Source organism: Novosphingobium anseongense, assembly GCF_037482895.1.
GTDB lineage: Bacteria > Pseudomonadota > Alphaproteobacteria > Sphingomonadales > Sphingomonadaceae > Novosphingobium > Novosphingobium anseongense.
The window spans coordinates 56,231-112,678 of the sequence record NZ_JBBHJZ010000003.1 but is presented as its reverse complement, the minus strand read 5'-3'; the positions used below and the strand labels follow the sequence as shown (position 1 = coordinate 112,678).

Here is a 56,448-nt window from a genome sequence, read left to right as displayed (position 1 = left end):
CCCATGCCGGCCGAGGCCTCGCGGCATTGCGCGGGTTCGCGCCCCGAAAGGTCGGTCAGCACGTCGAGCCGCCCCTCCTCGGCGCTGAGGCGGACGAGATCGCCGTCCTGCAGCAGCGCCAGCGCGCCGCCGTTCAGCGCCTCGGGGGTAATGTGGATTGCCGCGGGCACCTTGCCCGAAGCGCCCGACATGCGCCCGTCGGTGACCAGCGCGACCTTGTGGCCGCGGTCCTGGAGCACGCCGAGCGGCGGGGTCAGCTTGTGCAGTTCGGGCATGCCGTTGGCGCGCGGTCCCTGGAAGCGGACGACGACGATCACGTCCCGGTCGAGCTCGCCGGCCTTGAAGGCGTCGGTCACGCCCTCCTGCGTGTCGAACACGCGCACCGGCGCCTCGATCGTCCAGCGCGCGGGATCGACCGCGCTGGTCTTGAACGTGCCACGGCCGAGATTGCCCTGGACCAGCCGCATGCCGCCATCGGCGAGGAAGGGGTCGGCGACCTTGCGCAGGATAGCCGGATCGCCGCTGGTCTTCGGGCCATCGCGCCAAGCCAAAGCTTCGCTCTCGAGCCAGGGCTCGCGCGCATAGTCGGCCATGCCCCCCGCAGCGATCGTCAGCACGTCGGCATGGGCGAGGCCGGTCTCGAGCAGTTCGCCGATCACGTAGCTGATGCCGCCCGCGGCGTGGAAGTGGTTCACGTCGGCCGCCCCGTTGGGATAGACGTGGGCGATCAGCGGCACGGCAGCCGACAGCTGGTCTAGGTCTTCCCAGTCGAGCTGAATTCCCGCCGCGCGCGCCATGGCCGGCAAGTGGATCGCATGGTTGGTCGAACCGCCCGTCGCCAGCAGGCCGACGCAGGCGTTGACGATCGCCTTCTCGTCGACGACCTGCGCCATCGGCCGCGGATCGCTGCCGTTGCGCCCGATCGCCGCCAAGCGGTGGACCGCGGCGCGGGTCAGCGCCTGCCGCAGCGGGGTGTTCGGCGGCACGAAGGCGGCACCCGGCATATGAAGCCCCATCAGCTCCATCATCATCTGGTTCGAGTTCGCGGTGCCGTAGAACGTACAGGTTCCGGGCGAATGGTAGCTCGCGCTCTCGCTCGCCAGCAACTCGGCGCGGCCGACCTTGCCCTCGGCATAGAGCTGGCGGGTCTTCTGCTTTTCCTTGTTGGAAATGCCCGAGGGCATCGGTCCCGAAGGAATGAACACCGCGGGCAGATGGCCGAAGCGCAGGGCGCCGATCATCAGGCCGGGGACGATCTTGTCGCAGATGCCCAGCAGCGCCATGCCGTCGAACATCGCATGGCTCATGGCCACGGCGGTCGACATCGCGATCGTGTCGCGGCTGAACAGCGACAGCTCCATGCCGTCGAAACCCTGGGTCACGCCGTCGCACATCGCCGGCACGCCGCCCGCGACCTGCGCCGTGGCGCCGACCTCGCGCGCATAGAGCTTCATCTGCTCGGGATAGCGGCCATAGGGCTGATGCGCCGAGAGCATGTCGTTATAGGCGGTGACGATGCCGAGGTTCGGCCCGCGTCCCGTTGCGATCGAATCCTTGTCTTCGAGCGCGGCGGCAAAGCCGTGCGCGAGGTTCGAACAGGACAGGAAATCGCGGCTACCGTGCTTGTCGCCCTCGCGCGCCATGAGATCGAGATAGCGCTGCCGGCTCTCACGCGACTTGGCGACGATCCTTTCGGTGACGCGGGCGACCTCAGCGTTGAGATTGCTCATGGTCGTACCTCCTGATCTTCACGCCCTTTGCACACAACGCATCCGCTCATCACTCGTGCCACGTCACACCGTCGCGTTCGGCCAGCGCAATCGCGGCGGATGGCCCCCAAGAGCCGGCCGTGTAATTCTTCGGCGTGGCGCCCTGCTCTACCCAGGAGGCACGGATCGCGTCGACCCAGTCCCATTGCGCCTCGACCTCGTCGCGACGCACGAACAAGGTCTGGTCCCCCTCGATCAGGTCGAGCAGCAAGCGTTCGTAGGCGATGCGCCGCTCCTTGCCAGCAAAGGCGTTCTGCATGGCGATGTTGAGCGGCACCGGGCGCAGTCGGATGCCGCCGCGATCGAGCCCGGGCACCTTGGCCATCAACGACAGCGTGATGTTTTCTTCGGGCTGAATGCCGATGACGAGCCGATTGGGTTCGGCCTTGGCCCCCTTCCCGGCGAAGATCGAATGCGGCACCTTGCGGAACTGGACGACGATTTCGGTCACGCGCTCGGGCAGCCGCTTGCCGGTGCGCAGGTAGAAGGGCACGCCCTTCCAGCGCCAATTGTCGATGTACGACTTGATCGCGACGAAAGTCTCGGTGTCCGAATCCTTGCCCAGCTCGTCGTCGTAGCCGGGCACGGCCTTTCCTTCGATCGCGCCGGCGCGATATTGGCCGGTGACGGTCTCGTCGGGGCCGACGCTGCGCAGGGATCGCAGAACCTTGACCTTCTCGTCGCGTACGGCCGTGGCGTCGAAGCTCGACGGCGGCTCCATCGCCACCAGCGAGAGCAGCTGGAGCATGTGGTTCTGCACCATGTCGCGCAGCGCGCCAGCATCGTCGTAGAACGAGACGCGGCCTTCGAGGCCGACGGTCTCGGCGACGGTGATCTGGACGTGATCGATATGCGCCGCGTTCCACAGCGGCTCGAACAGGATGTTGGCGAAGCGCAGCGCGAGAAGGTTCTGGACGGTCTCCTTGCCCAGATAATGGTCGATGCGGAAGATGCGGTCCTCGGGAAAGGCGCTCGCCACGGCGTCGTTGATGTGCCGGCTCGATTCCAGATCGGTGCCGAGTGGCTTTTCGAGGCACATGCGCACCGTGTCGCCCGTCAGCCCCGCGCGTTCCAGGCCGTGGATCGTCGGCTCGAACAGACTCGGCGCGGTCGACAGGAAGATGGCCAGGCCCTGCTCGGGTTTGCCGACCTTGTCGGCCAGCGCAGCGAAGCCGTCCTGCTGGGTCGCATCGAGTGGCTGATAATGGAGCCGCTCGAGAAAACTGTCGAGGCTGCCGCGGCGCTCGGCCGGCAGGAACGTCTCCAGCGCTTCGCGCGCGAGCGCGCGAAAGCCCTGGTCGTCGAGCTCCGAACGCGCCGTACCGATGATCTGCAGCTTTGCCGGCAGCAGGTCGTCCGCATCGAGCGCGCAGAGCGAGGGCAACAGCATCCGCTTGGACAGATCGCCGGTCGCGCCGAAAAGAAGAAGCCGGTCTGCGGTGAAACTCACTCTTGAATCCCCTGCCGTAAGCGCTGCACTGGTATCCGTCCCGGCAAGCTCCCCATGCGTGTTGTTTCGCACACGCAGCATGGCACGGCAAGAGTCGGCCACGGAGGCAAAGCGTGAGCAAGCACTATGATGCGCTGATTCTGGGCGGCGGGCACAACGGTCTGGTCTGTGCCTTCTACCTGGCGCGGGCCGGCCTGCGCGTGCGCGTGCTCGAACGCCGCCACCTGGTCGGCGGCGCGGCAGTCACCGAGGAATTCGCGCCCGGATTTCGCAATTCGACCGCCAGCTACACCGTAAGTCTGCTCCAGCCCAAGGTCATCGCCGACATGCGGCTGCACGAGTTCGGCCTGCGGATCGTCGAGCGACGGCTGTCGAACTTCCTGCCTTTCGAGAACGACCACCTGAAGCTCGGCGGCGGCATGGCGCGCACCAGGGCCGAATTCGCGCGCTTCTCCCCGCGCGATGCCGAGGCCTATCCGGCCTACGACGCGGCGCTCGAAAAGGTCGCCGACGTCCTGCGCGGGCTGGCGCTGGAGATCCCCCCAAACGCCGGCGGCGGCCTGGCCGAACTGGTCGCGGCAGCGCGCCAGGGCTGGCCGCTCGGCAAGCTCGATCTCGCGGCACAGCGCGATCTGCTCGCGATCTTCACCAAGTCGGCGCGCGAATTCCTCGACTTCTGGTTCGAGGACGACCGGATCAAGTCGGCCTTCGCCTTCGACGCGGTGGTCGGCAACTGGGCCGGCGTCTCGACGCCGGGCTCGGCCTATGTCCTGCTCCACCACGTCTTCGGCGAAGTGAACGGCAACAAGGGCGCCTGGGGCCACGCCATCGGCGGGATGGGCGCGATCACTCAGGCCATGGCCGCGGCCTGTATCGACGCCGGCGTCGAGATCAGCCTGGAGGCGCCGGTGGCGCAGGTGCTGGTCGATGGCGGCAAGGTCGCGGGCTTGCGGTTGGAAAGCGGCGAAGAGATCATAAGCCCGCGCGTTGCGGCCAATGTCGGGCCGGCCCTGCTCTATCGCCGGATGATCGACCCCGGCGATCTCGACGCCGATTTCCGCCGACGCATGGCCGGCTTCAAGACCGGTTCGGGCACCTTTCGCATGAACGTGGCGCTGTCCGAATTGCCCGACTTCAGCGTGCTGCCGGGGAAGACACTCGCCGATCACCATACTGCCGGCATCGTGATCGCCCCCGGGCTCGATTACATGGACAAGGCCTGGGACGATGCTCGCGCGCACGGCTGGTCGCACGAACCGATCGTCGAGATGCTGATTCCCTCGACGCTCGACGACAGTTTGGCCCCGCCCGGCGCACACGTCGCAAGCCTGTTCTGCCAGCAGTTTGCGCCCGAATTGCCGGATGGTCGTTCGTGGGACGACGAACGCGAAGCGGCCGCCGACCGCATCATCGACACGGTGACGCGGCACGCGCCCAATTTCCGCGCCAGCGTGATCGCGCGGCAAATCCATTCACCGCTCGATCTCGAACGCAAGTTCGGCCTGGTCGGCGGCGACATCTTCCACGGCCGCATGAGCCTCGACCAGCTCTGGTCGGCGCGGCCGGTGCTCGGCCAGGGCGACTATCGCGGGCCGATCCGGGGGCTCTACCTCTGCGGCTCGGGCGCCCATCCGGGCGGCGGCGTGACCGGCGCGCCGGGGCACAACGCCGCGCAGGCGATCCTTTCCGATCGGGCATTGCCCGCACGCCTCCTGAGCCGCTTCCACCGGCCGCGCTGAACCGATACAAGGCGACACATGGCACTAGACGGCGTCCACCTGCTCGAACAGATTCAGACCCCTGCGCTCGCGGTCGCGCGCGGGCAGGTGGTCTTCGCCAATGCCGCGGCCAAGGCGCTGCTCGGCAGCCATATCGTCAGCCAGGACGTGCGCATCGCCATCCGCAATCCCCAGGCGGTCTCGGTGATTCTCGACGACGCCGGCGGTTCGGCACGGATCGACGGGCTTTCGGTCGGCGGCTCGGTCTGGGAAGTCGATTGCCAGGTCGTGGGTCCGGGCGAACGACTCGTCACGCTCTACGATCTCTCGGTCCAGGCCAGCACCGCGCGTGCCCATGCCGACTTCGTCGCCAATGCCAGCCACGAACTGCGCACCCCGCTCGCCGCGATCATCGGCTATGTCGAAACGCTGCTCACGCCCAAGGCCGGCAACGACCCGGCGACGCGCGAACGCTTCCTCGAGATCATCCGCCACGAGTCGCTGCGCATGCAGCACCTGGTCGAGGACCTGATGTCGCTGTCGCGGATCGAGGCGGTCAAGCACGAGGTCCCCTCGGACGAGGTCGACATCGCCGTCCTCGCGCGCGAGGTCGCGGGCGAATTCCGCGAGGGCACCAACGTCTCGGTCGGCGCCAATTGCGAGAGCGCAATCATCGCCGGTGACCGCGGGCAGATGGCGCAGGTCATCCGCAACCTCATCGACAACGCGCTCAAGTACGGCAAGCCCGGTGGGCCGGTCCACGTCACGCTCGAGGCGACGCATACGGGCTGGCTCTCGGTCACCGTGCGCGACGAGGGCGAAGGCATCGCGCCCGAACACCTGCCGCGGCTGACCGAGCGCTTCTACCGCGCCGACACCAGCCGCAGCCGCGCGGCCGGCGGCACCGGCCTGGGCCTGTCGATCGTCAAGCACATCGTCGAGCGCCACCGCGGCCGCTTCGACATCGCCACCCGGCTGGGCGAAGGCACGACCGCCTCGCTGATGCTGCCGCTGCGCAAGGGCTGATCGGCGCACGGCCGCCTTTCGGCGGCATCAGAACCATTTCGCACGACAGGCGCCGAGAATGCCTTATTTTCCGGGTCCTCGATGCGTCATCGATTTGTCATAGAACTGTCATCGAAGACCAATAGGAGCGCCTCATAACCGGAGGCTAAGGGGTCTTTCCATGGGTATCATCCGTAATCTTGCCGTTGCCGCAGTTTCCACGCTCGCGCTTGCCGCTTGCGGCAGTTCGGGCGGCGGATCCGCGGGATCGCGCGACTTCGTGCGCGCCGTCGGCTCCTCGACCGTCTATCCCTTCGCCACGGCCGTCGCCGAAAAGGCCAGCGCCGGCGGCAAGTCGCCGGTGATCGAATCGACCGGCACGGGTGCCGGCATGAAGCTGTTCTGCGCCGGCGTCGGCGCCAGCCACCCCGACATCGAGAACGCCTCGCGCCGGATCAAGAAGTCCGAGTTCGAAGAGTGCAAGAAGAACGGCGTGACCGAGATCGTCGAGATCCAGGTCGGCCTCGACGGCATCGCCTTCGGCGAAGCAAAGGGCGGCCCCGGCATGGCCCTGACCCCCGTCGACGTCTACAAGGCGATCGCCGCCAACCCCTTCGGCAAGCCCAACACCGCCAAGCTGTGGAGCGAGGTCAACCCCGCCCTGCCGGCGATCCCGATCCTGGTCTACGGCCCGCCCTCGACCTCGGGCACGCGCGACGCACTGGCCGAGCTGATCCTGACCAAGGGCTGCGAGACCGACGCCGCGACCAAGGCACTCAAGGAATCGAACGCCGACCAGCACAAGAAGATCTGCACCGAAGTCCGCGACGACGGCGCCTATGTCGACTCGGGCGAGAACGACAACCTGATCGTTCAGAAGATCGCGCAGAACCCCAAGGCGGTCGGCGTGTTCGGCTTCTCCTTCCTCGAAGAGAACCCCGACAAGCTCAAGGGCGTCACGATGTCGGGCATCGCGCCGACCTATGCGACGATCTCGGACTTCACCTATCCGGGTGCGCGTCCGCTGTTCCTCTACGTCAAGAAGCAGCACCTGAACGCCACCCAGGGCCGCCTGGCGGCCTATGTCGCCGAATGGGCCAAGGCCTGGGGGCCTGACGGCTACCTGAAGGCGAAGGGCATGGTCATCGCCCCCGAGGACGTTCGCGCCAAGAGCGCCGACATCGCGGCGAAGATGACCCTGCTGGACCCGTCGGGCCTCAAGTAAGGCCGGATAGCCCCTTACCATGACCTCGAACATCGTCCTCGCGGCGATCCTCGCCTTGGGCATCGTCGGCTGGTTCGCCGCGCGGTCCAAGGCGCGATTGCTCTACACCGGCCGCGGCTCTCTGCATTCGATGCCGGGCTATCACGGCTGGTACGTCGCGCTGTGGCTGATCGTTCCGGCCCTGATCGCCTGGGCAGCCTGGCAGGCGATCATGCCGGGCCTCGTCGAAACGGCGATCCTGGCCCAGCCGATTGCCGCCAAGCTGCCGACGATCGACATGGACCGCGCCGCCGTGCTGTCCGAAGCCTGGAACCTGGCGCGCGATCCGGGCGCGGCGGCGTTCAACCCGCTCGCCACCGAATTCGCCGAGCCGTTGCGCGATCTCCAGTTCCGCTACTCCATGATCGGCGGGGTGCTGGCGCTGGTGCTCGCTTTTGCTGGCGGCGCCTATGCCTTCACCCGCGTCCGTTCGGGCTTCCCGGCACGCACGCGGACCGAGCGCACGGTGATGTTCCTGCTGCTGCTGGCCTCGCTGGTCGCGATCCTGACGACGATCGGCATCGTCGTCTCGCTGCTCTACGAGACCGGCCTGTTCTTCAGCCAGATCTCGCCGATCGACTTCCTCACCGGCCTCCACTGGTCGCCCAAAGATGTCGCCGACGGCGCGGACTTCGGCGCGGTGCCGCTGTTCTGGGGCACGATCTACATCGGCGCGATCATCGCCATGATCGTCGCGATCCCGCTCGGGCTGATGAGCGCGGTCTACCTGACGCAATATGCCACGCCGACGGCACGCAAGGTGCTCAAGCCGATCCTCGAAATCCTCGCGGGCATCCCGACCGTGGTCTATGGCTACTTCGCGGCGCTGACCGTGGCGCCAATGGTGCGCGACTTCGCCGAGATGATGGGCAAGGACAATCCCTCGACCGAAAGCGCGCTCGCTGCGGGCCTGGTCATGGGCGTGATGATCATCCCCTTCGTATCCTCGATGGCCGACGATTCGATGGCGGCCGTGCCGCAGGCGATGCGCGACGGCAGCCTGGCCATGGGCGCGACCGAGAGCGAAACCATCAAGCGGGTTCTGCTGCCCGCCGCGTTGCCCGGCATCGTTGCCGGCGTGATGCTCGCAGTCAGCCGTGCGATCGGCGAGACGATGATCGTCGTCATGGCCGCCGGCGCCGCCGCGCGCCTGTCGGCCGATCCGTTCGCTTCGATGACCACGGTGACCTATCAGATCGTCCAGCTGCTGACCGGCGACCAGGAGTTCAACAGCCCCAAGACGCTGTCGGCCTTCGCGCTCGGCCTCGTGCTGTTCATCATCACGCTCGTCCTCAACATCGTCGCGCTGCGCGTCGTGAAGCGGTTCCGCGAAGCCTATGACTGACACCTGGCAATCCGCCGCGGCCCAGCGCCGCCTCGCCAAGCGCCACGCCGCCGAGCGCCGCTTCCGTGCGATAGGCCTGGCCTCGATCGTTATCTCGCTGCTGTTCCTGGCCGTCTTGCTCTTCACCATGGCGAAGAACGGCATCGGCGGACTCAGCCTGGACTTTCTCCTCGGCTCGGATTCGACCGATGCATCGACGGCCGGCGTCTGGGGCGCGGTCAAGGGCTCGCTGCTGACCATGCTGGTGACCCTGGCGCTGTCCTTCCCGATGGGCGTCCTCGCGGCGATCTATCTCGAGGAGTTCGCGCCGAAAAACCGCTGGACCGAATGGGTCGAGGTCTCGATCAACAACCTCGCGGCGGTGCCTTCGATCATCTTCGGCCTGCTCGGCCTCGCGGTGTTCATCAATCTCGCCCATCTGCCGCGCTCGTCGCCGCTCGTCGGCGGCATGACCCTGGCGCTGATGACCATGCCGGTCATCGTCATCTCGGGCCGCAACGCGATCAAGGCCGTGCCACCGTCGATCCGCGACGCGGCCCTGGCCGTGGGCGCGAGCCCCGTGCAGACCGTGTTCCACCACGTCCTGCCGCTGGCCCTGCCAGGCATCCTCACCGGCACGATCATCGGCATGGCGCGCGCCCTGGGCGAGACCGCGCCGCTGCTGATGATCGGCATGCGCGCCTTCGTCTCGACCCCCCCGGGCGGGATCACCGATCCGTCGAGCGTGCTGCCCATGCAAATCTTTCTGTGGTCTGACGAAATCGACCCCGGTTTCGTGCAGAACACCTCGGCAGCTATCATCGTGCTGCTGGTGTTCCTCCTCGCGATGAATGGTGTGGCCATTTATTTGCGCAACAAGTTCGAGACCCGCTGGTAATCATGGCAACGACACCCAAAATCTCCGCGCGCAACGTCGACGTGTTCTACGGTGCCAAGAAGGCGATCGACCAGGTGTCGATCGACATAGACGAGGGCATCGTCACCGCCTTCATCGGCCCTTCGGGCTGCGGCAAGTCGACCTTCCTGCGCACGCTCAACCGCATGAACGACACGATCGCCTCCTGCCGCGTCGAAGGTTCGATCAAGCTCGATGGCGAGGACATCTACGACGGCCGCATGGACGTCGTGCAACTCCGCGCCCGCGTCGGCATGGTGTTCCAGAAGCCGAACCCCTTCCCCAAGTCGATCTTCGAGAACGTCGCCTATGGCGCGCGCATCCACGGCCTGGCCGCGGGAAAGAGCGAGATGGACGAGATCGTCGAGAAGGCGCTGCGCCGCGCCGGCCTGTGGGACGAGGTCAAGGACCGGCTGACCGACGCCGGCACCGCGCTCTCGGGCGGCCAGCAGCAGCGCCTGTGCATCGCGCGCGCCATCGCCGTCAGCCCCGAAGTGATCCTGATGGACGAGCCCTGCTCGGCGCTCGACCCGATCGCGACCGCGCGCATCGAGGAACTGATCGACGAGCTCAAGGAGCGTTACGCGATCGTGATCGTTACCCACTCGATGCAGCAGGCAGCGCGCGTCTCGCAGCGCACGGCCTTTTTCCACCTCGGCGTCATGGTCGAGTATGGCGACACCGACGCGATCTTCACCAATCCGCGCGAAGAACGGACCAAGGACTACATCACCGGCCGCTACGGCTGACGGGGAAACCGATATGGCAGAACATACCGTCAAGGCATTCGACAGCGAGATCAGTCAGCTTCGCGGCCTCATCGCCGAGATGGGCGGCCTCGCCGAAGTCGCGATCCGCGACGCGGTCGATGCGCTCGCCCGGCACGACGAGGACAAGGCCAAGCAGATCGTCGCCGCCGATGCGCGCATCGATGCGCTCGAGGCCGAGGTCGACCGGCTCGCCGTCCGCGTCATCGCGCTGCGCGCGCCGATGGCCGACGACCTGCGCGACGTCATCGCCGCGCTCAAGATCTCGGGCGTGATCGAGCGCATCGGCGACTATGCCAAGAACATCGCCAAGCGCGTCGGCCACATGGAGGGCCGCGCCAAGATCGGCCCGCTGACCCTGGTTCCGGCGATGGCCGAGATCGCCCAGGGCATGGTCCGCGACGTGCTCAACGCCTATGGCGCGCGCGACAGCCTGCTCGCGATCGAGGTGATCAACCGCGACGAGAAGCTCGACAACTTCTACAACAGCCTGTTCCGCAACCTCGTCACGCACATGATGGAGAACCCGGCGACGATCTCCAGCGCGGCGCAGCTGCTGTTCGTGGCGCGCAATCTCGAACGCATCGGCGACCATGCGACCAACGTCGCCGAGATGGTCTATTTCGCCGCGACGGGCCAGTACTTCTCCGAGAAGGATGGTCCGCGCGACACGAGTGGAGTGGTCTGATGAAGCCTTCGATCCTGGTCGTCGAAGACGATCTCGCGCTCTGCGAACTGCTCACCTGGAACCTCGGCGCCGAAGGCTACGAGGTCCGCTCGACCGGTGACGGCGAGGAAGCCCTGCTGATGGTGCGCGAACAGGCGCCCGACGCGATCATCCTCGACTGGATGATCGAACAGGTCCCCGGCATCGAGGTCTGCCGCCAGCTGCGCAAGGACAAGGCGACCGCGCGCGTACCGATCCTGATGCTCACCGCGCGCGGCGAGGAAGAGGACCGCATCCGCGGCTTCAAGACCGGCGCCGACGACTACGTCACCAAGCCGTTCAGCCCGCGCGAGCTGATGGCGCGCGTCGAAGCGCTGCTGCGCCGCAGCCGTCCGTCGCTGGCCGGCGACGTGCTCGTGTTCGGCGATCTCGAGCTCGACTTCGCCTCGCACCGCGTGCGCCGCAAGGGCGAAGCGCTGCACCTGGGCCCGACCGAGTTCAAGCTGCTGCGCTATTTCATGGAACGCCCCAACCGCGTGCTCTCGCGCCAGCAGATCCTCGACGGCGTCTGGGGCATGGACTCGGACATCGACGAGCGTACGGTAGACGTCCACATCCGCCGCCTGCGCAAGGCGATCAACCGCGACGGCGAGAGCGATCCGATCCGCACGGTCCGCGCAGCCGGCTATTCGATGGACGCTTCGTAAAGCCGCTGGACATCCGCACAGCTTTTCCCATACCGCGCCTGTAGAACACCTGTTCAGCAGGCGGGGAGAGCGTGCATGTCCAAACTGACCATCGGCTTCCTTTACGACTTTCGGAATCCGCCACAGTGGCAGCGGCCGTGGCAAGCGCTTTACGCCGAAACGCTCGACGCGATCGTCGAGACCGAGCGGCTCGGCTTCGGCGCGGCCTATGTCCCCGAACACCATCTGGCCGATGACGGCTATCTGCCGACACCGCTGACCCTGCTCGCGGCGATCGCCGCGCGGACCAAGACCATGCGGCTCGGCACCGGCGTCGCGCTCGCCCCGCTCTACGAACCCGTCCGCTTCGCGCAGGAAGCGGCGATGATCGACCTGCTGTCGCAAGGGCGGCTCGATCTCGGCCTGGCCATCGGCTACCGCAAGCGCGAGACCGCGGCCTTCGGCGTCGACTTCACCAGGCGCGGCGCGCGCTTCGACGAATTCCTCCAGATCGTCACCCAGCTCTGGGCCGGCGAGACCGTCGATTTCGCGGGCAAGCATTTCAACATTACCGGCGCCAGGCTGAGCCCGCCGGCGCCGCAGGGCCGCGTCCCGCTCTACATCGGCGGCTTCTCCGACAAGGCGCTCGATCGCGTCGCACGCTATGGCGACGGCTATATCGGCAATGCCGAGATCTGGGACTCCTACGCCGCCAAGCTGCAGGAACGCGGGCGCGATCCGGCCTCGGTCGGCGTACGCATACCGGCGCTCACCCATTTCATCGCGCGCGATCCCGAAGCGGCGATGGAAGAGCTCGCGCCGCACTTCCTCCACGTCAACAACAGCTACGCTGAATTCTTCGCCGAGGATCAGGCGCTGGGCATGGGCGGGATGAAGCCCAAGACGCTCGACGAATACAAGGCCAGCGGCGAATTCAAGATCCTGACGCCCGAAGAGGCGATCGCCAAGCTGAAGGATCTCCAGGCGCGGATGCCGCTCGAACACTATCTGCTCGGCATGCCGCCGGGCCTGCCGGTCGAGCGGTTCCTGCACTACGCCCGCGATATCGCCGAGGACGTGCTGCCCGCTTTCGCCTAGGAGCAAGCCGCAAGCTTGCATTCCCCGCCCTGCTCCGCTCTATCGGCGCAATGGGGCTATCGCCGGGAACACGCACGCCGACCGATGAGCGCGGGTCGCAGTCGCCGCAGTCGGTGACGCGGGTCATCCGCATTCTCGAGGCGCTCTGCACGAGCCCCGGGCCGATGAGCCTGGCCGATCTCGCGCGTACGCTCAGCGCGCCCAAGTCGAGCCTCGCGGCGCTGCTGCGCGGGCTGGCCGAGGAAGGCTTCGTCATGGCCGCCGACGGTGCCTGGCAGCTCGGCCCGGGCGCCTTCGGCCTGTCGAGCGCGCTGCTCGAGGCGCGCCGGCGGCTGCAGAGTTCGGACCTCGTGCGCGAGGGCATGCGGCGATTGGCCGAACGCTGCGGCGAGACCGTGCTGTTCGGCGTCGGCGACGAGGACGGCGAGACGCTGACCTATGTCGACGTCATCGAGAGCCAGAAGACCGTGCGCTTCATCGTGCCCGTGGGTGATCGCCGCCCGCTCTATTCGACCGCGGGCGGCCGCGCGCTGCTCGCGGCGGGATCCGAGGCGGACTTGCGCCGCTATCTCGAACGCGTGAAGCCCGAAGCCTTCACTACCGAGACGCTAACGGGCAAGCGCGCGCTGGTCGAGGCGATCGCCACCGCGCGCGCGGCCGGCGTGGCGCAGACGATCGACCAGGCCTCCGAAGGCGTCACCGGCACCGCCGCGGCGATCCGCGATGCCGCGGGCACGGTCCTGGGGGCGCTGATCGTCGCCGCGCCGAGCCTGCGACTGCAGGACCGGCTCCACGAACTCGAGCGCCTGGTGCGCGACGAGGCCGCGACGATCTCGCGCAGCCTCGGCTATCGCGCGCCGGCCTGAGCCCTCACTTCTTGGCGTTGAGCGCCAGCATCAGCTTCATGAAATCGTCCTCGCCGATCAGCGCCTGCTTGGGCGCGAACAGCGTGAACAGCCAGTGGCCGTCGGCCTGGCGGCGGCATTCCATCAGGCCGTCGGCGATCGCCGAAGGGCTGCCGAGGCCCTGGACCGGTGCCGGACCCTCGCCCGCATAGTTGATGTTGGTGAAGTGGATCGTCGCCTTGCCGGCATCGGCTTCGTCGAACACGACGCGGACATTGGTGAAGATGTGGCGGCCGGTGCGCTGGCCGTCCTTCTGGTACTTCTTCACGTTCTCGTTGCGCGTGTCGTAGAAGCCCTGGATCGCGGCCCGCCCCTCGACATTGATGCCGCCCGTGCGGAACGCGCCGTCTTCGGCATAGTACCGGCCGACCTTCTCCGAACCGTGGTCGAGCTCATAGGCGAAATCGTAGAGCATCTGCTGGAGCTCGAAAGCCGCGTGCAGCTGTTCCGCGGTGAATTTGCGCATGTCTCTCTCCCTGGGAAAATCGGCCTCTTCGGTACCATAACCACGCCCCATCGGGCTGGCGAGAGGCCTCCGCGCGCCCGAGCGATCAATCGACCGGGTAGGCCTTGATCGGCTTGAGCTTGTCGAAGCTCTCCTCGCCCGGCTTGTTTTCGAGCGGCTTGAACTCGATGTCAGGCGCTTCGACCTTCTTGTCCGGCAAGCGGTCGAGGAAATCGCGGATCACGGTCAACCGGCCGCGGTGCTGGTCGTTGAAATCGACGAGGGTCCAGGGCGCCTGCTTGGTGTGCGTCGCCGCCAGCATGGCCTCGCGCGCCTGGGTATAATCATCGTACTTTTCGCGCGCGACGAGATCGATCGGCGAGAGCTTCCAGCGCTTGAGCGGGTCCTCGGCGCGCTCGCGCAGGCGCTCTTCCTGCTCGACCTGGTCGCAGGTCAGCCAGTATTTGAAGAGCAACACGCCGTCCTGGACGAGCAGCTTCTCGAACCGCGGCGCCTGGTCGAGAAAGGCCGCGACCTGTTCTTCGGTAGCGAAGCCCATGACCTTCTCGACGCCGGCACGATTGTACCAGGAACGATCGAACAGCACGATCTGGCCGCTCGTCGGCAGGTGGCCGACATAGCGCTGGAAGTACCACTGGCCCTTCTCGTCGTCGCTGGGCTTGCTCAGCGCCACGACCTTGCACTGGCGGCTGTTGAGATGGCTGGCGATGGCGTTGATCGCCCCGCCCTTGCCCGCCGTGTCGCGCCCCTCGAACAGCACGACGATCCGCGCGCCCGTCGCCTCGGCCCAGCGCGCCATGGCGACCAGGTCTTCCTGCAGCGGTTCGAGCAGCTCGAGGTACTTCTTCTTCTTGAGCTTGCCCATCCGCCGTCTCCTATGTGCTGAGCAGGACCACCGCGAGGATGCCTGCAACGATGCGGTACCAGGCGAAGGGCGAGAAGCCCGAGCGGCTGACGAAGGCGACGAAGGCCTTGATCACCACCAGCGCGACGATGAACGAAACGACGAAGCCCACTGCGATCTCGTTCCAGCCGACCGGGCCGAGCCCGCCAGCGAGCGACGCGCGGCTGTCCCACAGCTCGAGCGTGGTCGCGCCCATCATCGTCGGCACGGCCAGGAAGAAACTGAACTCGGCGGCGGTGCGGCGCTCGATGCCCATCGCGAGCGCCCCCATGATCGTCGCGCCCGAGCGGCTGACGCCCGGGATCATCGAAATGCACTGGAACAGCCCGACACCCAGCGCCTGGCCGACCGGCAACTGCGCGACACCCGTCGGCCCTCCGGGCTTGGCCCAGCGCTCGATGCCCAGGATCGCGATACCGCCCAGGATCAGCGCCCAGCCCACCACGAGCGGACTGCCCAGCAGCACGTCGATGTAGTCCTTGAGCGCGAGCCCGAGCACCGCCGAAGGGATGAAGGCGACGAGCAGGTTGCGCACGAAGGCGACGCTCATCGGCTGCCAGCGCAGGAGGCCCGTGCCCACGGCCCAGAAGGTCCGCCAGTATTGCACGATCACCGCGAGGATCGCGCCGAGCTGGATCACGACGTTGAACACCTTCCAGGTGTTCGCGTCATAGCCGAAGATCTCGGAAGCGAGGATGAGGTGCCCGGTCGAGGAGACGGGGATGAACTCGGTGAGGCCCTCGACTATGCCGAGGAGGATCGCGGTGAGGGTCAGGTCCATGCGCGTGCGGTGATGAAGGACCGCACGGCCAAGTCAAGTTGCATTGCGGTAATCTGGCGCCGCCCCTCGTCGGGACGGCGCCAAGGGATCACCAGATGCGCACGCGCTGGTCGGGCGGCAGGTACAGCTTCTCTCCCGGCTTGACGTCGAACGCCTTGTACCACTCGTCGAAATTGCGGACGATGCCGTTGATCCGATACTCGCCGGGCGAGTGCGGATCGGTGACGAGGAACTGGCGCGCCTGCTCCTCGCGGGTCTTGCCACGCCAGACCTGCGCCCAGCCGAGGAAGAAGCGCTGGTCGCCCGTGAAGCCGTCGATCACCGGGGCTTCCTTGCCGTTCAGCGAGAGCTTGTAGGCGCGATAGGCGAGGCTGAGCCCGCCGAGATCGCCGATGTTCTCGCCCAGGGTCAGCGACCCATTGATGCAGGCCTTTTCGCTGCCGGCCTTGCTGCCGTCGAACGGGCAGAAGGCGTTGTACTGGCCGACGAGCTTGACGGTCAGCGCCTCGAAGGCGGCCTTGTCCTGCGGCGTCCACCAGTCGCGCAGGTTGCCGCGGCCGTCGGACTTGGCGCCCTGGTCGTCGAAGCCGTGACCCATCTCGTGGCCGATCACCGCGCCGATGCCGCCGTAGTTGACCGCAGGATCGGCCGAGAGCGCGAAGAACGGCGGCTGCAGGATCGCCGCAGGGAAGACGATCTCGTTGAAGGTCGGGTTGTAATAGGCGTTCACCGTCTGCGGGAACATGAACCATTCGGCGCGATCGACCGGCTTGCCGAGGCGGGCCATCCGGAACTCGGTTTCCCACTTGGACGCGGCGAGCCGATTGGCCAGCGGCTTGGTCGCATCGATCACCAGCCCGTCATAGGTCTTGTAACTGGCCGGCGCGCCGATCTTCGGGGTGAAGGCGTCGAGCTTGGCCTGGGCTTCCTTGCGCGTCTCCGGTCCCATCCACTTTAGCTCGGCCAGGTTGGCCGCCATCGCCTTGCGCAGGTTGGTGACGAGATCGTCCATCGCCGCCTTGTTCGCCGGCGGGAAATAGCGCTGGGCATAGACCTCGCCGAGCAGTTCGCCGATCTGACCCTCGACCGCGGAAATCCCGCGGCGCCAACGCGCGCGCTGCTGCGGCTGACCGCCGAGCACGGTGCCGTAGAAGGCGAACTGCGCCTCGTCGATGTCCTTGGGCAGATAGGCCGCGTGGTCGCTGAGGAAATGCGCGGTGAGATAGGCTTTCCAGGTGTCGATCGGCGTTGCCGTGATCAGCGCGAGCGTCGCCGGTACGCCGCCGCCGAGCTTGGTCTTCAGATCATCGGGCGTGATCTTGGCTGCGGCGATTTCCGCGGCCGTCGGCGGCATCTGCGGCACGATCACCTCGGTCGCGGCGCCGGCCCCGGCATCGGCCAGGAACTTCCGCACGAGCCCCGGCGCCAGGGCATCGAGCTCGGCAAGGCTCAGCTTGTTGTAGGTGAGGTCGCGGTTGCGCTGCATCGCACGATCCCAATGGGTGCGCGCGAGCGCGGTCTCGAGATCGAAAACCGACTGCGCCGCGACACGCGCGTTCGCATAGCCGGCCTTGCCGAGCATTAGGGTCAGGAAGTCGAGGTATTTGGCACGGATGTCGCGGAACTTGGGGGTGTCCGCCAGGTAGTAGTCGCGATCAGGCAGGCCGAGGCCGCTCTGACCGAGATAGAGCGCGTAGATGTCACTCTGCTTCTCGTCGGCATCGACGCCCGCGCCGATCGGCGATTCGATCCCCGGCGTGGCGAACAGCGCCATGAGATCGTCAGTGGTCTTTGCCGCAGCGATACGGTCGAGCACCGGACGCGCGGGTGCGAGGCCGGCCTTGTTGATCGCCGCCGTGTCCATGAACGCCTTGTAGGCATCGGCGACACGCGCTTCGGCGGTACCACGCGCGGGCTTGCTCGCGGTCAGCTGGTTGAGGATCGCGTGCAGCCGGTCCTCGGACAGGTCGCGCAGGGTGATGAAGGCGCCGATCCGCGTCTTGTCGGCGGGCATCGCGGTGACGTCGTCCCACTTGCCGTTGACGTAGCGGTTGAAGTCGTCGCCGGGCTTGGCGGCGGGGTCGATCCACTGGGTCTGGACGCCGAACTTGCCCCAATCCTCCTTGGCGGGCTGGGTGGCCGCGGCAGGCTTCGCGGGCGCCTCGGCAAAGAGCGGCGCGGAGAGCGCCAGGGTGGAAACGGCGGTAACGGCCAGGACGGCGCGACGGATCAAGGGCATGGGGGCTCCCGGTAAGATGCGGAAGCCAGGCTACCTAGACTGCCCTGCTCTAGGCAAGGAGGTCATTCGACGGACGAAAATTGCCGTTCGTCGAATTGCAGCGAGGCCAACCGGGCATAAAGCCCGCCGGCGCCGCTGAGTTCCTCGTGCGTGCCCTGTTCGACGATTCGGCCCTTGTCCATGACGACGATGCGATCGGCCTGGCGCACGGTCGACAGGCGGTGCGCGATGACCAAGGTGGTGCGACTGGCCATCAAGCGATCGAGCGCATCCTGGACCAGCCGCTCGCTTTCGGCGTCGAGCGCCGAGGTCGCCTCGTCGAGCAGCAGGATCGGCGCATCGCGCAACAGTGCGCGGGCGATGGCGATACGCTGGCGCTGGCCGCCCGAAAGGCGCGCACCGTCTTCGCCGAGGAAGGTGTCGAGGCCTTCCGGCAGCTCGCGCAGGAAACCCTCGGCATTGGCCGCGCGCGCTGCATCCCAGATCGCCTCGTCGCTGGCCTCCCAATGACCATAGCGCAGATTGTCGCGCGCCGAGGCGGCGAAGAGCACGCCTTCCTGCGGCACCAGCGCCATGCGGCGACGAATGTCGGCGGGATCGGCAGAGATCAGCGGCACACCGTCTAGCTTCACCGTGCCCTGATGCGGATCGTAGAAGCGCTCGGCGAGCTGGAAGATCGTCGACTTGCCCGCGCCCGAGGGGCCGACGATGGCGACGGTCTCGCCGGGCTCGACCGCCAGACTGAAGTCGACCAGCGCGGCGAATTCGGGCCGTGATGGATAGCGGAACGAGACGCGCTCGAAGGCAAGCTGACCGCGCGGCTCGGGCAGGACCATCGGCCGCGCGGGCGGCGCGATCGTCGGCTTCTCGTTGAGCAATTCGTTGAGCCGGCTGGCGGCACCGGCGCCGCGCAGCAGGTCGCCGTAGACCTCGGTCAGCGAACCGAAGGCGCCCGCCACCAGCCCGCCGGTCAGCACGAAAGCGGCGATCGTGCCGCCGCCGATCTCGCCGGTCGCGACGGCAAGCGCACCGCGCCACATCAGCAGGACCAGCGCACCGAAGACGAGGACCATGATCGTTGCGGTCATCGCCGCGCGGATCGTGATGCGGCGCTTGGCCGTGGCGAAGGTGCGCTCGACCTCATCGGCGAAGCGCGCGCGTTCACGACCTTCCTGGTTGAACGCCTGGACCACGCGGATCGCACCGAGCACTTCGGCGGTGATCGCGCCAATCCCGGCGACGCGGTCCTGGCTGGTGCGCGAGACGTTGCGCAGCCGCCGGCCGAACCAGACGATCGGCAGGACCACGAGCGGGATGCCGACGACGAGGCCCAGGGTGAGCATCGGCGCGAGGAAGAACAGGTAGATCACCCCGCCGACGCCGGTGATCAGATTGCGCAGCGCGACCGAGACGGTCGTGCCGACCACAGTCTCGATGATCGCCGTGTCCGAGGTCATCCGCGAGGATATCTCCTTCGGGCTGTTCGCCTCGAAGAAGCTCGGTGCCAGGCGCAGCAGGTTGTCCTGTACGCGCAGCCGCAGGTCGCCGACCACGCGCTCGCCGAGCCAGGATACGAAGTAGAAGCGCACGGCCGTCGCCAGGCCGAGCACGATGACGATCATCAGCAGATAGTAGAAGGCGTGGTTGATCGTCTCGACCGCGGCGTTGGGGCCGAAGGCCTGATCGATGATCGCCTTGAACCGCGCAGGGATCGCGATCGTCGCCGAGGAGGTCGTCAGCAGCGCGAGCACCGCGATGGCGATCTGCTTGGGATAGGCGAGGGTCAGCTGCCAGATCATCCGCAGCGGGCCGAGGCTGCGCGCGGGCTTGCCTTCGGGCAGGGCCTCGGGCTCGCTCGTCGTCTCCCCCGCAGACTCCGGGCCTTCGACGGAAAGCGGCGCTTCGGCCTCGATACTTTCGGCGGTCATCGCGCGCCCTTACAACCACTGCGGGCCGAGGGAAAGCGTGTGCCGCACAAGCTGGCGGACAAGCCGGTCCATTATGCGCCAGCTCACGCGGCGCCCGCAAAAATGCCGCATTGCACAATCAATCGCGAAGCCCCAGGTTATGGGCATGCTTCAGGAGTCACCCCTTGCTCTATAACGCCTACGAGTTGCAGCGCGCCATGCTCACCGGCGCTAGCGCCTGGGCATCCGTCACCGCGGAAATGCTCGCGAACCCGCTGTCGCCTTTCGGCGCCTTCGGTTTCGGCTCGGTAATGTCCTCGGCGCTCGACGTCTTCGCCCATGCGGCCGCGCCGCGCGGCAAGCCCGCCTTCGACATCGAGAGCGTCACCGTCGATGGCGAGACGCATGCCGTAACCGAGGCGATCGTGCTCCACCGCCCCTTCGGCAATCTGCTGCGCTTCACCCACGCCGGACTGGCCGAAGATGCCCCCAAGCTGCTGATCGTCGCGCCGATGAGCGGACACTACGCCACGCTGCTGCGCGGCACCGTCGCGCGCATGGCCGAGCGCGCCACCGTCTACATCACCGACTGGGCCGACGCGAAGACCGTGCCGGTGGAGACCGGCCGCTTCGATCTCGACGACTACATCGATTACCTGATCGCCTTCCTCGAGCACATCGGCCCCAACACTCACGTGATCGCGGTCTGCCAACCTTCGGTGCCGGCACTCGCCGCGACCGCGATCATGGGCGCCGACGGCAACCCGTGCCGGCCGACCACCCTGACGATGATGGGCGGGCCGATCGACACGCGCGAGGCGCCGACCAGCGTCAACGACCTCGCGACGACGCGGCCCTTCTCGTGGTTCGAGAACACGGTCATCGCCACGGTCCCCGCGATCTATCCGGGCGCGGGTCGCAAGGTCTATCCGGGCTTCCTCCAGCTCGCCGGCTTCATGTGGCAGAACATCAACACCCACCTGCAGAGCCACTACCAGATGTTCGAGCACCTGGTCGCCGGTGACGAGGACAGCGCCGATTCGACCAAGGCGTTCTACGACGAGTATCGCTCGGTCTGCGACATGACCGCAGAGTTCTACCTCCAGACGATCGAGCACGTGTTCCAGCGCCATTCGCTGCCCAAGGGCGAGTTCGTCCACCGCGGCAAGCCGATCGATCTGACCGCGATCCGCGACACCGCGATCCTCGCGATCGAGGGCGAGAAGGACGACATATCGGGCATCGGCCAGACCAAGGCCGCGCTGACGCTCGCTTCCAAGCTCGCCGCGAGCCGCAAGAAATACCATCTCGCGCCCGACGTGGGCCACTATGGCATCTTCAACGGCAGCAAGTGGCGCAAGTCGATCGCGCCGGTGGTCGAGGCCTGGATGGCGCAGCACGACAAGGCACGGCTGAAAGTCGTCGCCTGAAACCGCCGTGCACGGCCGGAATGCACGTTAATTCCGTTCAAGAGTGGAACCGCTTTCAATCCGATATGGCGATTTCTTCACGTTCTCCCTATATCGGAAAGCTATGTCGGCGGGATTGAAACGACGGGATGTCATCAAGGGCGGGCTCATCGGAGCCGCTGCGCTCGCCGTGCCGGCGCGCGCATTGGCCGATCCGCTGGGCGATGCCTTCGACCACACCTTCGTGCCGCCGGCAGCTCCCGCAGCGCCAACGCCCCCGGCGCTGACCGTTCCGGCGGTTCCCGATCCCAACCCCGTCTACGATCGCCGCGTGCTCGAGATCGCCCAGCGCGAGGTCGCGCGTGCCGGCAATGCCGTCTGGCGCCGCGACATCGCAGGCATCGCCGATTTTGCTCGCCCTTCGTCGCTACCGCGATTCCACTTCGCCAATCTCGAGAACGGCACGGTCCGCTCGTTCCTCGTCGCCCATGGCCGCGGCTCGGATCCCGAGCATGACGGCTGGCTCAAGCAGTTCTCGAACGTACCCGGCTCGGAGGCCACCTCGCGCGGCGGCTACCTGACCTGCGAATGGTACAAGGGAAAGTACGGCACCTCGATCCGCCTGGTCGGGCTCGATCCCGACAATTCGCTCGCCCTGCCCCGCGCGATCGTCGTCCATCCGGCCTGGTACGTCGATCCGTCGATGGTCTCGAAGTGGGGCAAGATCGGCCGCAGCGAGGGCTGCTTCGCCATGGCACCGGGCGATTTCAACGAGGCACTCTGGCACCTTTCGGGCGGTCGCCTGCTCTACGCCGACCGCATCACCTTGGTCTGATCGCACCGCGGCAACGTCGCGACCACGATAATGTCCATGATTTGAACCGGATTCTCGGCCAGCGCCCGCCGGCCAATCGACACACGCGAATACCAATGTTACGGCACCGTCATGGAAGCCGCCGTCAGTCGTATCAGCAGGGAAGGCCCCAGCGACGCCCGCCAGGTACGCTCGCGCAACGCATTGACCGGTGCCCTGCTCGAACTGCTCGAGGAGAAACCGTTCGACCAGCTGACAATCCGCGAGATCTCGGCGCGCGCAGGAACGGGCTACGCCACGTTCTTCCGCCATTATCCGACCAAGGAAGCCCTGCTCAGCGACGTCGCCTCGGAAGAAATCGCCGACCTGCTCGCCCGCACGTTGCCGGTGCTCTACGATTCCAACAGCTTTGAATCGACGCGCGCGCTGTGCGGTCACGTCGCCGAGCACCGCAATCTCTGGGCCGCATTGCTGACGGGCGGCGCCGCGGGCATCGTTCGCGAGGAATTCATCCGCCAGGCCCGGCAGCTGCCGCGCGACATGGTCGAGCGCAAGTCGTGGCTCCCCGCCGACCTCGGCGTGGTCTACGGCACTGGCGGAACGATCGACCTGCTCGCCTGGTGGCTTTCGCAGGACGAGGCCTATTCGCCCGAAGAGATCGCCGCGATCCTCAATCGCCTGATCATCGCCCCCCTCATCAGCGGTGAGCGCTCACCCGCTTCGGCATAGGGCTGCCTTGCCGTTCTATGAGACGGTACATATCATAGCTGTGATGATCGAAGACGACGTGATCGCCGATGCCGACTGGCCCCTGTTCGGCTGGAGCGACGACGTGCGCCCCATGCTGGCCCGCGCCCTCGCCGCCGGCCGGCCCGCTGCATTGGCCACGCTCTACAAGGTCGAAGGCAGCGCCCCCCGCGGACCGGGCGCGCAGATGCTGTTCGACGGCCGCCAGGCCAGCGGCTATTTCTCGGGCGACTGCATCGAGGGCGACGTTGCCCGCCATGCCGCCGAAGTGCTGGCAGACGGCGCGCCGCGCCGCCTCCACTACGGCATGGGCAGCCCCTGGATCGACATCCGGCTGCGTTGTGGCGGAGCGCTGCACGTCCTGCTCGAAAGGATCGATCTCGACAGCCCGGCGGCGCAGGCCCTGCTCGAGAATGCGCGCGAGCGCCGCCCCTGCCTCTGGTCGACCGACGGAACCGATCAGCAAGTGCTCGTGGGCGACGACGCGCCCCTGCTCTCGCTGACCCAGGATCCTCTGCGGATCGAGCGCCGCTACGATCCGCCGCGGCGGCTGATCGTCTCGGGCGGCGATCCTGGCGCCCTGGCTCTGGCGCAACTCGCCGCCGAAGCCCAGTTCGAAACGCTGCTGCTGCGCCCCGGAGGACCCGAGGGCCCTTCCCCCTTCTCCAAGGTCACCTATCTGCGCGGCGAACCGTCGGCGCTCCTGCCCGAGATCGGCGTCGATCGCTGGACCGCCTATGTCGGCGCGACGCACGAGGATCATCATGACCTCGGCGGCTGCCTCCACGCGCTGCGCCACGGCGCCGGCTATGTCGCGATGATCGGCGCCAAGTCGCGTGCACCCGCGCGGCTCGCGGCGCTCGCAGCCGCCGGCGCGACCGCAGAGGAACTGGCCCGCCTGCACCTGTCGCCGGGCATCGCCGGGCTGGGCAAGGCCCCCTGGGAGGTCGCGGTGGGCATCCTGGCCGAGATCATGCAGGCGTTGAACCCCACCCGGGAACGCGCGTGACCACGCCGCTCGTCGCGGTCGTCCTGGCCGCCGGCGCTGCACGGCGCTTCGGTGGCGACAAGCTCTCCGCGTCGTTCCGCGGCGAACCGCTGCTTCATCACGCGATTCGCGCTGCGCGTGCGGCGCCAGTCGAACGCGTCATCGTCGTCTGCGGCGATCGCGTCGATTTCGGCGACTGGCCGGCAGTCCCCCCGATCGAGCGCGTGTGCATCGCGAGCACCGCGCTTTCCGAATCGCTCCAGGCCGGCGTCGCCGCGGCTGGTGAAGTCACGGGGGTCTTCGTCTTCCTCGGCGACATGCCGCTGATCCCGCACGACGTCGCGGCCCGGCTCGCTGCGGTTCTGGACGATCGCTTCGCTGCCGTGCCCCGCCACGCGGGCAAGAACGGCCATCCCGTCCTGCTGGCTGCGCGCGCCTTTCCCGAGATCGCCCGGCTGGCGGGTGACGAGGGCGCGGGCCGCCTGCTCAAGCAGCGCGACGACCTGGCTTTCGTCGAAGTGGCCGACGACGGTATCCTGCTCGACGTCGATCGCACCGAGGATCTCACCCGGCTGCAAGCCCGGCGCTGACAAGCTTCCGCTCGACATCGGCTGAACATCTGTACAAATTGCTTGGCGAACGCGCCGCTCAGAAAGCGTGAGTGACATTCCCGGAGAGCCCATGACCGATTTCAGCGGCCTGTTTACACCGTTCCAGCTCGGCAGGTTCACCCTGCCCAACCGCTTCGTCTTCCCGCCGATGGGGCTCGAGGTCTGCGAAGGTGGCATCCCCGGTGACGATGCCGCCGAATACTACGCACGGCGCGCACAGGGCGGCGCCAGCCTGGTGATCACCGAGGGCGCCTATATCGATCACCCTTCGTCTGGCGACAATCCGATGCTCGGCCGCTTCCACGGCGACGACGCCTGGGACGCCTGGCGCAACGTGGCCACCAAGGTCCACCGCGAGGGCGGAATCTGCCTGCCCGAACTCTGGCACGTCGGCCTCGTCTACCGCGGCCCCGACGTGCTCGTCGGCAACGACGTCGAATTCCGCGACGAGCTCGGTCAGGTCAGCCCCTCGGGCTACATCGCGCCCGGCAAGCAGGTGACCGAGGGCATGACCCAGGCGCAGATCGATGAGGTCATCGCCGCCTATGCACGCGGCGCGGCCAAGGCGGTCGAGCTCGGCTTCGACGGGATCGAGCTCCACGGCGCGCACGGCTACGTCATCGACCAGTTCCTGTGGAAGGCGCTCAACCACCGCAGCGACCGCTATGGCGGCTCGCCGCGCGCGCGCGGCCAGTTCGCCGCCGAAGTCGTGCGCGCCTGCCGCGCGCAGCTCGAACCCGGCATGCCGATCATCATGCGCATGTCCAACTGGAAGATGGTCGATTTCAACGCGCGCCTGGCCGATACGCCCCAGGAGCTCGAAGCGCTGCTCGCACCGATCGTCGAGGCCGGGGTCGAGCTGTTCGACTGCTCGCAGCGCCGCTTCTGGGAACCCTGCTTCCCCGAGATCGACGATCGCAATCTTGCCGGCTGGGTCAAGGCGGTGACCGGCGTGCCGACCTGCACGATCGGCTCGATCGGGCTCGACCTCGATTTCCTGGTCAGCCTCAGCGAAGGCAAGACCGCCGAGCTCGATCTGGCCAAGCTCGACGAGCTGATGCGCCGCTTCGATCGCGGCGACTTCGACCTGATCGCGGTCGGTCGCGCGATGATCGCCGAACCCGATTGGCCCAAGCTGGTCCAGGCCGGCGCGCTCGATCAGCTCAAACCTTTCGCGACCAGCCTGATGGCCGATCCGCTCATGGCGCATGTAAAATAGGGAAGGTGAGGCGCGCGTCAGCGGCGCCTCACGAATTCACCCGCTCGATGAATTCAGAGCAGGTGTGTCTTGAGCGGGGCGCTTTCGCCGCCCAGCGAAAGCTGCGAGAGCGAGAACCAGCGCCGCGGGCTGCCATTGATGCCCTCCAGTCGCGCATGATCGTCCTTGATCGCCAGAACCCGGCGCAACATCCGTTCGCCTTTGGCGAAAACAATCGATCCAATCTGAATTTGCCGCATGGCGCTTCCTCCGAGTCGATTAACCTAAGATAAACCAAGTCCGGCCAATCTCAAGCGACTCAGTAGACTTTTTACCCCGCCTTGCGCACGGCCCGTCGCGCGCCGTCAGATCCCGTCACGCAGTTTTTTATTCAACGAATCCAATACCTCGGCCGCCTCTGCGGCCTGGGCCCTGAGCCGCCGGTTCTCGCGTTCGATCAGTCCCCGATCCTGCACAGGCAAGGCCCCATGCAGAAACAGTCGCACGCAGTAGCGCGTGTGGCGATCGATCGAGTCGTCGTCGAACGCAACACCCCAGGCGGCCGTGCTCGCCGGACCGCCGACGACGAGGTGGAGGAAGGCCAGCGCCGCCTCCTGGGCTTCGGGCGCGGGGGCATCGGCGGGCAGCAGGCGGCGACGGAACAGGTCGGCCAGATAGTCCAGGGTCGGCTCGGTCCCCATGCGCGTGTTGGCGGCGGCGATTTCGGGCATGGAAACCGAGACCGCGTTGCTCAGCCGCAGCAGCCGCAGGCCCGCAGGGCTGAGGATGTTGGTCAGGAGCATCTGCGCGATCGCCAGCAGCGCCTTTTCCAGGTCGTCGACCTCGGCCGCACGCAGCCGCGCCACGGGCACCATCCACTCGTCGATCGCGCGCGCCAGCGCCGCCTTGAACAACGCTTCCTTGTCGGCGTACCGCGCATAGACCGTACGCTTGGCCATGCCCGCCGCGGCGGTGATCGCGTCGATGCTCGTGCGCTCGAAGCCGTGCTCGAGGAACAGGTCGAGCGCAATGTCGAGCAATTGCTCGTCACTGAGCGTCGGCCGCCCGGGCCGGCGCAGGATCGGTGGCGATGTTTGCATTTCGGCCATCGCCCGGCATTGAAACGATGCAAGTGACTATTCAAGCCAATTCCGCAAAAAACGCTCTCGACGGTATCATATCGGCTTGCTATTGAAACGATAAGAGTAACAAATGATCTGCTGCCGAGTCGGCCTGACGGACATGGAGAGGATGCCAGCCATGGCGCTTTCGTCGATCGATCTGTCCCCCCGCATGGGATCGCAGGTGGACATCACCAAGGCCGACCTGCTCAGCGGCGAACACGCGCAGGATATCCGCGCGCTGCTCGACGCGCGCGGCGTGCTGCTGTTTCGCGGGATCGCACCCGACGATGCCGAACTGCGCACGATTTCGCGGTCGCTCGGCGACCTGCGGCTCGGAGCGTCGAAGCGCGGCACCGACGGGCGCACGCTCAACGAAGGCGAAGAGGGCGTGATGAAGATCTCGCTCGATAGCAAGGTGAACCCGGACTACGCGCGGTTCCTGCCCGGCAACCACCTCTGGCACATGGACGGCACCTACGAGCCGGTACCGCCACTGGCGACGCTGTTCACCCCGTTCAAGCTGTCGCAGACCGGTGGCGACACCTGCTTCGCCAACACCTATGCCGCCTTCGAGGACCTGCCCGAGGGCGAGCGCGCCGCGCTCGAACAACTGCGCGTGGTCCACACGATGCAGGCTGCGCTGTTCCCGGTGATGCGCGACGTCACGCCCGAGGAATTCGCGGTCTGGTATAGCTATCCGCAGCGCTCGCATCCGCTCGTCTGGCACCATCGCTCTGGCCGCAAGTCGCTCGTGCTCAGCACCTCCGGCGCTTATGTCGAGGGCATGGCCCAGGCCGAGAGCCACGACCTGCTCGAACGGCTGATGCGCCACGCGACGCAGGACAAGTACGTCTATCGCCACAAGTGGCAGCTCGGTGATCTCGTCATCTGGGACAACACCGGCGCCATGCACCGCGTCCTGCCCTTCGACCGCGAGAGCGGCCGCGAGTTCCACCGCGCCACGCTCAACGGCGAGGAACCGATCACATCGACCAGCGAACGCCTGGTCTCCGCCTGACAATCAAGACTTTCGAGGAGAGAACATCATGCAGATCGGCGTCCATCTCGGCTTCCAGAACCTCCACGGCATGCCCGACATGGAGTTCTTCCGGAAGGAAACCCAGATCGCCATCGAGGCCGAGGCCATGGGCTTCGACTTCGCGGCGATGGTCGAACACCATTTCACCGACTACGCGGCCTGCCCCGATCCACTCCAGGCGCTGAGCTACGTGGCGGCGAAGACCAAGACGATCAAGCTGATGCCCGCCGCGGTGATCCTGCCGTGGAACGATCCGGTGCGCGTGGTCGAGAAGGTGGCCATGCTCGATTCGCTGTCCGAGGGCCGCGTCATCCTCGGCATGGGCCGCGGTGCCGCACGACGCGAGTTCAACGGTTTCCGCAAGGACATCGCCGACAGCCGCGAGCTGTTCGACGAGGCCGCACTGATCATCATGGACGGGCTCGAGACCGGCACGGTCAAGGCCAACACCAAGCACTTCCAGCAGCCCGAGGTCGAGATCCGGCCGCGTCCCGAGGGTTGGACGCGCGACCGCATGCTGATGGTCTCGATGTCGCCGAGCTCGGCCGAGGTCGCCGCCGAATACGGTCTCAAGGCGCTGCGCTTCAGCCAGGGCGACTGGTCGCACTCGATGAAGGAGATCAACGCCTATCGCTCGACCTTCGAGGCCAAGCACGGCAAGAAGGCCCCGCCCTTCGTGATCTCGGATTTCGTCGTCTGCGTAGACACCGAGGAGCAGGTGGCCGAATATACCGACGAGTATTTCGCCAAGCAGTTCTACCAGGTCGCCAACCACTACGAATGGGGTGGCGAGCACTTCAAGAACATGCCCTCCTATGCCACCTACGTCGCGCTGGGCGATGCGATGAACGCCGCCGGCGGGCCGGAAAAGGCCTACAAGGATTACATCGGCGGCAACCTGATCGGCACGCCCGCACAGCTGATCGAGAAGGATGCGATGCGCAAGGCGACCGTGGGCGACTACGACATCATCGCCAACTTCTCCTACGGCGGCATGTCCTACGACCGCGTCTACGACCAGATGAAGCGCTTCGCCGACAAGGTCATGCCCACCTTGCGCGAGAGTGCTTCGGCCGAACCCGTCGCAGCCGAATAAAACGATGAACATGACAGGGCCGGTCTTGCACACTCGCAGGGCCGGCCTTGTCCTATTTCGTCAAGGCAAGCCCTTCGCTTTCGTGATAGGCGCGGCGCAAATATGCGATTCCAGGAGAATGTCATGACTCTCGACGTGAGGCCTCTGACCGAAGGCCGTGCATTCGGCGCCCGCATCGGCGGGCTGACGCTCGCCCAGACGCAGGATCCCGCGATCCGCGCGCAGATCAATGCGCTGTTCGAAGCCAAGGGCGTCATCGTCTTCGAAGACGTCGAGCCCTCGGGCCAGATGCACGTCGCGCTCAGCGACGTGTTCGGTCCGCTCAAGGAGCACCCGAGCAAAGCCGTGCCGCGCGTCGACGATGCCATGCCCGGTGTGATCGACATGACTTACACCCCCGGCACCGACGGGCTCATGTCGATCGGCGGACGCAAGACCGCGCAGTGGCTGCCCTGGCACTTCGACCACGCCTACAACAACGAGCTCAACCGCGCCGGCGTCCTGCGTGCGATCGACATTCCGCCCGACGGCGGCATGACCGGCTTCGCCGACGGCATCGAGCTCTACGAAGCGCTCTCGCCCGATCTGCGCGCGGCGATCGAGGGCAAGAATGTGCTCTACCGGATGAACGTCATCATGGCGAACTTCCACTTCGGTGCGCCCGAAGGCTTCGCCGTGCTCAGCGAGAACTCGCACGCCCAGGCGGTGATGGATGCCGCCGCCGACGTGCCGCGCGCGATCCACCCGGCGGTCTGGACGCGCAGCTCGGGTGAGAAGGTGCTCCACGTCTCGCCGTGGATGGCCGAAGGCTTCGAAGGCGACGAGACCCCCGAAGGCAACGCCCTGCTCCAGGCGGTCTGCGCCGAGATCTTCGAAAAGGCGCAGGCGCTGTCCTACTTCCACAAGTGGAAAGAGACCGACATGCTGATCTGGGACAACTGGCGCGTGCTCCACGCGGTCAGCGGCCACGACCCGCAATACGGCCGCCGCATGCAGCGCACGACGATCAAGGGCGACTACGGCCTCGGCTATTTCGAGAACGGCGCGACGAACACCAACCGCATCGTCGAACGGGCTTATTGATCCACGATCCTCCCCGGTATGGGGAGGGGACCGTCAGCCTAGCTGGTGGTGGAGGGGCGCAACCTTCACGGAGACGGGGACACCCCTCCGTGAGGCCGGCGGCCTGCCAGGTCCCCTACAGGGGAGGATCTTATGCCAAGCGCAAACCAAAAGGGCGGAACCGTTGCCGGTCCCGCCCTTCTTCGTCCCTCGCTGGGAAGCTGAAATCAGCCGCGCTTGTTTTCGGGCGCGACGCTGATGCGCACGGTCTCGCCCGAATTGCCCGGGAAGTTGGTGAACATCGCCTCGACGAGATTCGGCACGACATAAGGCAGGCGGTTCGAGGTCGAGACCGCTTCGGCCTTGCCTTCGAACAGACGCTGGCCGTCGGCACGGCGATCGATCTTCACTTCGATGCCGCTGGTAAAGACGGTGTAGCTCTCGACGCCGCCCTGGTCGAACCAGGGGTCGTACCAGCCATAGTTCCACAGGCCGGGGCGATAGAAGCCGGGGCCATAACCGAACCCGCCGCGATAGCCGCGCCAGGGCCCCCAATAGGAACCCGCGCCGAAGCTGGTCGAACGCACCCGCTCACGGCCCTTGTCGACGCCGTAGTCGAAGCGGACCAGCAGCGTAGCGTTCGCGGGCTCTGCGACCGGGGTATAGCCCTGCTGCGCCAGCTTGGCCTCGACAAGCCGAGCGTACTGCCCGAACTCGATACCGCCGGCCATCGACGGATCGTCGGCAACCACCGCAAAGGTCTGGCCCGAAGGCGCGGGAAGCTGCGACTGGAAGCGCGACACGTTGGCGTTGAACGGCGAAGCGCAGGCGGTCACCGCGAGCATCAGAACCGCCGCGGCGGCGGCCTTGATCCGGCCGAGGTGGGATTGCGGATTGGCGAACATCATGACTCTCCAGGGGGCCATGACCTAACTGCTTGGCGCCCGATAGTTTTACGAACGAGCCGTAGTCTCGCGCGGCTGAACATCGCTTGAACATTTGGGGGCGAAACGGGGTCTGCGCAAGATGGATCGTGTCGCGATTTTGCGCGCAAGCGGTCGCTCGTCGCCTTTTCCATATCCGTCATTGCGGAACTGCGTATCGGGGCCTTCCGGCGCGGCGGCGAGCGCTCTACAGCCGAATGCAAAGCTGCAGAGAGGGACCATCCATCGATGACCATATCGCTTCCGCCCTTGCGCGCGGGCCGCGCCGCGCCCGCGGATCTGCTCGAGCGCCGGGCGCAGATGCAGGTCATGGTCGATGCGGGCACCTGGAAAACCGAGAAACCTCCGGTTGAAAACGAGCTCGGCGGACTGCGTACACTGCGTTTCAAGCCAGAGGGCATCCCGCGCGGCCATGTCCTTCAGCTTCACGGCGGCGGTTTTCGCATAGGCCGCCCCGAATTCGAGAGCCTCTTCGCCGAAGCCCTGGCCAAGGAATGCGATGTCGAGATCGTCGTCCCGCAGTACCGCCTCGCGCCCGAGGGACCTTTTCCAGCCGGCCTGTCCGACGCACTCGCCGCGCTGACCGCGCTGCGCGAAGAAATCGGCGACGCGCCGCTGATCGTCTGCGGAGATTCCGCAGGCGGTGGGCTGGCAGCCTCGCTCGGCCTGCTCAGCGCGCTGGGCAGCGCGCCGCGGATCGATGGGCTGGTGCTGCTCTCCCCTTGGCTCGACCTGCGCGTCACCGCCGGCTCCTATGCGGCCAATGCCGCCTTCGACGCGATGTTTTCGAAGGAATCGGCCGATGTCGCGGCCGAGCTCTACCTCCAAGGCTTCGATCCGGAGCATCCGCTGGCCTCGCCGCTGCTCGCACCGATCACCGCCTATCCGCCCACGCTGATCAGCGTAGGCACAGGCGAAGTGCTTCGGGACGATTCGCAGCTGTTTCATGACAAGCTCCTCGCCGCCGGTGTGAACTCGACGCTCTGCGCGATCGACGGCATGGAGCATGTCGCGGTGATCATGGGCCTCCAGCGCCCCGGCGCGGCCGAAACTTTCGCCGCCGTGACCGCCTTCGTGGAGCGCCGGCTTGCGCGTTGACCGCCTGATCCTCTCGCTTGCCTTGCCGCTCGCCTTGGCTGCCTGCGGCAAGGCCGACGTGCCGGAGCCAAGTCTGGTAGGCGATTTCGCCGCGCCCGGCGCCTATGCCATCGCCGGCGACACGCTGACCGTGTGGAAGCGCGTCCAGCAGCCCGGTGGAGCCTGGCGCTTCCATTCGTGGTCGATCACCCCGGGCGGCTCGATCGAGTATCTCGAGGAGCTCGAAAGGGTCGGCGCGCCGGAAAACCCCGAGGAAGCCCAGGACTTCAGCGAGCAGCGTCGCAGCTTCACCCTGCCCCAGGCCGAGTTCGAAGCGCTGCGGGCGCAGGCCGCGCTGCTGCGCCCGCAGGCCCTCGGTCCCGAGGATCCCGTCGGCGGCTATGCGGGCGAGGTCTATCCGGCGGGCTGCATCTTCGATCCCGCGCAGCCGCGCGTCGCCGGGATCAACTTCCTCAACGGCAAGAGCTGGGGCAATTTCGCGCTGCAGGCGAGCTGTGCGCGCGGCAAGGCGCGCGAGGCGAGCGCGGTGATGACTCAGATATTCGACCGCCTGACCCGCGCCACGCCACCGCCGAAAGTCCCACACCGCTAGCCACTTCGCCGTGCCTAGGCGATGTTGTACGATCGCCCGCAAAAGCCGCTTCCCAGCCCGGCTATTCGCGCTAAGGGCAATGTTGAACACCTGAACAGCGGAGAGCGAATCATGACCTACCGAGTAGCCCTCGTCACCGGCGCCGCCGCCGGCATCGGCGCCGCCTGCGCCAAGCGTCTGGCCAAGGACGGCGTGGCCGTCGGCGTGCTCGATCTCGACGAAGCCCGCTGCGCCGAGACGGTCGAAGCAATACAGGCGGCAGGCGGCAAGGCCATCGCGCTGGGCGCCGACGTCTCGCAACGCGCGCCGGTCAAGGCCGCGATCGACAAGCTGCGCGAGGCCTTCGGTCCGATCCATATCCTGGTGAATAACGCTGGCGTCACCGACTTCACGCCCTTCGAGGAGCTGACCGAGGAACGCTGGGATCTCATCTATGCGGTCAACGTGCGCGGACCGTTCCTGCTGACCCAGGAAGTCCTGCCCGACATGAAGGCGGCGAAGTGGGGCCGCGTGGTCAACATCTCGTCCTCCTCGGCACAGACCGGAGCGATCAACATGATCCCCTACTCGTCGTCGAAGGGCGCGGTGGTGACGATGACGCGTTCGATGGCGCAGGAATTCGGCCCCTACGGCATCACGGTGAACAACATCCCGCCGGGCTCGGTGATGGGCACGATCATGTCCGAGGCGAACCGCGATCGCTTCCAGATTCCGACCGAGGTCCTGTTGCAGACGATTCCGGTGCGCCGCATGGGCGAGCCGAACGACATCGCCAACGCCTGCGCCTGGCTCTGCCTCGACGAGACCGGCTACGTCACCGGCCAGACCATCGGCGTCAACGGCGGCCGCGTCGTCACTTGATCCGCGATATCGAACGCTTCATCGGCCGACGCGATGGGGGAACGGTATCCTGACAGAGTCGTTTCCCCTCCGTTCAGGGCACGACCGGCATTCCGGTCGTCACCCGAAAGGAGCGACCAATGAATAAGAAGCTATCGAGTGCCATGGCCTCACTGGCCGCCGCCGCTTGCGTGCTGACCGCGGTTCCCGCCGCGGCCCAGCAAAGGTGGCGCGACAGCGACCGCGACGGCCGATCCGACCGTCGCGAATGGAACCGCGACCGCGACCGTGACGGCCGCCCCGACCAGTTCGACCGCTACGACAATCGTCGGGGCTGGAACGGCTCGCAGCGCAACCGCAACGAGTGGCGCTGGAACCGTTACAACCGCCAGGCGGGCTACAACGGCTACAACGGCCGTTGGCGCGAGGGTCAGCGCTACGGCAACTGGAACAACAGCCGCTACTATGTGAACGACTGGGGTTCGTACAACCTGCCGGCCCCGCGTCGCGGCTATCGCTATTATCGCGACGACAATGGCGACATCATCATGGCGGCAATCGGCACCGGCATCATCGGTCTGATCCTGGGCAGCCAGCTCGGCCGCTGATGCGAAAACGAGCGGAGCGGCCGATCGCTCGGCCGCTCCGCGTTTCGGTCCAGTCTGGCTGGATCGAGCTGGAGTGTCTGCAGCCACCCCACTCGGCGCGGTGGCGGCGGAAGGGGGAAGTACCGCCAGCCTGACCGTGCTGACACCGATGTAGGTCGCCTCAGACGCAATACAAGCCGCGCTCAAACCCGGTCGAGCGCCTGCTCGAAGTCGGCGATCAGGTCGTCGGCGTCTTCGATCCCGATCGATATCCGCACCAAGCTGTCGCTGATTCCGAGCAGCGCCTTGCGTTCGGGCGCGACCGAGAGGTGCGTCATCGCGGCGGGATGGCTAGCCAGGGTCTCGGTGCCGCCAAGGCTGACCGCGAGCTTGGCAATCTTGAGCGCATCGAGGAACGCGAAGGCCTGTGCCTCGCCCCCTTTCAGATAGAGCGAGAAGGTCGATCCGGCGCCCGAGCAGTGGCGGCGATGGATATCGGCCTGGCGGCTGCCTTCCTCGAGAAAACCGAGATAGCCAACGCGCTCGATCTTTGGGTGCTCGCGCAGCCAGGCGCACACCTTGGCCGCGTTCTCGCCCGCGCGGCTCATGCGCAGTTCGAGCGTCTCGAGGCTGCGCAGCAACATCCAGGCCGTGTGCGGATCGGTGATCGTCCCGATGACGTTGCGCGTCGCGCGGATCGCGCCGATCGCCGCTTTCGATCCGACCGCCGCGCCGGCGACAAGGTCCGAATGACCGCCGACGTACTTGGTCAGGCTGTAGACCACCACGTCGGCACCGTGCGCGAGCGGCTTCTGCCAGAGTGGACCGAGGAAGGTGTTGTCCATCACGATCAGCGGGCGCTCGTCGTGGCTCGTGAAGACAGCGTCGCGGGCATCGCGCACGGCCTCGATATCGACCAGACTGTTGGTCGGGTTGGCCGGACTTTCGAGGAAGATCAGCGGCACGCGCGCCGATCCGGCATCGCGCAGCACCGCCTCGATCTCCTCGCGCGTGGCGCCGGCGGGAAAGTCGAGCCACTTGACGCCGAGCCGGCCGAGCAGCTTGCCGATCAGGGTTTCGGTCGCAGCATAAAGCGGCGCCGAATGGACGATGACGTCGCCCGGTCGCGCATGGGTGAGCAGGATCGTCGCGATCGCCGACATGCCCGAGGAAAATGACAAAGCCGCTTCGGCGTTTTCCCAGATGGCAAGGCGGCCTTCGAGGATTTCCTGATCGGGGCCATTGAAGCGGCCATAGACCAGCGCATCGGCCTGAGCCGCGCCCGGTCCGGTCAGTGCGGCGAAATGCCGTTTACCGGCAGCCGCGCTCTCGAAGGCGAAGGTGGAGGTGAGGAAGATTGGCGGCTTGAGTGCGCCCTCGGACAGGACGGGATCGTAGCCATGACCCATCATCAGGGTGGAGGGCCGCAATTGTCGACCTTCGATCTTCCGGGTCTCGCGTTTGGAACCGCGGCTCGCCTTGGTACCGCCCGTCGCCGTGTCGTCCGCTTCGTCCATGCTCGCCTCCAGAGGCAGGAACCGACGAAGTGGAACTTGGCTCCCGCTATGGCAAGCGGGACCTGCGATGGTGGGCGCTGACGGGCTCGAACCGCCGACCCTCTCGGTGTAAACGAGATGCTCTACCAACTGAGCTAAGCGCCCGATCGCAGGAAATCGCGCTTTAGGCGATTTTCCCGCGCGGTCAATCGCGACGCAACGCGGTCACAGCGCCGTTGCGACCGCATCCTCCTGTTTTTTCGGCCGGATGTCGATCGACGAGATTTGCCTTGGGTCGCGCCTCCATGTCCATTTGCTCTCGTCGGCCATTGCGGCGCAAGGCCCAACTCGTTTCGCGCGCCTGCTAGATCAGCCGCGAAGCATTCGCGTCGAGTTCCAGGAAATAGCGCGCCATGGCATCGGCGGCGCGGTCGGTGAGGACGAGGAAGGCACGTCGACGGTCGGTGTCGTCCTCGACTCGTTCGATCAGGCCCGCTTCGGTGAGTTGGCCGATCCAGCGCAGCGCGGTGGTCGGCGGCACGCAGGAAGCGATGCACAGCGAGGTGACCGAGACCCGCTTGTGTTCGGCCCGCGCGGCGGTGAGGTCGAGCAGCATGTCCCAGGCGGGATCGGCGAAGAGTTCACCGTCGAAGAACCGCCCTCGAAGCTGGCGCTGGCGCAGGATTCGGCGCAGCAGCCGCGGATCGGGCAGAGGCGGTCGCGTCTGGCGAGTAGCGCGCGCGCCCTCGTCCTCGGCTGAGGGCGCGATCGGACCGCCAATCGGATTTGCCGGAGGATGGGCGAAATCGCGCTTGAACGCCTCGAAGCGGAAAGCACTGTCGGGGCCATGGCCATGCGTCGGGCCGCTCAGCCGGTCGAGCCGCTCGGCGATCTGCGCGACCTGCTCGGTCAGGCGCAGCAACATGAGCCGATCGGTTTCCGTCAATTCGCGCAATCGCAGTTGCGGGACTTTGGCGAGCACCCGGCCAAGCGCGATCACGCGCTCGGCCCGGCTGGGATCGACGAGAAATTGCGGGTTCGACTGGTCCATGCATGCGAACACGTCGTCGAGCGCCTCGACCGTGGTCGAGACCACGAGTTGGGCGCCGCTATTCGCCGCGCGCAGATCGAGCCGCGCCAGCGCAGCGAGCATGCTGCCGTCGATCACCGGACAATCGAGCAGCACGACTTCACCCAAAGGCTGCGCTTCGCCCTCAAGCAGGCTCGCGATCCCGTCGGTCCGCATGATGTGGAAGCCGGCGGACTGAGCATCGTCGCGCATCTCGTCGCGCAGATGCACACGATCGGCAAAGACCGAAAGCCCGAGCGGCAGCCCGGCGGCGTCGCTCGCGCCGCTGTCGCGCACCGACGAATAGGCGAAATGGGCTTGCGGCATGAGGTTCCGACTCCGATCCCGAATTCAGAACGAGAGTAGAACAAAGAAGGGTTAAGTCAAGAATCGAGGCTTAGCATATCAGAGCCAGCCGCTCAGCTCGCGTCGAACCAGACTTTCGAGCATGGCCATGCCCGCGTCCGTGACGTTCAGACAGTCGAGCGTGGCATAGTCGCTGCCCCCCGCGGCAAGGAATTGCTCACGCCCGCGGATCGCCAGTTCCTCGCGCGTTTCCAGGCAATCGGCCGAGAAGCCCGGCGCGACCACCGCAAGCCGCCGGGTGCCCTTGACCGCCTCGGCCGCAAGCACGACGTCGGTCGCGGGCTCGAGCCACTTGGCGCGGCCAAACCGTGACTGGAAGCTGGTCTCGATCCGCAGGTCCTTGCGCGCCAGCCCCTCGCCCAGCAGCCGCGCGGTCTCGAGGCACTGGGCATAGTAAGGATCACCCAGCGTGTGCGTGCGCTCGGGCATACCGTGAAAACTCAGCAGCAGTACCTCGGGCGCGAAAGGCAGCGCGGCGAGCTGACGCTCGATATCGGCCTTGAGCGCGGCGATATGCGCAGGGTCGTCATAGTAGGCGGGCAGCGTCCGGATCGCCGGCTGCCAGCGCAGCTTCCCCAGTGCCGCCCCGACCGCGTCCATCGCCGAGGCTGTCGTCGCCCCCGAATACTGGGGGTATAGCGGTGCGATGAGGATGCGACCGCAGCCCTCGGCCTGGAGCTTGTCCAGCTCTGCGGCGATGCTCGGATTGCCGTAGCGCATGGCCCAGCGCACCGTGGCCTCGGCCCCAAGGCGCGCCTGCAAACCCTCGGCCTGAGCGCGAGTGATCGCCGCGAGCGGCGAGCCTTCCTCGGTCCAGACCAAGCCATAGGCATGGGCCGACTTCTTCGGCCGCGTGTTGAGGATCACTCCGCGCAGGATTGGCTGCCAGACCAGCGGCGGAATCTCCACGACGCGGCGGTCAGATAGGAATTCGGCCAAATAGCGGCGCACGGCCTGCGGCGTCGGCGCGTCGGGCGTGCCGAGATTGACCAGCAGGACGCCGATCCGGTGTGCGGTCACGCTCAAATCTCCTCCGACAGCAGCGGCAGTTTGCGAAAGCGCAGCCCCGTGGCCGAGAACAGCGCGTTCGACAAGGCCGGTGCCGCGACGGCAACACCGAGTTCGCCTGGGTCGGCCGCGGGCGCGTCGCTGTCGACGAAGGTCACGCGGATCTCGGGGCAGTCGGCCAGCAAAGGCAGCGAGAGCTCGGCGAGCCGGCCACTCGTGGGCAGGCCATCGGCATAGCCCGTGCTTGATCCGAGCGCGAGACCGATGCCGAAGACCAGTCCGCCCTCGATCTGTTGACGGGCGATGTCGACGTTGATCACCCGGCCGATGTCGACGACCGCGTCGATCCGGTCGACCCGGACACCTTCCGCGTCCCGCCTTGCGGTGGCGACCACGGCGATGCGACCGTCGCCGATGGCATGGCAAGCCACGCCCTGCCCGCTCGCCTCGACACCCCCGCCCCATTCGGCCTGCTGGGCGACGCGCTGGAGGCAGTGGATCAGCCGCGGATCGTGCCCGAGCATGGCGATGCGAAACGACAGAGGTTCCTGCCGCGTGTGATGCGCTAGCTCGTCGACGAAGCTCTCGTTGAAGAAGGCCGTATAGCCATGGGCATTGCCGCGCATGCGCCCCGTGGGCAGGTCGATCGTCGCCGGGGCATGTTCGACAACCATGTTCGCCACGCGATAGGGCGGGATCGCGCCTTCGACCGCGAGGGCATCGCCCTCGCCGGCACTGGCCTTGATCGCGGCGCGATCGCCCATGCCGTCGAACAGCCGGCGGCCGAATTCGTGCGCGGTCGCGGGCAGCGCCAGCCGCGCCTTCCAGCCGACCACGGCATTGGCGGCATCGGTCCGTGCCGCGAGCACCGCGGTCACCGGTGTGCGCGGCGGACCGGCGACGGCCTCCTGCCAGCGTGACCAGATCAGTTGCACGGGCCGACCGACGGCCTTGGCGATCACCGCGGCCTCGATCGCATGGTCGTGTTCGAGCCGGCGATCGAAGCTGCCACCCGCGGGCATCGGATAGAGCACGCAGTCGCGTAGCGAGACCCCTGCCGCTTTGGCGGCGGCGCGGCGCATTGCCTCGGGCGCCTGGCTCGCGACCCAGAGCTCGAGCCGGCCTTCGGCGAACCGCGCGGTGGCGCTGGCGGTCTCGAGCGTGGCGTGAAGCGCCGGGGCAACGTCGTAGCGCCGCGCCAGCGAGAACTTGCGCTTGAGCGTGCTCGGATCGCCGCGTTCGAGCAGGGTCGTGGCCTCGCCCTTGCGCAGCGCCTCGTCGAGTGCGCTCTCGATCCGACCGCTGTCGGCGCGCTTCTTGGCGATGAAATTCGGCGCGATCTCGGCGAGCGCGCGCTCGGCCGCCCACCAGGTGTCGGCCACGGCCGCGAGCCAGCGCTTGCCTCTGACGAACTCGATCACCCCCGGCAGCCCCGCCGCGCGCTTGCGATCGTAGGAGGCGAGTTCGGTCTCGCCGATCGGCCCGTGGCGGATCGCGGCGAAGACCATGTTCGGCAAGCGCACGTCGCCCGCGAAGCGATGGCTGCCGTCGACCTTCGAGGGGAGGTCGAGCCGCGGAAAACGCAAGGCGCTGACCTGCACTTCCTTGGCCTGGCTTGCCCGCAGCACGGGCGCGTCGGGCGGATCGAAGTCCGCAGCCGCCGCTGCCAGCGCGCCAAACGGCAGGCGTCGCTTGCCCTGGACGACGAAACCGTTCTGCGTATCGCAGCCGCTCGCATCGACGCCCCACTTTTCCGCCGCCGCCTGGATCAGCAGCGCGCGCGCGCTCGCCGCCGCAACCCGCGCCGGATATTCGTAGGCGGCAAGCGAAGTGCCGTCGGCGGTGACGGTGAAGACGTTGTCCTGCGCCCAGTGCCGCGTGATCGGACTGCCGACGCTGGCGATCCGCGGAAACAGCGGCATCCACAGCTCGGCCCAGCGCGAAGCCAGCGGCAGGTTGATGTAGAGCGGGCTCGGCGGTGCGGGCTCTATCGCCACCTGGCGCCAGTCGGCACCGAGCTCGACCGCGACGATCTGGGCGATCAGCGTGCCGATGCCCTGGCCCATCTCGAGCTGCGGCACGGCGACCGTGACGACGCCATCCTTGCCGATGCGCAGCCAGGCGTCGAAGCCGACCTCGCCCGCTTCGGGCGCGAGCGGCGGCTCGTAATGGCGCGGGCGCAACGCATAGCCGATCGCCAGCCCGCCGCCGGCCAAGGCCCCGATCAGGATGCCACGGCGGGTGACGGCCATGTCAGGCCTTTTGATCATCCAGCCAGGTCGCCACCTGCCGCGCGATCGACGCGAAGGCCTCAGCCTGCGGCCCCTCGCCCGCGGCCGGCGGCTCGCCGGCATCGCTGGCCTTGCGAATCTCGAGGTCGAGCGGCACGCGGCCGAGGAAAGCGTGCCCCATCGACCTGGCGGCCGCCTCGGCGCCGCCCTGGCCGAAGGGATCGCTGATCTCGCCGCAATGCGGGCAGGCATAGCCGGCCATGTTCTCGACCATGCCGATCACTGGCACTTCGCTCTGCTCGAACAGCTGAATCGCACGCGTCGCGTCCATCAGCGCCAGGTCCTGCGGGGTCGAGACGATCACCGCGCCGGCCGGCTTGAAGCGCTGGAGCATGGTCAGCTGGACGTCGCCCGTGCCCGGCGGCAGGTCGAGCAGCAGCACCTCGGCGTCGCCCCAGTCGGCATCGACGAGCTGCGACAGGGCATTGCCCGCCATCGGTCCGCGCCAGGCGATCGCCTGCCCCGGCTCGATGATGTGGCCCATCGACAGCACGGGCACGCCCCAAGGGCTCTGCACGGGTACGAGCTTCTTGTCGCGCGCGGTCGGCTTCTGGCCCTCGGTGGCGAGCAGGCGCGGCTGCGAGGGGCCGTAGATGTCGGCATCCACGAGCCCGACCTTCTTGCCGAGGCGCGCGAGGGCCACAGCGAGGTTGGCCGAGAGCGTCGATTTGCCGACGCCGCCCTTGCCCGATCCGACCGCGATCAACCGGCGCTGCGGTTTCTCCGCACGGTCCGCGGTCATTGCGACGCGCACTTCGCCGACCCCGTCCTGCCCGCGCAACGCGCCCTTGACCGCGATCTCGAGTTTGTCGCGCTCGAGCCGGTCGAGCCCGGCGACATCGAGCACCAGGGTCGCGACGCCGTCGGCCAGCCGCAGCGACTGCAGCCTTTCCCGCGCCAGGGGCGGCAAGGCCGCTTGCAAAGCGCTGTGGTCGTCGCCGCTCATCGTTCGTCCCTACTGCGAAACACTATGTCACACGCCCATAGGGCGTCTGGGGCGGAAAAAGCAAAGGCAGGCACTGTTTTTGTCGCGAATGCTTCCTATAAGTGCCGCATGACAACGAACGGAATTGCCCCAAGATCCGGGCTCATGCGCGGCGTTCTGGCCATGGCTGGACGTCGCAGCCCCTGGGGCGGCGGGGACAAAGACGACGATCAGAGCGGTGGAGAGGCCGAGGGAGGCAGCGACAGCGAAGGGGGTTCCGACCCGTCGCGCGGACCGCGCAACCCCTGGCTGCCACCGAGCGGTGGCGAGACGCCGCCACGGCGCTCGCCCTCGATCGACGACATATTCCGTTCCAAGGACCGTCGGCGCCCCGGCGGAGGCGGCGGTGGTGGCGGCATGCCGCGCCTGCCGCAGCGCCCCGACGGCAAGAGCTGGTTCCCGCTGATCGCCGGCGGCATCGCGCTGATCTGGCTCGGCTTCTCGACCGTGCATATGGTCGGCCCCAAGGAGCAGGGCATCGTCACCACCGGCGGCAAGTATTCGCGCACGATCAGCCCGGGCGTCTCGCTGACGCTGCCCTGGCCGATCGAGAACGTGACCGTGACCGACGTCACCTCGATCAACCGCTTCACCATCCCCGAAGGCGAAGGCGAGAAGCTGATGCTGACGAGCGACCAGAACCTGGTCGACCTGTCCTATCTCGTGCGCTGGAACATCAAGAACCTGAAGCTCTACTCGTTCCAGCTCGCCGATCCCGACCAGACCGTGCGCGAGGTTGCCGAAGCGGCGATGCGCGCCTCGGTCGCCGAAGTGTCGCTGCGCGATGCCATGGGCGGCGCCGGCCGCGCCACGATCGAACAGAACGTGCGCGATCGCATGCAGGCCGTGCTCGACGCCTACCGCGCTGGCGTGGTCATCCAGGGCGTGGAGATCAAGAAGGCCGATCCGCCGACCAAGGTCGTGCCCGCCTTCCAGCAGGTCACCGCCGCGCAGCAGGACGCGCAGCGCGATCTGTCCAATGCCCAGGCCTGGGCGCAGCAGCTCACCGCCCGCGCGCAAGGTGACGCCGCCGCCTTCGACAAGGTCTACGAGCAGTACAAGCTTTCGCCCGAGGTGACCAAGCGCCGCATGTATTACGAGACCATGGAGCGCGTGCTCGGCAGCAACGACAAGGTCGTCGTCGAGGCCAATGGCGTAACGCCGTACCTGCCGCTGCCCGAACTGCGCCGCAAGGCGGCCACCGCCACCGAGGCACCGGCAGTCACGCCGGTCGCCCCGGCATCGCAGGGAGGCCAGTGATGAACTTCGCGAACCTCTGGGAAGACCACAAGGCCAGCCTGACCGTGATCATCGTCGCGCTGATCGCGCTCGCCTCGAGTGTGATCGTCGTGCCCGAGACCGAACAGGCCGTCGTCATCCGCTTCGGCCAGCCCGAGCGCGTGATCAACCGCTTCCGCCCCAACGTCGATTTCGGCGAAACGGGTGCGGGCCTGTCGTTCCGCATCCCGATCGCCGAGCGGGTGGTGCGCATCGACAAGCGCGTCCTCGCCGTCGACATGGAGCGCCAGCAGGTGCTCTCGAGCGAGCAGCAGCGGCTCGAGGTCGATGCCTATGCGCGCTTCCGCATCATCGACCCGGTCAAGATGGTCCGCACCGCCGGCACCACGGAGCGCGTGGCCGAGCAGCTCCAGCCGATCCTCAGTTCGGTGCTGCGCCAGGAACTGGGCAAGCGCACGTTCCAGTCGCTGCTCACCGCCGACCGCGGCCTGGCGATGGTCCAGATCCGCAAAGGTCTCGACCGCGAGGCGCGCGAATACGGTGCCCAGGTGATCGACGTGCGGATCAAGCGCGCCGATCTGCCCGAGGGCGCGCTCGAAAGCGCCTTCTCGCGCATGCAGGCTGCGCGCGAGCAGGAAGCCACGACGATCCGCGCCCAGGGCCAGAAGAACGCGCAAATCCTGCGTGCCCAGGCCGAAGCCGACGCGGCGAAGACCTATGCCGAAAGCTTCGGCAAGGATCCGGCTTTCTACGATTTCTATCGTGCGATGCAGTCTTACGACTATACCTTCTCCAATGGACAAGGTGCGACGACGATCTTGCTGTCGCCGGACAACGAATATCTGAAGCAGTTCAAGGGTCGCTAGGAACAGGCGCCAGGAACCGATATCGGCCTCGCGCGCTCAAACCTTTCGACCTTTAAAGCCGCCATTCAAACTGGGTTAAGCCAACCGGGCCTGAATTCGCGGTGCTAAGACGAGGTGGCCCTGCCGCCGGAGACAAAGGAAACTGAAGGACGTGAAGCCCGTGCGATACGCCTATGGAGTCACCACTGCGCTGCTGCTCGGCGGCGCCGCCATCTCGCTCGCAACCGGCATTCCCGCCGGTGCGCAAGTCGCGCAGAACGACACCAGCCAAATGCAGAACGTCGTTCCGCGGGCCGGCGCTCCTGCCAGCTTCGCCGATCTGACGCAGCAGCTCGCGCCGGCCGTGGTCAACATCTCGACCCGCCAACGCGTCCGCGTGGCCAACCAGAACCCCTTCGCGGGCACGCCGTTCGAAGATCTCTTCGGCGGCGGGGGCGCCGCACCCGGTGGTCGCGGCGGCCAGCCGCAGACGCGCGAAGCACAGTCGCTCGGTTCGGGCTTCATCATCTCGGCCGACGGCTATGTCGTGACCAACAACCACGTCATCACCGCCGACGGTCAGGGCGAGGTGGAATCGATCACCGTGACCATGCCCGACGGCACCGAGTATCCGGCCAAGCTGATCGGCCGCGACCAGGCCTCGGACCTCGCGGTGCTCAAGATCACCACGCCCAAGGCCCTGCCTTTCGTGAAGTTCGGCGACAGCCGCTCGGCGCGTGTGGGTGACTGGGTGATCGCCATCGGCAATCCCTTCGGCCTTGGCGGTACCGTGACCTCGGGCATCATCTCGGCCGTCTACCGCAACACCGGCTCTGGCTCGGCCTACGATCGCTACCTGCAGACCGACGCCGCGATCAACCGCGGCAATTCGGGCGGCCCGATGTTCGACATGCGCGGCAACGTCATCGGCATCAACAACGCGATCTTCTCGCCCACCGGCGGCTCGGTCGGCATCGGCTTCGCGATTCCCGCCGAAACCGCGGCGCCGATCGTCGAGCGCCTCAAGACTGGCCAGTCGATCGAGCGTGGCTACCTGGGCATCCGCATCCAGCCGGTCAACGAGGATCTCGCAGACTCGCTGGGTATCGCGCACAACAAGGGCGAATTCGTCCAGGCGGTCGAGCCGGGCCAGGCCGCGGCCAATGCCGGCATCAAGCCCGGCGACGTCGTCGTCAAGGTCGACGGCAAGGACGTGACGCGCGACCAGACGCTGTCGTTCATCGTCGCCAATGTCGCGCCGGGCAAGCGCATCCCGGTCGAGCTGATCCGCGACGGCAAGCGCACGATCGTGACCGCCACGGTCGGCAAGCGCCCGAGCGAGGAAGAACTCGCGCAGAACACCTTCGACCAGGACCAGAGCCAGGACGAAGACCAGTTCAACAAGCCGCCGACCAAGCAGGGCCAGGGCGTGTCCGAGCAGGCGCTCGGCCTTTCGGTCCTGCCGCTGACGCCGACGATCGCGCGCCAGCTCGCCGTGCCCGAGACGACCCGCGGCGTCGTGATCAATGCGGTCGATCCCTCGTCGGACGCGGGCAGCAAGGGCCTGCAGCGTGGCGACATCGTGCTCTCGGCCAATTACCAGGACGTCTCGACGCCGGCCGAACTCGAAGCCGCGATCAAGGCAGCGAAAACGCAGAGCCGCAACGCCGTGCTGCTGCGCATCCAGCGCCGCGGCCAGCCGGCGACCTATGTGCCGATCCGCATCCGGTAGGCGGGAAGGAACTGTCCGCAAGATGGTTGGGGGGGCTCGCAGCGATGCGCGCCCCCTTTGTCGTATAGGGCGGAGCTTAGCCCGAGCCGAGGCTCAAACCCCGCTCCTTCCTCCCGCGTCAGCCTGAACCTGTTTCAGGCTCTATCGGGCGGGAAACGCGGATGTGGTGCGGAAATACCCGACGGCGAGACTGTGCCGACTGATCCGAGCTTCGGTGACGGCGGAGGTCAATTCCCCGGAGTTGGCGTCGGACGGGGCTGGACGCCCGGCTGACCTGCGCGCGGTGACGGGACGGCGCCCGGTCGCACCGGGTTCGCGTCGCGCTGGCGACGGCCGGTGGCCTGGTCGAGGAAATCGTCGTTCGCCGCGGGCGGCGAGCCGTCCTGCTGGAACCCGATGTTGTCGCCCTGCCCTTCGGCCGGCGGCTCGCCCGGCCCCTTGTCGGTGTCGCCGGGACGGATCATGTTGCCCTGATCGTCGGTGTAGTAATATTCGTTGGGATCGCCTTGGAGCTGCTCGTCGTCGGGCTCGAGCTGCCAGTCGGGCAGCTTGAGTTCCGTGTCGAACTTCTCGACCGGGCGCCGGGCCACTGCATAGCGCATGTAGGCGGCGAAGGCGCGGGCCGGCGCCGTGCCGCCCTGGAGGCCGGGAACGGCCTTGGCGTCGTCGCGCCCCATCCACACGCCGGTGGTCACGCCGCTCGAGAAGCCGACGAACCAGCCGTCCTTGTTCGAGCTGGTCGTGCCGGTCTTGCCCGCCACCGGCCGGCCGATCTGCGCGGCCTTGCCGGTGCCCGTGGCGACGGCCGACTGCAGCAGGTCGGTAATGCCCGCAGCGACATATTGCGGCACCAGCAGCTCGCCGCGCGGCGCCGGACGGCGATAGATTTCCTCGCCGTCGGTCTTGGTCACCTTGAGAATGCCGTAGGGTTCGACCGAAGCCCCTTTGGCCGATACCGAGGCGAAAGCGCGCGTCATGTCGATCAGCCGCACGTCCGAGGTGCCGAGCACCATCGACGGCAAGGTGTTGACCGGTGTGGTGATGCCGAAGCGCCGCGCCATCGAGGCGACCGCGCCGAAGCCGACCTCGTTGCCGAGCTGTGCCGCAACGGTGTTCTTCGAATAGGCGAAGGCCGTGCGCACGTCGATCTCGCCGGCATAGCCGCGGCTCGAATTGTGCGGGCTCCAGCCCTGGATCGTGACCGGCTCGTCGACCACGCGATCGTCGGGCTTGTAACCGGCTTCGAGCGCAGCGAGGTAGACGAACAGCTTCCAGGCCGAGCCCGGCTGGCGCACGGCATTGGTCGCGCGGTTGTAGTTCGAGCTGACGTAGTCGGTGCCGCCGACCATCGCGAGCACGGCGCCGTCGCGGTCGAGGCTAACGAGCGCGCCCTGCGCGCCCTTGGGCGCATTGGCGGCGACCGCCGCCGTGGCCGCGCGCTGCATGCCCGGATCGAGCGTGGTCCAGACCTCGATCGGCTCGTCGTTGTCAGGCAGGATCAGGTCGAGTTGCGGCAGCGCCCAGTCGGTGAAATAGCGCGCCGAATTCTGGCCCGCTTCGGGTGCGGGCTTGACCCCTTCGAGATCGGCCGAGGCGCGTTGCGCCGCGGTGATCGCGCCGGCGTCTTCCATGACCGCGAGGACAACCTCGGCGCGCTCCTTGCCCGCCTTGGCATCGGCGGTCGGCGAATAGCGCGAGGGCGCCTTGACCAAGCCGGCGATGATCGCCGCCTCGGCCAGCGACAATTGTTTGGCGTCGTGGCCGAAGAACTTGCGGCTCGCCGCGTCGATGCCATAGGCGCCGCCGCCAAAATAGACCTTGTTGAGGTAGAGCTCGAGCACCTGGTCCTTCGAGAACTGCCACTCGAGCGCCATGGCCAGCACGGCCTCGCGGATCTTGCGGTCGAAGGTGCGGTTGTTGTTGAGGAACACCGTGCGCGCGAGCTGCTGGGTGATCGTCGAACCGCCCTGGCGCCAGCGGCCGCTCTCCACGCGAACCATCAGCGAGCGGACGATGCCGATCGGATCGACGCCGATGTGCGAGCGGAAGCGCCGATCCTCGACCGAAACGGTCGCGTCCTTCATCACCTGCGGGATCTGGTCGTAGGGAATCCACTTGCCGTAGCTCGGCCCGAGCGAGACCAGTTCGGTGCCGTCGCGCGCGCGCACGACGATCATCTGGCCGACCTGGCTCGACTTCAGCTTGTCGTAAGTCGGCAGCGACTGCGCCGCGACGAGTACCGAAACCACGATGACGATCGCCGCCAGCAGCGCGCCGGCGGAGCCCCAGATGGCTGCACCGCGCACGAAGCGCCAGAACCGCGAGCGGGTCTTCTTCGGCTTTTCGGGTGGAGACGGGGGCGAACTCTGCGGTTTGCGCAGGTTGTCGTTGCGTGCCATTTGGCTAGCTGGCCCCTCCGGTGGACGCGCAGTTCAAGACAGTGCCGTCCGTTGCATGAAACATGCATAACACAGGGTTAACGGCAGGCACCATAGCCCCCTAGCTGCAGGCCAGGGGGCTGGCAAAGCCTATTCCTTGGGCTTGAAATCGAGCGAGGCGCTGTTGATGCAATAGCGCAGGCCGTTCTCGCCCGGTCCGTCAGGAAAGACGTGGCCGAGATGACCTTCGCACTTGGCGCAGCGCACTTCCGTGCGCACCATGCCGTGCGACACGTCGCGCAGTTCTTCGACCGCGTCCTCGGCCATCGGTTCGGTATAGCTCGGCCAGCCCGAACCCGAATTGTACTTCTTGTCCGAAGCGAACAGCGGCGCCCCGCAGCCCGCACAGACATAATCGCCTTCGGCCTTGTTCTGCTCGTATTCGCCGGTGAAGGCGCGCTCGGTGCCGGCGTGACGCAGGATCTGGTACTGCTCGGGGGTCAGCTTCTCGCGCCACTCGGCATCGGTCAGCTTCAGCTTGTCGGTCATGAAAGGCTCCTTTGCCGACGAATATGGAAGTCGGCCGGAGATGGTGCAAGCGTCAGTGAAGATGCTCCACCAGCAGCACCACACCGTCGTGCCCCGAAACACGCATCCTGGTGCCAGGTTCGGCATCGGGCCCCTTGGCCAGCCACTCGCTGTCGCCCTGCTTGACCCGGCCGTTGCCGCCGTCGATCGCATGGGTCACGACCACCATTTCACCGACCAGCCGCGCGCCGCGATCGTTCATCTTGGGATCGGCGCCCTCGATCGGATTGGCCGTCAGGTAGCGCTTGCCCGTGAAGACCGAGACGATCGCCAGAACGGCGAAGATCACGACCTGCACGGCCAGACCGAGCGGCAGGGCCCAGGTCAGCACACCGGTGATCAGAGCCGCCCCGGCCAGCCAGATAAGGAACACGCCGGGCACTGCCATTTCCGCGGCGGCGAGGACCAGGCCTATCGCCATCCAGTGCCAGTGCGAACCGAGAGCCTCGAACCACTCCATTACTTGGGATCCCTGCCCAGCGCTTCCTTCGCCAGTTCACCGATGCCGCCGAGCGTGCCGATGAGCTGCGTCGCCTCGACGGGGAAAAGGATGGTCTTGGCATTGGGCGAGGTCGCGAACTGGCTGACCGCCTCGGTATACTTCTGTGCGATGAAGTAGTTGAGCGCCTGACTGCCCGACTTGGCGATCGCATCGGACACCATCTGCGTCGCCTTGGCTTCGGCCTCGGCCTCGCGTTCGCGCGCCTCGGCGTCGCGGAAGGCGGCCTCGCGGCGGCCCTCGGCCTGGAGAATCGCGCCCTGCTTCTCGCCCTCGGCGCGCAGGATCTCCGATGCGCGGCTACCCTCGGCCTCGAGGATCTGCGCGCGCTTCTCGCGCTCGGCCTTCATCTGCCGCGCCATGGCGTTCGAGATGTCGGCCGGCGGCCGAATGTCCTTGATCTCGACACGCGTGATCTTGAGGCCCCAGGGCGACGTCGCATGGTCGACCACGATCAGCAGCTTGGCGTTGATCTCGTCGCGCTTCGACAGCGTCTCGTCGAGGTCCATCGACCCCATCACCGTGCGCAGGTTGGTGGTCGTCAATTGCATGATCGCGACATAGAGGTTCGACACCTCGTAGGCCGCCTTGCCCGCGTCGAGCACCTGGAAGAACACCACCGCGTCGACCCCGACCATGGCGTTGTCCTTGGTGATGATCTCCTGCCCGGGAATGTCGAGCACCTGCTCCATCATGTTCACCTTGTGGCCGACACGGTCGATGAACGGGATGATCAGATGGAGCCCCGGCGTCGCCGCCAGGGTATACTTGCCGAGCCGCTCGATCGTGTAGACGTAACCTTGGCGAACGACGCGAACGCCCATCAGCAGGAACACGAAGACGACGACGATCAGCGCAATCAGGAACCCGCCCATATGCCCAAAACTCCCCACCAGATGTGTGCAGTCTAGCACGCGCCGCGGCGGAGGAAAGCGGCTTGCTAGATCTCGACGAACTGCGGCGCCGGCGGCGCGCCGCGCAGCCGTTCGGCATCGCGCGCCGGCGGCAGCCCGAACATGCGCGCATATTCGCGGCTGAATTGCGAGGCACTTTCATAGCCGACGCGATGCGCGGTGGTCTGGGCATTGGCCTCGACGATCAGCAACCGCCGCGCCTCCTGCAGCCGCATCGCCTTCTGGTACTGCAGCGGGCTCATCGCCGTCGCCGCCTTGAAATGGCGGTGGAACGAGGCACGGCTCATACCGGCGAGATCGGCAAGCCCGTCGATGCTCAACGGCTGCTCGTAGTGCGCGCGGATCTGGTGGATCGCGCGGTGGATCCGCGAGAGCCGGCTGTCGGCGCGCGCGATCTGCTGGATCGTACCGCTGTCGTCGCTCTGGACCAGGCGATAAAGAATCTCGCGGCGGATCATCGGCGCGAGCACGGCGATATCCTGCGGCGCGTCGAGCAGTTCGATCAGCCGGCGGACCGAGCCGAGCAGTTCGCGCGTCACCCCGCTGACGAAGAAGCCGGCATCGCGGCCGACCGGGCGTTCGGGCAGGTCGGCGATCACCGAGGCCAGCAACGGACGGTCGATCGTGATAGACAGGCCGACATAGGGCTGGTCGAGGCTCGCCTCGATCACGCAGCCCGCCGCGGGCAGTTCGACCGAGGCGACGAAATAGGTGCTCGGATCGTAGCGCACCGTGCGGTCGCCGATCGTCACGAGCTTGGCGCCCTGGAGGATGACGCAGAACATCGGATCGTAGACGCCGGGCACCGGCGCGGTCGGCGCGGTCACGCGGTTGAGCCGTACCCCGTCGAGCGCGGTCTCGACCAGTCCCCCGGGGCAGTGGCGATGCGCTATCTCCAGCAGGCGATTGAGGTCATCATGCATGGGCGAGAGATGCGCATATGGCCGAAAGGCTGCAAGGGTCGAGATCTTCCTGCGTACCGTTTGAGACGATCGGGCAAGGATCGGAGCCTATCAGGCGAGGCCTTCAACCGGTTCCATCCCATCTCCCGATCATCATTCACGCAAGGAGAAGGGACCACCCATGTCTGCAACGATCGAAAAGACCAAGACCTTCGGCGCCCTGTCGACCACCGACAAGGTGCTGGCCGGCCTGGATCTCAAGGGCAAGCGCTTCCTGGTGACCGGCGTCTCGGCCGGGCTCGGCATCGAGACCGCCCGCGCGCTCGTCGCCCACGGCGCCCAGGTCGTCGGCACAGCGCGCGATCTCGCCAAAGCCGAACGCGCCACGGCACCGGTTCGTGAGGCTGCCTGGGAAAACGGCGGCTCGTTCGACGTCGTCGAGGTCGATCTGGCTTCGCTCGCCAGCGTCCGTGCGGGCGCCGATGCGATCGCCGCGGCCGGCCTGCCGTTCGACGTCATCATCGCCAATGCCGGCGTCATGGCCTGCCCGCTGGGCAAGACCGCGGACGGCTTCGAAACGCAGTTCGGCACCAACCACCTCGGCCACTTCGTCCTGATCAACCGCCTGGCCCACCTGCTCAAGCCCGGCGGGCGGCTGGTCAATCTCTCGTCTTCGGGTCATCGCTATTCGGACGTCGACCTCGAGGATCCGAACTTCGAGCACACGCCCTACGAGGAATTCCAGGCCTATGGCCGCTCGAAGACCGCGAACATCCTGTTCGCCGTCGAGTTCGACCGGCGCCACCGCGATCGCGGCGTGCGTGCAACGGCCGTGCATCCGGGTGGCATCCAGACCGAACTGAGCCGTCACATGCCCGATGGCGCGCTCGACGACCTCCTGCAGAGCATCAACGAGCAGAACGCCGCGGCGGGCCAGCCGCCGATGGCCTGGAAGACGATCCCGCAAGGCGCCGCGACCAGCGTCTGGGCGGCGGTGGTCGCCCCGGCCGACGAGATCGGCGGCCAGTTCTGCGAGGACTGCCATGTCGCAGAGGTCAGCGACGTTCCGGGACTGACCGGCGGCGTGCAGCCTTATGCGCTCGACGCCGACAACGCCAAGGCGCTCTGGGCCAAGAGCGAGCAGATGGTCGGCGAGACCTTCTGACGGCCGGAGAACCGAAGAGAAACTAAGGCCCGGCGCTCACCCGCCGGGCCTTTTCGCGTCAGAGCTTGGCGTAGAGCGCCAGCAATCGGCCCCAGGCGCGATCGGCCTGGGCCGCATCGTAGACCGGCGAATCGGGCACGCACCAGCCGTGATCGGCCGGATAGACCTCGATCTCCGCCGGGCGCTTGGCGGCATCGGCGGCGGCGCGCAAAGCGTCCTTGTCGCCGGGTGCGCGCGCATCGTCGTTGCGTGCGATGGCGAAGAGGTAGGAGGCCTTGGTCTTGTCGAGCAGCTTCGCCGGGCTGTCCGCCGCATCGCCGACCAGGCCGCCCCCATGGAACGAGGCCGCCGCGCCGACGCGGTCGGGCGCCGCAAAGGCCGTGCGGACGGTGAAAGGCCCGCCCATGCAATAGCCCTGGGTGCCGATCTTGCGACGCTTGTCGACCGCGGCCTGGCCGTCGAGCCAGGCGGCATAGGCCTTGCCGTCGCGCGTCACCGCCTCCGCCGTCAGCGCCTGGCGCAGCGGCGTGATCTTGGCCTGGCCCTCGGGCGTACGCCATTCCGCGAAAGAGGCGAGCACGGGCGCCTTCGCGCCGCGATAGTATTGATTGACCACGAGCACGGCATAGCCTTCCGCCGCCAATCGCCGTGCCATGACCTGCTTCGCCTCGCGCAGGCCGGCGATGTCGGGCCAGAGGATCACGCCCGGATGCGCGCCCTTGGCGGGGTGGACGAAGAAGGCGTCGCAGGTGCCGTCGGGCGTCGGCACCTGCACCGTGCGTTCGGTCAGACCGGCGGCGGCCGCCGCAGCCCCGCTCCAGGTCAGCATGGCAGCACCTGCCGCGCCCATGGCGGCGAAATCGCGGCGAGTCAGGCCCTTGCGGGTGAGCGCGGTATCCGCAGCGGTCTCGGTGAATTCATCGCACATGCATGGTCGCTCCGCTTGCCCCGCCTCTGACCACCTGCATAACGCGCGTCAGAGCTCGGCGTAAAGCGCCAGCAGCCGATCCCAGGCGCGATCGGCCTCGGCCTCGTCGTAAGCCGGCGCATCGGGCACGCACCAGCCGTGATCGGCGGCATAGACTTCGATCTCGGCCGGGCGTCCGGCCGCTGCCGCCGCTTCGCGCAGCACGTCCTTGGCCTCCGGCTGGCCGGCGTCGTCGTCGCGGCCCGGCAGGATCAGGAAGGCAGCCTGAGTCTGCGCCATGATCCGGTGCGGGCTGTCGGGCGCCTCGGTGACGAGGCCGCCCCCGTGGAAGCTCGCGACCGCGCGGACGCGCTCGGGAACAGCCGCTGCGGTGCGGAAGGCCTGACCACCGCCCATGCAATAGCCCTGGGTGCCGAGCCCGCGCGCCGTGTCGACCGACGCCTGCGCGTCGAGGAAGGCGGCATAGGCCTTGGCATCGCGTGCCAAGGCATCGGGCGTCAGCGCGGCGATCAACGGCATGATCTTCGCGCGCGCTTCGGCATCGCGGAAAGTGTCGAAGCCGATCGCGAGCGGCAGGCTGGCGTTGCGGTAATACTGGTTCACCACGAGTACGGCATAGCCCGACGAGGCCAGCCGCCGCGCCATCGCCTGCTTCGCGGGCCGCAGGCCGATCGCATCGGGCCAGAAGATCACGCCGGGATGCTTGCCCTCGCCCGGATGGACGAAGAAGGCCTCGCAGGTGCCGTCCGCCGTGATCACTTCGACCATGCCCTCGCTGAGCCCCGGATAGATCTGCTCTTCGCGATCGGCCATCGCCTGCTGCGGCTGCTGGAGCCCCGTGAATTCGTCGCACATCATCCGCTCTCCGCTTGTTCGCTGTCGCGTCGATGCTAGCCTCGACGCCTGTAGTCGGCAACGCGCGCCCACCGCGACAACCAAAGAGCAGGATTTCCATGAACTTCACCGACCAGCACGTCGTCATCACCGGCGGCTCGACCGGCATCGGCCGCGCCACGGCCGAGGCGATCGTCGCGGCCGGCGGCAAGGTGACGCTGATCGCGCGCCGCGCCGACGTGCTCGAAGTCGCCGCGCGCGAAATCGGCCCCGCCGCAAGCTGGATCACCGCCGACGCGGGCGACAAGGAATCGTTGCTCGCCGCGCTCGATGGCGCCGTCGCAATCCACGGGCCGATCGACGGCCTGTTCCTCAACCACGGCACCGAGGGCATGTTCGCGCTGACCCCCGACTACAGCGACGAGGACTTCGAGCGCGTGATGCGCGTCAACGCCTTCTCGCTGTTCTGGGCCGTGCGCCACGTCCTGCCGGCGATGGCGGCGCGTGGGCGTGGCGCGATCCTGATCACCTCGAGCCTCGGCGGCGAGACGGGCATGGTCGGCAACATCGGCTATTGCACGAGCAAGCACGCCGCGATCGGCATCGCGCGCACGATCGCGATGGAGGGCGCCGCCGCCGGCGTGCGCTGCAACTGGCTGTCGCCGGGCTTCATCGACACGCCGATGCTCGGCGACGTGCCCGACGCTTTCAAGGCGCAGATGGCCCAGCGCGTCCCGCAGAAGCGCGTCGGCACTTCGGCCGAGGCCGGCGCTGTCGCCGCCTTCCTGCTGTCGGAGCTCGCCAGCCACGTCACCGCGCAGGGCCTCGCGGTCGACGGCGGCTTGCTCGGAACCTTGGTCATAGAGCAGTAACACGCGGCGTTCAGGACGGCCCGATGCTATCACGTCGCACCCTGATCGCCGCCGGAGCCGGCATGACTTTCGCAAGCGCCTTCCCCGCCGCCGCACGCCCCAGCCGGCCGGCCAAGCCACTGGTCCTCGCGCATCGCGGCGCCTCGGCGCTCCGGCCCGAGCACACGCTGGCGTCCTATGCCAAGGCGATCGAGGACGGCGCCGATTTCGTCGAGCCCGATCTCGTCGCGACCAAGGACGGCGTGCTCGTCGCGCGGCACGAGAACGAGATCGGCGGCACGACCGACGTCACCGATCATCCCGAATTCGCCAGCCGCAAGGCCACCAGGACGATCGACGGCCAGCCGCTGACCGGCTGGTTCACCGAGGACTTCACCCTGGCCGAGCTCAAGACCCTGCGCGCCAAGGAGCGGCTCGGTGCGGTGCGGCCCGAGAGCCAGGGCTACGACGGTCAGTTCCAGATCGTCACCTTCGACGAGATCGCCGATTTCGTCGCCGCCGAAGCCGCCGCGCGCGGGCGGACGATCGGGCTTATCCCCGAGATCAAGCACTCCACCTATTTCGCGCGCATCGGCCTGCCGCTCGAGCCGCGTTTTCTAGCGGCCCTGCGCACGCATGCCTATCTGCGCCGCGCGCCGGTGATCGTGCAGTCGTTCGAGACCGAGAACCTCAAGGCACTGCGCCCCAAGCTCGGCGAGTTCGCCAATGTCCAGCTGCTGCAACTGGTCGAGCCCTCGCCACAGACCGCGGCGATGCTGACGCCGGCCGGGCTCGCTACGATCGCGACCTATGCCGACTGGCTCTCGCCAAACACGCGCGCGATCATCCCGACCCTGGCCGACGGTAAGCTGGGCGCGCCCAGCGGGCTCGTCGAAGCCGCACACCGCGCCGGGTTACTTGTCAGCGCTTGGACCTTCCGGCCCGAAAACCGCTTCCTCCCCGCCGACCTGCGCGACGGCGCGGGCGACGACGCGCGCAACCCCAAGGGCAGTGTCGCCGAAATGCGCCGCTACCTCGCCGCCGGGCTCGACGCCCTGTTCACCGACGACCCGGCGCTCGGCCGCGAAGCCGTCGACAAGACCTAGGACGCCCTTCCGATGCCCCGTTCCGTCTCCCCCTTGCGCGTCAACCACATGAACGCGGTGCTGCGCGACATCGACACCAGTGTCGCGCATTTCGAGAAGGCCTTCGGCGCCGAATTTCTCGCCGACATGCCGCAGAAACAGTTCCACGCCTGCCTGTTCGAGATCGGCCACGTGATCTTCGAGCTGTTCGTGCCATACGACTTCCTCGTCAGCGCGCGGCTCGGGCCGCACTACGTCGGCCTCGAATGGCAGGCCGACATGGACGAAGTCCGCGCCGCGCTGGCCGATCACGGGATCGGCACGGTCCGCGACATCGGCCTCGCGCTCCACACCGATCCGGCTGACTGCTTCGGCGTCGCTCACGAGTTCTACGCGGGCGAGTTCCACTCGCGGACCTGGGACGCGCTCGGCGGCGAGCCGATGAAATCGCCCACGCACTGGCGCGACGAGCACCCGCTGGGGCTCACCGGGCTGATCGGCTATACGCAGGTCGTCGAGGACATCGACGCGGCGACCGCCTTCTACGAAAGCTTCTTCGGCGCCGAGCGCCTGTTCGCCGAGGATCGCCCGGCGATCGCCGGGCAAGCCGTGGGTCTCCGCGTCGCCGATGCGGTGGTCGAACTGCTGATGCCGACGCGGCCGGGCTGGCTGGTCGAACGCCTGCGCCGTCAGGGCCAGGGCATTCTCTCGACCGTGTTCGGCGCGCGCGATCTGGCGCAAGTGCGCCGCTATTGCGTGGCGCAGAGCATTCCTCTGGATTTCGGCACCAAGCAAAACCGGGTCGCGGTGCCGTCCGAAGCGAACCACGGGATCCTGTTCGAGTTCGCCGAAAATCCTGGCGCATAGCCGCAGCTTCGGGGCGCTTCGTCGCGGCTGTCGCGCGGCACTCGCCGCCCCGTCCTAGGTCGTTTCCGAACCTTTGGAGACGTCGCCCATGCCGTTCGCCCGCCGCGCCGCCGCCCTGCTCCTGCTCTGCGGCCCCGCGCCCCTCGCGGCACAGGACATGCCCACGATCCTGCCTAACGACTACGTGCTGCACGACATCCTGAACCAGCAGCGCATCGAAGCATCGATAGGCCGTCCGAATGCCACCAGGGCCCGTCCCACTCCCGCTGCCCGGTCTGCTTCGACCACCAGCTACCGCCCCTCGCCAGCGGTCAGCGCCCGCGTCCGCGAGCAGTTCACGACCGCGATGACGCGCGTGGTCGGTGCGCAAGGCAGCCGCCAACTCGCGGGC

The 56,448-nt window shown here is 67.2% G+C and carries 53 protein-coding genes and 1 tRNA gene (2 of these 54 only partly in view); 31 read left to right on the top strand and 23 right to left on the bottom strand.

Features of this window, described 5'->3' with window-relative positions; all coding sequences use genetic code 11:
* Positions 1-1,730, bottom strand: the 5' portion of a protein-coding gene (gene edd, locus WG901_RS14545; protein ID WP_339587815.1) for a phosphogluconate dehydratase. Its footprint begins 85 nt before the window's first position; 1,730 of the gene's 1,815 nt are visible here — the first part of the coding sequence; the start codon lies at positions 1,728-1,730; the stop codon falls past the left edge of the window.
* 49 nt (positions 1,731-1,779) lie between these two features.
* The gene (gene zwf / locus WG901_RS14540; protein ID WP_339587814.1) at positions 1,780-3,219 is read right to left on the bottom strand and encodes a glucose-6-phosphate dehydrogenase; all 1,440 of its coding nucleotides are present in this window, start codon (positions 3,217-3,219) and stop codon (positions 1,780-1,782) included.
* A 113-nt stretch (positions 3,220-3,332) separates the two neighbouring features.
* Between zwf and WG901_RS14535 the strand changes: the two genes are divergently transcribed.
* From WG901_RS14535 to WG901_RS14490, 10 genes are all read left to right on the top strand, one after another.
* Positions 3,333-4,958, top strand: coding sequence for a phytoene desaturase family protein (locus WG901_RS14535; protein ID WP_339587813.1), 1,626 nt, complete (start codon positions 3,333-3,335; stop codon positions 4,956-4,958).
* A gap of 18 nt (positions 4,959-4,976) precedes the next feature.
* Complete coding sequence (locus WG901_RS14530) at positions 4,977-5,963, top strand: sensor histidine kinase (RefSeq protein WP_339587812.1); 987 nt, start codon at positions 4,977-4,979, stop codon at positions 5,961-5,963.
* 160 nt (positions 5,964-6,123) lie between these two features.
* Entirely contained in the window at positions 6,124-7,167 is a 1,044-nt protein-coding gene (locus WG901_RS14525) for a substrate-binding domain-containing protein (protein ID WP_339587811.1), read from the top strand.
* Positions 7,168-7,186: 19 nt separating this feature from the next.
* Positions 7,187-8,551, top strand: coding sequence for a phosphate ABC transporter permease subunit PstC (pstC, locus tag WG901_RS14520; RefSeq protein ID WP_339587810.1), 1,365 nt, complete (start codon positions 7,187-7,189; stop codon positions 8,549-8,551).
* A complete protein-coding gene (gene pstA / locus WG901_RS14515; protein ID WP_339587809.1) occupies positions 8,544-9,428 on the top strand; it encodes a phosphate ABC transporter permease PstA in 885 nt (294 codons plus the stop codon). Before pstC ends, pstA begins: the two co-directional genes overlap by 8 nt.
* A gap of 2 nt (positions 9,429-9,430) precedes the next feature.
* Positions 9,431-10,195, top strand: a complete 765-nt coding sequence (gene pstB / locus WG901_RS14510; protein WP_339587808.1) for a phosphate ABC transporter ATP-binding protein PstB — start codon at positions 9,431-9,433, stop codon at positions 10,193-10,195.
* Positions 10,196-10,208: 13 nt separating this feature from the next.
* Positions 10,209-10,901 carry a phosphate signaling complex protein PhoU gene (phoU, locus tag WG901_RS14505; protein ID WP_339587807.1) on the top strand — a complete coding sequence of 231 codons (693 nt, stop codon included), beginning with the start codon at positions 10,209-10,211 and terminating at the stop codon, positions 10,899-10,901.
* Positions 10,901-11,587, top strand: a complete 687-nt coding sequence (gene phoB / locus WG901_RS14500) for a phosphate regulon transcriptional regulator PhoB (RefSeq protein WP_417603129.1) — start codon at positions 10,901-10,903, stop codon at positions 11,585-11,587. Before phoU ends, phoB begins: the two co-directional genes overlap by 1 nt.
* Positions 11,588-11,662: 75 nt before the next feature.
* Positions 11,663-12,664 (top strand): LLM class flavin-dependent oxidoreductase, encoded by a 1,002-nt coding sequence (locus tag WG901_RS14495; RefSeq protein WP_339587806.1) that lies wholly within the window; start codon positions 11,663-11,665, stop codon positions 12,662-12,664.
* Between the two features lie 50 nt (positions 12,665-12,714).
* Positions 12,715-13,530, top strand: a complete 816-nt coding sequence (locus WG901_RS14490; protein WP_339587805.1) for an IclR family transcriptional regulator — start codon at positions 12,715-12,717, stop codon at positions 13,528-13,530.
* A gap of 4 nt (positions 13,531-13,534) precedes the next feature.
* On the opposite strand, the gene WG901_RS14485 is transcribed toward WG901_RS14490, so the two are convergent.
* The 5 genes from WG901_RS14485 to WG901_RS14465 all read right to left on the bottom strand — a co-directional run bounded on the left by WG901_RS14485 (position 13,535) and on the right by WG901_RS14465 (position 19,887).
* On the bottom strand, positions 13,535-14,035 hold the full coding sequence (locus WG901_RS14485; protein ID WP_339587804.1) for a nuclear transport factor 2 family protein: 501 nt from the start codon (positions 14,033-14,035) through the stop codon (positions 13,535-13,537).
* Positions 14,036-14,120: 85 nt separating this feature from the next.
* Entirely contained in the window at positions 14,121-14,900 is a 780-nt protein-coding gene (gene ppk2, locus WG901_RS14480) for a polyphosphate kinase 2 (RefSeq protein ID WP_339587803.1), read from the bottom strand.
* 10 nt (positions 14,901-14,910) lie between these two features.
* On the bottom strand, positions 14,911-15,720 hold the full coding sequence (locus WG901_RS14475; RefSeq protein WP_339587802.1) for an undecaprenyl-diphosphate phosphatase: 810 nt from the start codon (positions 15,718-15,720) through the stop codon (positions 14,911-14,913).
* Between the two features lie 88 nt (positions 15,721-15,808).
* The gene (locus tag WG901_RS14470; protein ID WP_339587801.1) at positions 15,809-17,959 is read right to left on the bottom strand and encodes a M13 family metallopeptidase; all 2,151 of its coding nucleotides are present in this window, start codon (positions 17,957-17,959) and stop codon (positions 15,809-15,811) included.
* Positions 17,960-18,021: 62 nt separating this feature from the next.
* Positions 18,022-19,887, bottom strand: a complete 1,866-nt coding sequence (locus WG901_RS14465; RefSeq protein ID WP_417603122.1) for an ABC transporter transmembrane domain-containing protein — start codon at positions 19,885-19,887, stop codon at positions 18,022-18,024.
* A 164-nt stretch (positions 19,888-20,051) separates the two neighbouring features.
* Between WG901_RS14465 and WG901_RS14460 the strand changes: the two genes are divergently transcribed.
* The 6 genes from WG901_RS14460 (at position 20,052) to WG901_RS14435 (ending at position 25,654) form a co-directional block, all read left to right on the top strand.
* Complete coding sequence (locus tag WG901_RS14460; RefSeq protein ID WP_339587800.1) at positions 20,052-21,296, top strand: polyhydroxyalkanoate depolymerase; 1,245 nt, start codon at positions 20,052-20,054, stop codon at positions 21,294-21,296.
* A 115-nt stretch (positions 21,297-21,411) separates the two neighbouring features.
* On the top strand, positions 21,412-22,110 hold the full coding sequence (locus WG901_RS14455) for a murein L,D-transpeptidase catalytic domain-containing protein (RefSeq protein ID WP_339587799.1): 699 nt from the start codon (positions 21,412-21,414) through the stop codon (positions 22,108-22,110).
* Positions 22,111-22,221: 111 nt separating this feature from the next.
* Entirely contained in the window at positions 22,222-22,818 is a 597-nt protein-coding gene (locus tag WG901_RS14450) for a TetR/AcrR family transcriptional regulator (protein WP_339587798.1), read from the top strand.
* A 43-nt stretch (positions 22,819-22,861) separates the two neighbouring features.
* The gene (locus tag WG901_RS14445; protein WP_339587797.1) at positions 22,862-23,845 is read left to right on the top strand and encodes an XdhC family protein; all 984 of its coding nucleotides are present in this window, start codon (positions 22,862-22,864) and stop codon (positions 23,843-23,845) included.
* Positions 23,842-24,414 carry a nucleotidyltransferase family protein gene (locus WG901_RS14440; RefSeq protein ID WP_339587796.1) on the top strand — a complete coding sequence of 191 codons (573 nt, stop codon included), beginning with the start codon at positions 23,842-23,844 and terminating at the stop codon, positions 24,412-24,414. The genes WG901_RS14445 and WG901_RS14440 overlap by 4 nt, the downstream gene beginning before the upstream one ends.
* A gap of 91 nt (positions 24,415-24,505) precedes the next feature.
* Positions 24,506-25,654, top strand: coding sequence for an oxidoreductase (locus WG901_RS14435; RefSeq protein WP_339587795.1), 1,149 nt, complete (start codon positions 24,506-24,508; stop codon positions 25,652-25,654).
* A gap of 53 nt (positions 25,655-25,707) precedes the next feature.
* On the opposite strand, the gene WG901_RS14430 is transcribed toward WG901_RS14435, so the two are convergent.
* On the bottom strand, positions 25,708-25,845 hold the full coding sequence (locus tag WG901_RS14430; RefSeq protein WP_339587794.1) for a hypothetical protein: 138 nt from the start codon (positions 25,843-25,845) through the stop codon (positions 25,708-25,710).
* 153 nt (positions 25,846-25,998) lie between these two features.
* Entirely contained in the window at positions 25,999-26,742 is a 744-nt protein-coding gene (locus WG901_RS14425; protein WP_339587793.1) for a TetR/AcrR family transcriptional regulator, read from the bottom strand.
* A 151-nt stretch (positions 26,743-26,893) separates the two neighbouring features.
* On the opposite strand from WG901_RS14425, the gene WG901_RS14420 reads away from it, so the two are divergent.
* The 3 genes from WG901_RS14420 (at position 26,894) to WG901_RS14410 (ending at position 29,975) form a co-directional block, all read left to right on the top strand.
* Positions 26,894-27,775, top strand: a complete 882-nt coding sequence (locus tag WG901_RS14420) for a TauD/TfdA dioxygenase family protein (RefSeq protein WP_339587792.1) — start codon at positions 26,894-26,896, stop codon at positions 27,773-27,775.
* A 28-nt stretch (positions 27,776-27,803) separates the two neighbouring features.
* On the top strand, positions 27,804-28,892 hold the full coding sequence (locus tag WG901_RS14415; protein ID WP_339587791.1) for an LLM class flavin-dependent oxidoreductase: 1,089 nt from the start codon (positions 27,804-27,806) through the stop codon (positions 28,890-28,892).
* 123 nt (positions 28,893-29,015) lie between these two features.
* Complete coding sequence (locus tag WG901_RS14410; protein ID WP_339587790.1) at positions 29,016-29,975, top strand: TauD/TfdA dioxygenase family protein; 960 nt, start codon at positions 29,016-29,018, stop codon at positions 29,973-29,975.
* 206 nt (positions 29,976-30,181) lie between these two features.
* Here the strand turns inward: WG901_RS14410 and WG901_RS14405 are convergent, their stop codons facing one another.
* Entirely contained in the window at positions 30,182-30,880 is a 699-nt protein-coding gene (locus WG901_RS14405; protein WP_339587789.1) for a DUF4136 domain-containing protein, read from the bottom strand.
* Positions 30,881-31,126: 246 nt separating this feature from the next.
* Here WG901_RS14405 and WG901_RS14400 point away from each other — a divergent pair, with 246 nt between their 5' ends.
* From WG901_RS14400 to WG901_RS14385, 4 genes are all read left to right on the top strand, one after another.
* Positions 31,127-31,996: an alpha/beta hydrolase gene (locus tag WG901_RS14400; RefSeq protein ID WP_339587788.1), complete on the top strand. Its 870-nt coding sequence runs from the start codon at positions 31,127-31,129 to the stop codon at positions 31,994-31,996.
* On the top strand, positions 31,986-32,588 hold the full coding sequence (locus tag WG901_RS14395; protein WP_339587787.1) for a hypothetical protein: 603 nt from the start codon (positions 31,986-31,988) through the stop codon (positions 32,586-32,588). The genes WG901_RS14400 and WG901_RS14395 overlap by 11 nt, the downstream gene beginning before the upstream one ends.
* Before the next feature lie 111 nt (positions 32,589-32,699).
* On the top strand, positions 32,700-33,449 hold the full coding sequence (locus WG901_RS14390) for an SDR family NAD(P)-dependent oxidoreductase (protein ID WP_339587786.1): 750 nt from the start codon (positions 32,700-32,702) through the stop codon (positions 33,447-33,449).
* A 119-nt stretch (positions 33,450-33,568) separates the two neighbouring features.
* Positions 33,569-34,036: an RcnB family protein gene (locus WG901_RS14385; RefSeq protein WP_339587785.1), complete on the top strand. Its 468-nt coding sequence runs from the start codon at positions 33,569-33,571 to the stop codon at positions 34,034-34,036.
* A gap of 182 nt (positions 34,037-34,218) precedes the next feature.
* On the opposite strand, the gene WG901_RS14380 is transcribed toward WG901_RS14385, so the two are convergent.
* The 6 genes from WG901_RS14380 to WG901_RS14355 form a co-directional block, all read right to left on the bottom strand.
* A complete protein-coding gene (locus tag WG901_RS14380) occupies positions 34,219-35,532 on the bottom strand; it encodes a cystathionine gamma-synthase family protein (RefSeq protein WP_339587784.1) in 1,314 nt (437 codons plus the stop codon).
* Between the two features lie 68 nt (positions 35,533-35,600).
* A tRNA-Val gene (locus tag WG901_RS14375) sits at positions 35,601-35,676 on the bottom strand.
* A gap of 199 nt (positions 35,677-35,875) precedes the next feature.
* The gene (locus WG901_RS14370; protein WP_339587783.1) at positions 35,876-36,907 is read right to left on the bottom strand and encodes a winged helix DNA-binding protein; all 1,032 of its coding nucleotides are present in this window, start codon (positions 36,905-36,907) and stop codon (positions 35,876-35,878) included.
* 78 nt (positions 36,908-36,985) lie between these two features.
* Complete coding sequence (gene hemH, locus WG901_RS14365; RefSeq protein WP_339587782.1) at positions 36,986-37,966, bottom strand: ferrochelatase; 981 nt, start codon at positions 37,964-37,966, stop codon at positions 36,986-36,988.
* A 2-nt stretch (positions 37,967-37,968) separates the two neighbouring features.
* Positions 37,969-40,206, bottom strand: a complete 2,238-nt coding sequence (locus tag WG901_RS14360; RefSeq protein ID WP_339588415.1) for a xanthine dehydrogenase family protein molybdopterin-binding subunit — start codon at positions 40,204-40,206, stop codon at positions 37,969-37,971.
* 1 nt (position 40,207) lies between these two features.
* Positions 40,208-41,191 (bottom strand): Mrp/NBP35 family ATP-binding protein, encoded by a 984-nt coding sequence (locus tag WG901_RS14355; RefSeq protein ID WP_339587781.1) that lies wholly within the window; start codon positions 41,189-41,191, stop codon positions 40,208-40,210.
* A gap of 162 nt (positions 41,192-41,353) precedes the next feature.
* On the opposite strand from WG901_RS14355, the gene hflK reads away from it, so the two are divergent.
* The 3 genes from hflK (at position 41,354) to WG901_RS14340 (ending at position 45,046) form a co-directional block, all read left to right on the top strand.
* Positions 41,354-42,490, top strand: a complete 1,137-nt coding sequence (gene hflK / locus WG901_RS14350) for a protease modulator HflK (RefSeq protein WP_339587780.1) — start codon at positions 41,354-41,356, stop codon at positions 42,488-42,490.
* On the top strand, positions 42,490-43,335 hold the full coding sequence (gene hflC / locus WG901_RS14345; RefSeq protein WP_339587779.1) for a protease modulator HflC: 846 nt from the start codon (positions 42,490-42,492) through the stop codon (positions 43,333-43,335). The genes hflK and hflC overlap by 1 nt, the downstream gene beginning before the upstream one ends.
* A gap of 160 nt (positions 43,336-43,495) precedes the next feature.
* Entirely contained in the window at positions 43,496-45,046 is a 1,551-nt protein-coding gene (locus tag WG901_RS14340; RefSeq protein ID WP_339588414.1) for a Do family serine endopeptidase, read from the top strand.
* Positions 45,047-45,273: 227 nt separating this feature from the next.
* On the opposite strand, the gene WG901_RS14335 is transcribed toward WG901_RS14340, so the two are convergent.
* From WG901_RS14335 to WG901_RS14315, 5 genes are all read right to left on the bottom strand, one after another.
* Entirely contained in the window at positions 45,274-47,445 is a 2,172-nt protein-coding gene (locus tag WG901_RS14335; protein WP_339587778.1) for a transglycosylase domain-containing protein, read from the bottom strand.
* Positions 47,446-47,574: 129 nt separating this feature from the next.
* Positions 47,575-47,973 carry a peptide-methionine (R)-S-oxide reductase MsrB gene (gene msrB / locus WG901_RS14330; RefSeq protein ID WP_339587777.1) on the bottom strand — a complete coding sequence of 133 codons (399 nt, stop codon included), beginning with the start codon at positions 47,971-47,973 and terminating at the stop codon, positions 47,575-47,577.
* Between the two features lie 52 nt (positions 47,974-48,025).
* Positions 48,026-48,472, bottom strand: a complete 447-nt coding sequence (locus WG901_RS14325; RefSeq protein WP_339587776.1) for an NfeD family protein — start codon at positions 48,470-48,472, stop codon at positions 48,026-48,028.
* Positions 48,472-49,386 (bottom strand): SPFH domain-containing protein, encoded by a 915-nt coding sequence (locus WG901_RS14320; RefSeq protein ID WP_339587775.1) that lies wholly within the window; start codon positions 49,384-49,386, stop codon positions 48,472-48,474. The genes WG901_RS14325 and WG901_RS14320 overlap by 1 nt, the downstream gene beginning before the upstream one ends.
* A 65-nt stretch (positions 49,387-49,451) precedes the next feature.
* Complete coding sequence (locus tag WG901_RS14315) at positions 49,452-50,348, bottom strand: AraC family transcriptional regulator (protein ID WP_339587774.1); 897 nt, start codon at positions 50,346-50,348, stop codon at positions 49,452-49,454.
* Positions 50,349-50,508: 160 nt separating this feature from the next.
* Here WG901_RS14315 and WG901_RS14310 point away from each other — a divergent pair, with 160 nt between their 5' ends.
* A complete protein-coding gene (locus tag WG901_RS14310) occupies positions 50,509-51,492 on the top strand; it encodes an SDR family NAD(P)-dependent oxidoreductase (protein WP_339587773.1) in 984 nt (327 codons plus the stop codon).
* 58 nt (positions 51,493-51,550) lie between these two features.
* On the opposite strand, the gene WG901_RS14305 is transcribed toward WG901_RS14310, so the two are convergent.
* Complete coding sequence (locus WG901_RS14305) at positions 51,551-52,420, bottom strand: dienelactone hydrolase family protein (RefSeq protein WP_339587772.1); 870 nt, start codon at positions 52,418-52,420, stop codon at positions 51,551-51,553.
* A 48-nt stretch (positions 52,421-52,468) separates the two neighbouring features.
* Positions 52,469-53,275, bottom strand: coding sequence for a dienelactone hydrolase family protein (locus tag WG901_RS14300; protein ID WP_339587771.1), 807 nt, complete (start codon positions 53,273-53,275; stop codon positions 52,469-52,471).
* Positions 53,276-53,373: 98 nt separating this feature from the next.
* Between WG901_RS14300 and WG901_RS14295 the strand changes: the two genes are divergently transcribed.
* The 4 genes from WG901_RS14295 to WG901_RS14280 all read left to right on the top strand — a co-directional run.
* Positions 53,374-54,126, top strand: coding sequence for an SDR family NAD(P)-dependent oxidoreductase (locus tag WG901_RS14295; RefSeq protein ID WP_339587770.1), 753 nt, complete (start codon positions 53,374-53,376; stop codon positions 54,124-54,126).
* A gap of 23 nt (positions 54,127-54,149) precedes the next feature.
* Positions 54,150-55,211, top strand: a complete 1,062-nt coding sequence (locus tag WG901_RS14290; RefSeq protein WP_339587769.1) for a glycerophosphodiester phosphodiesterase — start codon at positions 54,150-54,152, stop codon at positions 55,209-55,211.
* Between the two features lie 12 nt (positions 55,212-55,223).
* Positions 55,224-56,057: a VOC family protein gene (locus tag WG901_RS14285; protein ID WP_339587768.1), complete on the top strand. Its 834-nt coding sequence runs from the start codon at positions 55,224-55,226 to the stop codon at positions 56,055-56,057.
* 88 nt (positions 56,058-56,145) lie between these two features.
* A protein-coding gene (locus WG901_RS14280; protein WP_339587767.1) for a DUF6683 family protein crosses the window boundary here: on the top strand, positions 56,146-56,448 show its 5' portion. 414 nt of this gene lie beyond the right edge of the window; the window shows 303 of its 717 coding nt (coding positions 1-303); its start codon is at positions 56,146-56,148; its stop codon lies off the right edge, out of view.

Bases quoted from the DNA above. Each gene is read 5' to 3' on its own strand.
- WG901_RS14305 (WP_339587772.1), bottom strand. From the start codon at position 52,420: ATGTGCGATGAATTCACCGAGACCGCTGCGGATACCGCGCTCACCCGC.
- WG901_RS14445 (WP_339587797.1), top strand. From the start codon at position 22,862: ATGATCGAAGACGACGTGATCGCCGATGCCGACTGGCCCCTGTTCGGC.
- pstC (WP_339587810.1), top strand. From the start codon at position 7,187: ATGACCTCGAACATCGTCCTCGCGGCGATCCTCGCCTTGGGCATCGTC.
- WG901_RS14470 (WP_339587801.1), bottom strand. From the start codon at position 17,959: ATGCCCTTGATCCGTCGCGCCGTCCTGGCCGTTACCGCCGTTTCCACC.
- WG901_RS14415 (WP_339587791.1), top strand. From the start codon at position 27,804: ATGCAGATCGGCGTCCATCTCGGCTTCCAGAACCTCCACGGCATGCCC.
- WG901_RS14525 (WP_339587811.1), top strand. From the start codon at position 6,124: ATGGGTATCATCCGTAATCTTGCCGTTGCCGCAGTTTCCACGCTCGCG.
- WG901_RS14465 (WP_417603122.1), bottom strand. From the start codon at position 19,887: ATGACCGCCGAAAGTATCGAGGCCGAAGCGCCGCTTTCCGTCGAAGGC.
- WG901_RS14315 (WP_339587774.1), bottom strand. From the start codon at position 50,348: ATGCATGATGACCTCAATCGCCTGCTGGAGATAGCGCATCGCCACTGC.
- phoU (WP_339587807.1), top strand. From the start codon at position 10,209: ATGGCAGAACATACCGTCAAGGCATTCGACAGCGAGATCAGTCAGCTT.
- WG901_RS14385 (WP_339587785.1), top strand. From the start codon at position 33,569: ATGAATAAGAAGCTATCGAGTGCCATGGCCTCACTGGCCGCCGCCGCT.
- WG901_RS14490 (WP_339587805.1), top strand. From the start codon at position 12,715: ATGGGGCTATCGCCGGGAACACGCACGCCGACCGATGAGCGCGGGTCG.
- ppk2 (WP_339587803.1), bottom strand. From the start codon at position 14,900: ATGGGCAAGCTCAAGAAGAAGAAGTACCTCGAGCTGCTCGAACCGCTG.
- WG901_RS14435 (WP_339587795.1), top strand. From the start codon at position 24,506: ATGACCGATTTCAGCGGCCTGTTTACACCGTTCCAGCTCGGCAGGTTC.
- WG901_RS14295 (WP_339587770.1), top strand. From the start codon at position 53,374: ATGAACTTCACCGACCAGCACGTCGTCATCACCGGCGGCTCGACCGGC.
- WG901_RS14325 (WP_339587776.1), bottom strand. From the start codon at position 48,472: ATGGAGTGGTTCGAGGCTCTCGGTTCGCACTGGCACTGGATGGCGATA.
- WG901_RS14290 (WP_339587769.1), top strand. From the start codon at position 54,150: ATGCTATCACGTCGCACCCTGATCGCCGCCGGAGCCGGCATGACTTTC.
- WG901_RS14430 (WP_339587794.1), bottom strand. From the start codon at position 25,845: ATGTTGCGCCGGGTTCTGGCGATCAAGGACGATCATGCGCGACTGGAG.
- WG901_RS14370 (WP_339587783.1), bottom strand. From the start codon at position 36,907: ATGCCGCAAGCCCATTTCGCCTATTCGTCGGTGCGCGACAGCGGCGCG.
- phoB (WP_417603129.1), top strand. From the start codon at position 10,901: ATGAAGCCTTCGATCCTGGTCGTCGAAGACGATCTCGCGCTCTGCGAA.
- WG901_RS14355 (WP_339587781.1), bottom strand. From the start codon at position 41,191: ATGAGCGGCGACGACCACAGCGCTTTGCAAGCGGCCTTGCCGCCCCTG.
- pstA (WP_339587809.1), top strand. From the start codon at position 8,544: ATGACTGACACCTGGCAATCCGCCGCGGCCCAGCGCCGCCTCGCCAAG.
- WG901_RS14420 (WP_339587792.1), top strand. From the start codon at position 26,894: ATGGCGCTTTCGTCGATCGATCTGTCCCCCCGCATGGGATCGCAGGTG.
- hflC (WP_339587779.1), top strand. From the start codon at position 42,490: ATGAACTTCGCGAACCTCTGGGAAGACCACAAGGCCAGCCTGACCGTG.
- WG901_RS14495 (WP_339587806.1), top strand. From the start codon at position 11,663: ATGTCCAAACTGACCATCGGCTTCCTTTACGACTTTCGGAATCCGCCA.
- WG901_RS14390 (WP_339587786.1), top strand. From the start codon at position 32,700: ATGACCTACCGAGTAGCCCTCGTCACCGGCGCCGCCGCCGGCATCGGC.
- msrB (WP_339587777.1), bottom strand. From the start codon at position 47,973: ATGACCGACAAGCTGAAGCTGACCGATGCCGAGTGGCGCGAGAAGCTG.
- WG901_RS14300 (WP_339587771.1), bottom strand. From the start codon at position 53,275: ATGTGCGACGAATTCACGGGGCTCCAGCAGCCGCAGCAGGCGATGGCC.
- WG901_RS14360 (WP_339588415.1), bottom strand. From the start codon at position 40,206: ATGGCCGTCACCCGCCGTGGCATCCTGATCGGGGCCTTGGCCGGCGGC.
- WG901_RS14400 (WP_339587788.1), top strand. From the start codon at position 31,127: ATGACCATATCGCTTCCGCCCTTGCGCGCGGGCCGCGCCGCGCCCGCG.
- hflK (WP_339587780.1), top strand. From the start codon at position 41,354: ATGGCTGGACGTCGCAGCCCCTGGGGCGGCGGGGACAAAGACGACGAT.
- WG901_RS14335 (WP_339587778.1), bottom strand. From the start codon at position 47,445: ATGGCACGCAACGACAACCTGCGCAAACCGCAGAGTTCGCCCCCGTCT.
- WG901_RS14450 (WP_339587798.1), top strand. From the start codon at position 22,222: ATGGAAGCCGCCGTCAGTCGTATCAGCAGGGAAGGCCCCAGCGACGCC.
- WG901_RS14320 (WP_339587775.1), bottom strand. From the start codon at position 49,386: ATGGGCGGGTTCCTGATTGCGCTGATCGTCGTCGTCTTCGTGTTCCTG.
- WG901_RS14380 (WP_339587784.1), bottom strand. From the start codon at position 35,532: ATGGACGAAGCGGACGACACGGCGACGGGCGGTACCAAGGCGAGCCGC.
- WG901_RS14410 (WP_339587790.1), top strand. From the start codon at position 29,016: ATGACTCTCGACGTGAGGCCTCTGACCGAAGGCCGTGCATTCGGCGCC.
- WG901_RS14485 (WP_339587804.1), bottom strand. From the start codon at position 14,035: ATGCGCAAATTCACCGCGGAACAGCTGCACGCGGCTTTCGAGCTCCAG.
- WG901_RS14475 (WP_339587802.1), bottom strand. From the start codon at position 15,720: ATGGACCTGACCCTCACCGCGATCCTCCTCGGCATAGTCGAGGGCCTC.
- WG901_RS14405 (WP_339587789.1), bottom strand. From the start codon at position 30,880: ATGGCCCCCTGGAGAGTCATGATGTTCGCCAATCCGCAATCCCACCTC.
- WG901_RS14530 (WP_339587812.1), top strand. From the start codon at position 4,977: ATGGCACTAGACGGCGTCCACCTGCTCGAACAGATTCAGACCCCTGCG.
- WG901_RS14285 (WP_339587768.1), top strand. From the start codon at position 55,224: ATGCCCCGTTCCGTCTCCCCCTTGCGCGTCAACCACATGAACGCGGTG.
- pstB (WP_339587808.1), top strand. From the start codon at position 9,431: ATGGCAACGACACCCAAAATCTCCGCGCGCAACGTCGACGTGTTCTAC.
- WG901_RS14310 (WP_339587773.1), top strand. From the start codon at position 50,509: ATGTCTGCAACGATCGAAAAGACCAAGACCTTCGGCGCCCTGTCGACC.
- WG901_RS14425 (WP_339587793.1), bottom strand. From the start codon at position 26,742: ATGGCCGAAATGCAAACATCGCCACCGATCCTGCGCCGGCCCGGGCGG.